Origin of the sequence: Candidatus Cryosericum hinesii, from assembly GCF_003570985.1 — a bacterium.
In the GTDB taxonomy this organism is placed as follows: domain Bacteria; phylum Caldisericota; class Caldisericia; order Cryosericales; family Cryosericaceae; genus Cryosericum; species Cryosericum hinesii.
The window spans coordinates 115,343-171,058 of sequence record NZ_QXIW01000031.1 but is presented as its reverse complement, the minus strand read 5'-3'; the positions used below and the strand labels follow the sequence as shown (position 1 = coordinate 171,058).

Below are 55,716 nucleotides of genomic sequence, written 5' to 3'. Positions count from 1 at the left end.
TCGCTCGGGACCTTCATCCCAACGACTCCTACCAGGGACTTCGAATGAGGATCAACAAGAATATATCCATCCGTACCGCGCACTGTCGCGCTGACCAGGCCTGTTGCAGAATCCCGCCTTGCATCGGTGACCGCCGCCAAACGTGCTCCGGGGGTGACCAGCGCAATCAGGTTGTTCCACGTCTGGCGTAGCGATGACTCTGCCAGATCAGAGCTGGATGTTCCTCTTTGCGTTTCCTGCAGCAGGCGGATGCTGTCGGGTAGTTGTGCAGTAGCATGGATGGCCGTGCGCAGGGGTCCCGTCTGGGTCCACCACAGGACAACCAGCACGATAGCGAGAGCGGGTCCCAACGTCAGGCGCCAATGCCGCATGTGGCGGCGGTGAACCGCCATCCGGTCGGCATATGCAACGAGACGCTGTCGACTAGTCTCAGCCCACAACGGGTCGACCTTCGGCTCCCAGTCCACGTTCTCGAGCAGATGTTCCAGTTCTTCCTGAGTCATTCTCTCTCCTCCTCTTCATGAGGATAACGCAACCCGCCCGGATTTGCTGAAATGCCGGCACGCAACACGCTGAAGGCGTGCTGAAGAGCGTTGCTGACCTGCTTTGCGCTGCAACCAAGCATCGGTGCGATCTCCCGCGGCGTCAATCCCTCACCGTAGCGCAGCATGACACACTGCCGGTCGAAGGGTGCCAGCTGCTCGGCGGCGGCACGCAATTCGCCGGCATGACCCTGAGCCTCCGCGACCATGTCGTCGTAGTCGGGGTCGGCGTCATCATCACCAATGCGGGCGGTCGCGAGATACCTCTCTGCACTGCGGCGATGGCGGAACCATGACATAGCCTCATTGTTGGCGACACGGTAGAGCCACTGCACGAGGGGTGCTCTGCCACGTGCAAGTTTCGGCAGGTTGTCCACCATCTTGACGAACACGGCTTCGGTCAGTTCTTCGGCGAGGTCTCGGTCCAGCACGGTGTGGATAAGACATGCAAAGATGCGGTCGCGATATCGATCGTAGAGCACGGCTACCGCTCCCGTGTCACTCAGTGCCTCCTTCAGGAGATCCTGATCGGACTTGCCCTCCGCCACGCTCACCCCCATCCTCGATGGACAGTATAGCTGGTTTACTGACCACAGTGCACTTGTTCATACCTCATGCGCGCTTAGACTGAGAAGTCAGGAGGCATCACAATGGCGACAGAGATGATCAGACTACATATAGAGGAGACCGGCGAGGACGTCCTGTACCCGCGAGGAGTCCGTCTGGACTCGCTGGCAAAGGACTATGCGGCGTACCACACGTCACGCATCATGGCGGCACGCGTCAACAACGACATCCGCGAGCTGTTCAAGACGCTGAAGCACGACGCCACCGTCTGTTTCATCGACATGAGCGTCGAAGACGGCGCACGCATCTACCAGCGCGGTCTCGTGTTCATCCTGTATGCTGCAGCACGTGATCTCTTTCCCGACCGGAGGCTCCGGGTCCTTCATTCACTGGGGCAGGGCCTGTTCTGTGACTTCCGCGAGATGCGCGTGACCGACGACGAGGTCGTCCAGATCAAGCAGCGCATGCACGAGCTCATCAACCAGGACCTGGAGTACCAGAAGCAGAAGCTGTACAAGTGGGACGCCCTGCCGCTGCTGGAGAATCTGGGCATGCACGACAAGGCCGAGCTGCTGCGCTACCGCAGCAAGTCCACCGTCAACATCTACTACCTGGGCAAACACCCCAACTACTTCTATGGCTTCATGCCGCACAGCACCGGCGATACGCCGCTCTTTGACCTCATCCCCTATCGCACGGGCATGGTGCTCGTCTTCCCCGGCATCACCAGCCCCACAGCCCTGCCGGATTACGTGCCTCAGGCCAAGCTGGCCGACATCTTCGACGAGGCAGAGGAGTGGGGACGCATCATCCGCGTGGAAACGGCCGGAGACCTCAACGATGTCGTGGCCGGCGGCGGCACCCGCGAACTCATCATGGTGAGCGAAATGCTTCACGAGAAGAAGATCGCCCAGCTGGCCGATCGCGTTACGGCCTCAGGTGCTCACCTGGTCCTCATCGCGGGTCCGTCCTCGTCCGGCAAGACGACGTTCAGCAAGCGGCTTGCCCTGCAGCTCAGGGTCAACGGCTTCGACCCTCACGCCATCTCGCTGGACGACTACTTCGTCGACCGGGACAAGACACCTCGGGACGCAGAGGGCCAACCCGACTTCGAGTGTCTGGAGTCGCTCAACACAGCGAGGTTCAACGACGACCTCAACCGCATCCTGGCTGGGGAGACTGTCACACGGCCGAAATACAGCTTCAAGACCGGGACCTCTTCCGAGGCCGGTGACACCATCGTTCCCAACGACCACACCATCTTGGTCGTCGAGGGCATCCACGGCCTGAACCCGAAATTGACCTCCCAGATACCGGACAACGCCAAGTATCGCATCTACGTCTCAGCACTCACGTTCCTCAACCTGGACGCCGACAACCGCATCCCGACGACGGACGTGCGTATCCTGCGGCGCATGGTGCGCGACCACAAGTTCCGCGGGTACTCGGCCCTGCAGACACTGCAGATCTGGCACTCTGTCCGCATGGGTGAGGAACGGCACATCTTCCCTTTTCAGGAAAACGCCGACGCCATGTTCAACTCGTCGCTCGTATACGAGCTGGCCTTCCTCAAGAACTACGCCATGCAGCTGCTGCTGCAGATCGACAACACGGTGCCCGAATACTCCGAGGCACGCCGGCTGATCCGGTTCCTTGACTACTTCCTGCCGGTAATGGACATCGACGTCATCCCCAGCACGTCCATCATTCGCGAGTTCATCGGCAACAGCTACTTCAACTACTAGACGGAGGCACGTATGCACACAGACCGAATCATGCGGCTGGCACTGGAGATGGCTGGACTCACGGAGGTCCCGGAGGACACACAGGTGTACGTGCCCGGTGAGATAACGAAGGCCCTGGTGTGCATCGACGTCGACACCGGCCTGTTGAGCATCGCCCGCGACCTTGGGTACGACGGCGTCATCGTGCACCACCCGCAGGGAGACGAGGCCATGCTGAACCTGCACCTCGTCATGAACCGGCAACTGCAGACCCTCACGAAAGCAGGTGTTCCGGAGGACGAGGCACGTGAGGCCCTGCGGCCCCGGCAGTTCGGTGTCGAGCGAAACAACCACATGCGCAACTGGGACTACATGCCCAGCGTCGCCCGCCTGATGGGGATACCGTTCATGAACGTCCACTATCCCTGTGACCTCATGATGGAACGCATCGTGGACGCCCACGTTCAGCGGCGTCTGGCCGAGACTGGCCCTGCAGCGACCGTACAGGACCTGACTGACATCCTGCTGGAAATCCCTGAGTTCGCGCACGCGAAGACACGTCCCGCGGTCGTTGTCGGGGGCCCTGCTGCACCGGCCGGCAAGGTCGTCACCGCCTTTGCTGGTGGTACCAATGGAGGTTCCGCCGTCGTGGAAGCGTACTGGCGCCATGGCATCGGGACCGTGATGACCCTGCACATGGAGGTCGCCGACATCCTGAAGCTCCGCCAGTCAGAGGTCAAAGGGACGCTCGTTGTCGCCGGTCACATGGCTTGCGATTCCGTGGGACTCAATGCGCTCGTCCGGGTTTTGCGGGCAAACAGGCTCGACCTGACACCAATGGGCGGCATTGTGCCGGGGGCGTAAGGACGACGATGTTGATACCTGCTTCACTTGTTTATTAGAATAGCTACATATACTTTCTTGCTGAGCGCCTGTTGTGGTCCGGCAGGAAAGGCTGAGACATGCTGAATACGTTCATCATAACGCTGCGAGAGGGAGTAGAAATCGCGGTTGTGCTGGCTATCATTCTGGCCTACCTGCGTCAACTGGGCGCCAGCCGGTCTGCGAGCAAGGTATGGCTGGGGACAGCGGCGGCGGCGATTGTCAGCGTTGCGGCAGCCGTTGGTATCTTCGCCGTCCTGCACACAACGAAGGTCGAACGCTTCCAAGCGCCCCTCGAGGGAAGTCTGAAGCTCCTGGCGGTCATCATCCTGACGTGGATGACCCTGTGGATGAAGCGCGAGTCGGCAACGATCGGCTCCAGCCTTCGGCAACGCGTGCTGCACGCCGTCAGCGACGGTTCTGTGTGGACGCTCGCCTCGCTTGCATTCATCTCTGTCGTCCGGGAGGGTATCGAGACAGTCCTCTTTGTCGTCGGCTCCGCGCAGCAGGCCACTCCAGCTGCAACCATTGGCGGTGCCGTGTTCGGCTTCACCGTTGCCGCCATTCTTGGCGAGATCGTTTATAGCGGTAGCAGGCGGCTGGCTCTCAAGCCGTTTTTCACCGTCATGAGCGTCCTCCTCATCGTCATGGCCGCCGGTCTCCTGGTTGGTGGTATTGGCGAGTTCCAGGGCCTTGGGCTTCTGCCGACAGGAATCGCCCCTCTCTGGTCCACGCGGGCCATTGTGAGTGACACAAGTGTCGTCGGTGGACTGCTGGGCTCTGTCTTCGGATACGTCGACAGCCCCAATCTCGTCCAGATCGTCGCGTGGATTGTCTACCTGGCCGGAGCGTTGTGGGCGTACTTTCGCCCAACAACGCCAGCATCGGTCACTGGATAACCGCCCCCTGTTCAGTTGTCTCGATGGGAGGCAGCCACTCCAGCGGATTGGTCGGTTCGCCATCCTGGCGCACCTCAAAGTGAAGGTGGGGACCAGTACTGAAGCCCGTGTTGCCCGTATATCCAAGGAGCTGTCCCTTCTGGACGCGTTCGTAGGGCTGGACCGCAAACTTCCACAGGTGGCCGTAGACGGTGGCAATACCTCCCCCGTGCAGGACGACGACCATGTTGCCATAGGTAGTTTTGCTGCCGATGTACAAGACGATCCCATCAGCGGGTGCAAGGATGGGCGAGCCATAGTGAGCGCGCAGGTCGACGCCCCGGTGGAACTCCTCTTCACCGATGATTGGGTGCATGCGTTCACCATAGGGCGAGGTGATCATCATAGGTCCCGCCAGGGGCCATGCCAGTTCCGCTACGGGTTTGAGCTGGGCAGCGACCGCAGGGTCGCATCCCGCAATGACCGATCGGATGAACTGGTCTTCGCGGTTACTCTGGCGTATCATGGCTTCCTGGTCCCCGGCCTCGACCGCAGCCACATCTGCCGCCTCTTTAGCCTCAGCCGTCTGCAGAATGCGCTCCTGCTGTGCCACCTGGGCATCACGAGCGGCGTCGACCTCCTGCCACAGCAAAAGTTGTCTGGCCTGCCAGACGTCCGCGGACTGCACATAAGCGACTGCATGACGCTGGTCGGCACGGCTACGATTGAATCCAACCAAGACCACGCCTGCCGCTGCAACTGCTATCACCAGCAGGATCCACCCCGCTGCCTTGCGTATGTTCACTCTCGGGACCTCCATGTTCGCGGCACAGACTCATCTGGGCCTAACCTTTTAGTATATGGCGGTCACTGGCTTGAGCAACGGTTACAAGGTTAAGAATGGATTTCCACATACGCGGCAGAGCACCCCTCGTATTGCACTAACATACTCGAGGGAAGCACCCCTCGCCTTGAAGAACACCTCGCATCTGGGACAAAAGGATGCGAGGGACAAAAGGGCTCGGGGGAATGACGGATAGAGGAGAAGCACGCTCCCTTGCGCGGGAATGACAATAGGGTTTACTGCTTTGCCGGAAGGTCCTGCTGTGCCGCCAGCGCGCGGTCGATCTCCTGCAGGATGTGTTTGGCGCTGCGCCAATCCAGCATCACGACGGGCAGGTCCCTCTTGTGCGCCTCGTTGATCACCTTGCCCGAGAAGGAATGGCTGATGTACGACGTCAGGACGACCACGAGGCGGGTAGTGGAAAGGACCGCCGGGTCAAGGTCTTCCTTGCCATTTGTAGCGATACAGACGCTGTTGGGAAGCCATGTCTGCAGGTTTCGGGACAGTGTCTCATGTCCACCGGCGACCAGGACCCGCTCGGTGATGGAGCGCACGGTGTACTGCACTTCGGGCTCAGGCTCGCCACGCGCCGAGAGAATACCTGTGAGTCGTGAGATCTCGGCCTCGCGCGCGCTCAGGCGGTCGCGCGCCCGGTCCAGCTCGCCGCTCAGGCGGTGCGTCTCGCGCAGTTGTACAGCAAGGTCTGCGTGTGCCCTGCACAGCTCTTCACCGTCTGCCGGGGCACCGACCGATGGAGTCGGCCCGTAGGCGGTCGGTGACTGCGTCGCCGGCACCTGCCTCAGGGCGAAGAGTCCGGCGAGCATGCTGACGGTCGTTCCATCGTCGAGTCCAGCATCGGTGCCAGCGAGCAGGAACGCAGCCTGCCAGACGTCGCCCGGTCCTGGAGAAGCTGATTGGTCTACCTGCGCTACCTGCCTGAGAACATCACGGGCAGCGCTCAGACGCGTCGCAAGCTCCCGGTCTCCACTGTCGCCACCGGCGGCTCGCCACCACAGCTGGTCATACCTCAAAGCGGCATCATAGCGGGACCGGCTTGCCGGATCGATCTCCGCGGCTGCCAGGGTCAGGCGATGCAGCGCTTTGACGAGGGAATGGTCCAGAGCCTCACGTAATGGGGTCTCCGCCACTGGAACACCACAGATGCCGGCATACCATGCCAATACCACCAGTTCCGCATCGGGCTCTTGCTGCTGTTCCCTGGGATGCATCACCCTGAACCGCTCCAGGCTGATGCTCTCACCGGCGCTGACCATTTGCCACGCGCGCCGCCAGCCATCCCGCATGATCTCGCCCAGGCAGGCCCGCGCCCGCTGGTCGTGCTGTGCCGCCAGCGATACTCCCACCAGCCTGCACGCGTACGGTGCGTCTTCCATGGGCAGGGTGACCAGCGCCGGGTGGTGCACGAGCATGCTGCCCGCCGTCTGCACGTCCCATGCGGGGTCGGCCAGCCTCAACGCTTCATCAATGTGCCGATGCAGATGGGCATTCGCGGCACAGGCCGCAAGCGCAAAGGGCGCGAGGTTGGGCCGGATGGCAGGGCGTACGGATGGGATGACGGGACCGGGGCGCTGCCCCCCAGCCAGTTGTGCTTTCAGTGCCTGCGCCAGTTGTGCCTTCTCCTTCTCGTCCATCACACCAGCTCCTCTCTCCATATGAGTATATCGGATAAAGGTGTGAAGCGGTACATCACACCGCTCATCGTAATGGCCGGAGATCAACGACCTCCGGCCATCAGATGTCACGTATTGTCTGAAGGTTCTCCGCTATCAGTTGTAGGGGTCCTTCGGTACCGTCTGGAAAGTCTGTGAAGAAGCAGTGTGATCATACGTGTGGGTATAGATCGTGTTTGTGGCAGGATCAAACGACGTCGCAGGCGTGATGTTCGCCAGACGGAACCCGCTTGTCCATACTGTAAAGTCTGCCTTGCCCGTGGCGCCCCAATACAGGTTGGTGAAGTCATCCCACGTGACTGAGTCTCCTTGAGGAGCAAAGGGGTACGGCATGCCAGAGTACTCCTTCAGGTAGACACGGATGGTCGTCGTCTCGCCTGGCATCAGCGGCGGGATGGCGATGTTGCGCACAGGTTCATAGATACAATAACTGACGGGGTAATAGGGGTAGCCTTTCCTCAGGCCGTTGAAGAAGTGGTCCCTGTATGCCAACGCGTCAGCCCATATCTGACCTGTAGGCTTCTCAGCCCAGGTCGACGTGGTGACGGTGATATTGGTGTCCTTCCAGTCCCATCCGGCATCGAAGTTCAGGAAGCCGGCGAGTGATGGCTTGTCCTTGTATGGGTTGGTGATTGCGACATCAATGTAGGCAGGCTGGTAGAGCTTGGCTGGGTCAGCTTTCAGGAAGGGCGAGTTGAGCGGGTTGGGTGTCGCAGAGTTGGCGGCATCAGTCAGGCTTGATGTAATAGTGGTCTTCGCCTGGTCTATCAGCGCATCCGTCACGGCGCTGGCCGGAATGCCTGCCTGAGCCAGGGCCTCATTGGCCAGGTAGTTGAGACTTCCACTCGCCAGCTGGTCGAAATTGGGCAGAGATGGTGGAATGCCAAGCGACGCAAGTCCGTAGTCTGCCAGCATCGTCAGGGCAAACTCCAGGCCCTTGCGCCAGTCGTCAGGAATACCAGGGAAGTTCTTGGCAATGAACGCTATCAGGCCTCCCTTGAGCTTGGCAAAAGCGGTCGATACCCAGTTGGTTATCTTGGCGACAACGTCGATGATTGTCTTGAAGAAACTGACAATGCCATCCCAGAGTTCCGCCCACCAGGACTTATCCCCTGACTTGTCCCAGACCTGGAGATGGGACCCCGGTGTGAGCCATTTCCACAGGATTTCCTTCTCGTAGCGGTCGGGGGTCATGGTTGGGTCGTTCATTGCGTAGTACTGGTATGTGTAGAGGGTCGAGGTGCCGTTCGTGATGTTGAAGTTCAGCTCATTCCACTTGGGATACCGGTACACAGTGTAGTAATGTGCCCAGTTCGGATCCTCCCACTGGACTGGCTCATAGTGGACAACTTTGATGGTGGGCGTGTACGAAGGCTCTGAAACCGTCTTCCACTGGTAGATCTTCACCTGCTGCTGCTTGAAGTAGCTCACCGTCACGGTATCAGAGAAGGCCGCTGATGTCACGCCGGGTGTCACGGAAGTGCTGAGCGCAACCGCTCTCACGTAGTACAGCACCTGATCACCAGGCTTCAGCGTAGCCGCGGCTGGACCGAAGTCATGAAATGGAATGGGAACCGTATTGTGGTAGTCGGCAAGGAGCGTGACAGGAAGTGGACTGTAGGTCTTGGAGTAGACCAGTCCCGACGGCGCGTTCCAGTCCTCCACGTCGCTGAACGGCTTGGCAGAAACCTGGAAGACGACACTGCTCGTGGTCGCACCTGCACCCCTGAACTGGAACCAGTGAGGAGTCGTTTCTTCACAGGAAACCCCGACTTTGGCGACGTGTTCAAGAATGTTGGGAAACTCCGGCTTCGCATCGGGTTCCAGATTGCGGAGAGGCGTCCACAACTGGAAGGAGGGGGAGGCCAGCGGCGAACTTGCGGACGGTGGTACCGACAGGCTGCTGCCATACAGCACTCGTACGCCTTCGCCCGGATCACCGATGCACCGCCCGCTGCCGTCGACAGGGACCGCCCTCACGTAGAGAACTTGTTGGGTCCCAGGTGTCGTCAGCTGCCGGTAGTGGCTTGGGACACCCAACTTCGTAGCAAACGTCGCGAAATCGATGGCAAACTCACCGGCCGTCCCTGCCACCTGGCCTGACGCGACCAGTCCTGTCGGCTTCTGCCAGTCTGTCGGGAATCCTATGAACGGGACATTCGCAACTTGCCAGACCACCTTCGCAGGTGCAGCTCGGGTCAGCGTATAGGCGAAGTACCGCACGCGATTTCCAGCAATGTCGATGAGCGCGGCGTTGTCGGCCTTTGAGTACATGGACGCAGACTTGATCAGAAGCCTGTCAGCCGGTCTGCTCTTGGGTTTCGCTGATCCTGTCGCAGCATACAGCGTCAGGCGCGCATCGTACAAAGGGGCGTTGAGCAAACCGTCCCAGTCCGACGCCAGGTACTTGGCCTTCTCGGTCAACGTGATAATCCTGCCGGTCGGCAAGACCAGGGTTGCCTTCACGTCGGAAGCAGTCCGGAACGCCTCATAGGTCCGCTTGATGAGGACGACGCCTTGCTCACGGGTGGTGTTGCTGAGAGGGTCGATAGTGGTGGCGCTCAGACCTTTCATGATGGCATTCTGATAAGCGAACTCCATCGCCTCCAGCGCCCACGTAGCGACCTTAACCTTGTCGGCAAAGGGGAAATCGGTCTGGCTGACAGCTTTCAAGGGTGGGACCGCTTTGCCCAGTGCACGGTAGATCATCGTGGCAATTTCCTGGCGCGTGATGGAGAGAGAGGGAGAGAATTTCCCTGCACCCGTCCCCTGGACGATGCCCAGGTTATAGGCTTTGACGATCTCGGGGTTCGCCGTGTCGGTGAACGGCGACGTCCCTGCCGACGGCGTCTTGCCCGTCAGTTTCGAATACAGCTTCACGACGATCACACAGAACTCCTCGCGCGTGATCGGTTTGATGAAGTGGTTCATAACAGCTGGATACGTCAGCCCGTACGAGTAGGCGAGCTGCAGCTCAGGTTCTGCCCAGGAGCTCTCAGTCCCATCGAGGACGAGAGGGTTAGCGGCCAGTACTCTGAGGGCCGGGCTCAGTGGTGTAAGCAGGAGCGTCACGACAAGAACGCCTATCACGATCTCGCGGAACCAGGTCCTTGCGACAGCTTCTCCTGCGGTGAAACTACTGGCAAACAAGTTGCATTTCCTCACGATTGAGCCTCCTCTCTCTGCAGTCCGTCACATAACCTTCAACTGAGGTCGAGCAGTATGTGCAACTGGGCACATTCTTGCCCGTTGTGCAAATATTTGCAAGACCCATCGCCGGTTCCTCCGACCACCGTCCCGCATGCTTCGTCCCCGCAGAAAGCACACGCTCGCAGAAACACTGCTACAATGAATATTAGACCCCTCAGTAAGGTGGTCTCGTATGACGACATCGCCGCCTTCTCCGTGCCGGGAAGCGGCCGCGACTGTTGCGCCGAGGATGCCGCACTCTGTTACATGGAGGTTTGGCATGAAAACACCGCTCAAAGGGAAGACTCTCATTCTGACCCAATTCGCCATGCTTCTCGCTATTGAGGCTTTGGTCTGCTTTACACCGCTCGGCTCCCTTCCGGCAGTGGGACCGATCGTCGCTACGCTCGGCATGGTTCCCGTCATCATCACGGCCATCCTTCTCGGCACCGGCGCAGGTGCCTATATGGGGGCATTCGCCGGCTTGTTCAGCTTTTTGGTCTGGACGTTCACCCCGCCGAACCCTCTGGTCGCGTTTGTCTTCACTCCGTTCTACATGCTCGGAGCCACGCATGGAAATGTGTGGAGCCTGGTCATCTGTTTTGTACCGAGGATCCTGGTCGGCGTCGTAGCGGGTGCCTGCTTCAAGCTGTTTACCCGCTTGAACTGGAAAAGCGGCGTCGTCTACGGCCTCAGCGGGGCACTGGGCAGTCTCGTGAACACCCTGGGGGTCCTGGGGGGTATCTACGTCTTCTTCGGGCATAACTACGCAACGGTGCTGGGAAAAGGGTTCGACCTGCTTCTCGGATTGATCGGCCTGACCATATTGACCAGCGGTATCCCCGAAGCGATAATCGGCGGAGTGGCCGCGTACGCCGTCTGTCGACCCATACAGAAGAATATGAAGCACGATATTGGCTAAGCTCACTCGTGGGCGCATATCCACGGGCTCTTCTGCTTGATATCAACGGTTCTACAAGAAGAGCAGATCAGTCTGTCTGATCCGGCTGTGGCACAGACTGTGCCAGCTACTTTACGGTGGTTAGAAGATGTTCGCCTGAAAGAGATCGATAGAAGGAAGGGAGATAGCCCCCGGAGAACCAGGTGTCTTGAGCGTAAAACCCTGTTGCCCCTTCGCGTCGAAGCTCACGATCGAAGTCTTGTCGACGTGCAAACTTCCGAGAACTATTCCGGATGCGTCGACAGCGTAGTACACGGAATTCCAGTACATATCGGGACACTCTACAATCAATGTGTCGCTGTCGCTTGCCAGGTGAGCCATGAGCGGCGCCTCGGCGGCGGTCGGCCCTTCACCGTACAGCTTGGTGAGAAGCGCATTGAGCGTTTCCGGCAACGTTACCGAGGGCGCGGAAGCTGCCGTGTCGATGCAGCCGATTTTCGTGTGACCGTGAGTGAGGTAGAGAAGAGAGCCGACCCTGGCGAAGCTTGGATCCTGACCCGCTATGAGGCTTCCGCCAAATGCGTCCGCATCTCCGCATCGTACCATGGTTCCTGTTCCATTGTTCATGCGGATGAGCCAAAGCGAGACCACTGCAAAAGGCGCTTCTGCCTGGACGAGAACAAATCCGTTGTCTACCCCGCCACTTCCATACAAGACTTCTATCCGCACTTGTCCGGCAGGAGCGGGGACAGTCAGAATCTTGTCCTTGGGAGGATCGGCGATCCCTGGTAGTTGCCAAATGCTCCTTTCAGTGATCTTGATGATCATTCCGTCCAAATTGGTCTTCGGTGTCAAAGGTGTTGTTGGTACCTCAAGTTCGCCTTGCGTAGCAATAAAACTCTCTCCGTAATGCCACCGGACAAGAGGACTTCCCGTAGCAGATGATGCATATTGTATCCCTATGGGAGGCGTGCGAATCATAAGATCGTTGCTTGATGATGTCGCCTTCGTCAGGAGCGGCAGTCTATTCTTATAGCTCCACTGCTGGACGACGAAGATGGGCGTAGCGGGCGAAGCAGGTAGCCAAAACAACTTCGCTTCTCCGTTTGTGTTGTTTACATGCAACACCACCGTTCCGGTGCTCTGCAGGGCGTTCTTGCCAACATTCCATGTGAGCGGAACAGCGTCGTAAGCGGAATCCGTCACGTTGGTCAGCATCATGGCGCTGACCTGTGGTCCCTCCACTTGAACAACTTTCGGTGCACAACCAGTTGCAAGAACGAGTACGAGCAGGATGCTAATGAACGCAGTGACCCTTGAACTGGATCTGAACATCATTGTTCTCATACTATGCGCCTCCAACGCTTCCTTCGCCTGCGACACTGCGTACTCGGCTATCCGGCTCATGCCTTCGGCCCTCCCGTCACATCGTCAATCAACCATGTGCCGTTGACCTTCTTGAGCGTGAGCGTAATGGGCTTTTTCCATGTCGTTCCGCGACCTCTAGCAGTCTGGACGCTTGTCACAAAAATGACATTTGCGCTCACCGAGAACGATGTGTCGTCTACCTTCTGTATGGAATCAATTCGAATCTCATCTGGCCACTCACCGTAGGCGGATCTTCCTGGAATGGTCGACGGATCCCGCACGAATGCTTGATAGAGTCGGTCGGTAATAAGTTCCTTCAGGTTGGCGTCTACCGCCTGTTTTGTCGAGAGATACTGCTCCGAAGTATCTTCAGCGCTCGAAGCTATCTCGCCGGTTATCGGAAGATTCAGCTGCCACTGAAGCGCTGATTTAAGCAGCATGACTTCTCCGTGATCTACAACGCAGTCGCTTCCGTCGGAGGTCGTGGACATCTCGAGGTCTCGCCCGTCCTTTGTGTGGAACACTTTGATTCCATTGACGGTGCGTACCCTGATACCTTCTTTCGCAGCCAGATCTTCCAGATCATGGAGAGGATAAGTCGCTATATTTCTGAGGCGCGCGCCGAATTCGCCGACAACCTGGTAGATCGTGTTGACGTCCGCCTTATCCCGAGAAGACGCTACGAGCGCTCGATACAGAGAGTATCCGCCAACAGAGATGACGAGAAGCAGCACTATGCCTATTACGATAAACCTGACTAGTCCCTTAGTATTCATGCTATGCTCCTCCAACACGTACTCTCGACGAGAGCGATGGACTGGAACCCGGTCATCAGTGCCGTCGGCGCACCGTATCCGTACGGCATCGCAGCGGAGATCATGCCCTCCATTACAAGTGTAACGCGGTGGCGATGTTTTTGCTAACCCGCAGGACAGAAGGCCCAGAATACCAGAACTTCAAAGACTTTATTTCACCTGCGAGAACTTTGGTACATAGATTGGCCCCCAATTTCCCATTCCACCCGCACGCTCACGAAGGGGTATTGTAGTTGAAGTCTTCGAGTGCTTTGCCTGTCTCAGCATCGAGGACAACATTCGCGTCTCCGAACACATACGGATCTCTGGTCGAAGGAATCTGTTTGCCACTGGCATCGATCATACAGGGACCGGAATGGGGCATGTACACGCCGTGAAAGGTCACGATCCAGACGGGGACGTCTTTCATGACCCTGGTTGTTCCAGGCAACGTCAAGGGAGACTTCTCCGGGCTAGCGGGGTAGTCGGAGAGACTCGTGTACATGGCCGTGATATGTTCCGCGTCCCTGGCAATCGTATCGCCGCCCACTTCGCGCTTCGCGATGGCAATGGCCGCGTCTTTGGTAACGCTCGGCACCCCGTCGAGGGGCTTGAGTTCTATACCAAAATCTGAAATCTTCGAACGGAAATACTCCATATCGCTGTCCGAGAAAGAACTCTGAGAGGACCCGTCAGTATGGACAGCAGGTCGTGAGGTGTGAGCAAGAGCAACTGCTACACAACCACTGACTCCAAGCATTACTGCAATTACAACGACAAGTATCCGTCTACGCAAGGAAGGCCTCCCTAGTACCGTGTATCCCATATCTCCCACGTGGTATCGCTGGAGGAGATGTTGTTGGTCGTTGTTGAAACCTCCATCTCGCTCCCTCTCATCTATATAACGGAGATCGTCCGAAATGTCCGAATCACCACGAATGTTCCACCAATACATGCTCCCATTGCGTTGCCCCATGAGGTGACACGTCCACGGCCTCCCAGCATGTCTGCGTGCTAATTGCTTGGCCAAACAGCAGATGTGCCGTCGCCCGGTTCATTGCTGTGTTGCTTTGTGCACTGCCCGTGCATATGCTGGTAGTGGAGGTGGGAGTGGAACCAGATCTGCAGGAGAAAAGCGACCAGCAATTGCTGATACTGGCACGGGAGGACTCGCATGCGTTTGCAGTCCTATACGGCCGTCATCACCATCATATCTACTCCTATGCTCTCAGTATCCTGCACGACAGGGACCTGGCCGAGGAGGTTGCCGAAGAGACGTTTGCACGGCTCACCAGTCGCCTTGGCTGGCTCGCCTCGACACGCCGGCCTCTGTTGCCATGGCTGTACTGTGTGGCACGCAACTGTGCGATGGACGAACTGAGGAGGAGAAGGCGAGAAGGATTGCTTGGCATCACAGACATCGCGTGCAGCAACCCTGACGACGACACGGTGAAGAATATCGAAGCGCACGCCCCCGAAATCCTGAACGCCATCAGTTCGTTGAACCCGTTTGAGTGTGCGTGTGTGATATTGCGCCATGTTCAGCGAATGGCGACGAAGGACGTTGCACGTGAACTGGGATGTCGTCCACGTAAAGTGACAGCAGCACTCAATCATGCATATGGGCTGCTGCGTCGCAAGCTTTCGGACATTTGACCTCATATGCGTTGTATAGGTGAGAGGCAACCTCATGCAAATAGATGACAAAGACATAGAGCAACTGCTGGAGACAACAGACTGGGAGCCGGCCGAGGACCATGCCCGTACCGAGGCGTCGCTCGCACGCCTGATTGCCCGGCTGGACCAGCGGCGGCACAGAATGCACATGGTCGCACGGACATCCTGTGTTTTGGCCATCATTGTGCTCGTCATGGTTACGGGCACGGTCTGGTACCGTTGGACACGACCGATGGTGACGGCAGTCCACGAGACACAGACGATTCCCGCCGGCGTCGTGCGCCTGGTCCCTGTAGAAGCAGACTCTACTCCCGGTGCGTTGCAGCGGGCGCTTGCCTCGTTGACCGGTCGCGATCCACGCGGGCTTCTGACAAGTGTCTGCGAGATTCCTGGGACCAGGCTGTTGCGAGCCGAATTGGCGGGTGGGACCGGTCACCTGCTTCTGCTGCCGGGGCATGGCATCGTCGGCATTGTCGCCTCGTCGTCACAATCGTCATCACTCACCGAAAGCGTTGTTCGTATCGCCCCTCATGATGCACGTACGCTGACAGCGCAGGATCTGGCGACCGGTGAGGAAATTGCCTCACGCGATGTGAGTGTGGCAGCTTTGGGGCGGGTTGTCGAGGCACACCCTATGACTGCAGCAGTCTATCAACATGTAACTCCGTACCCTGGAGGCCAGCAAGGGAAACCAGCACTCCCGTATGACCCCACCACATTGTACCTCAGCAGCGGCTACGTACACCTGCACCGGGTTGTGACCGTTCCCATTGAGACTACGGGTTCACACCCCGCAAGTCTTTCCGCGGTCGTCGACATCGACACACAGCGCGTCATCGCCATTGTGGACACGACCGGCATCTCGGGCGTCATCCTGACCGACGATCCTGGACCTCAGGTGGTGCTCTCAGAGCCATAGGAACGAGACTCCAGCAGGCGAGCCTCACGAGAAATGCAGGACCGCTGGTAATTACCAGCGGTCCTGGGAAATTCCAGAAAAGAAGTGCAGCCAGGAGACTCTAGCTCTTTGGGTACTTTATCGTTACTGTCTTGGTGGCGGCATCCCACAGGACATCGCATCCAAGATTCTCGGCGACAAACCTCAGTGGTATCATGGTCCTCGAATTGATGATCTCGGGAACGACCTTCGCGTCATCCTTGTCGATGGGAATATCCTTGCCATTCACTTTGGCAGTCGAATTTCCTATCCACAATTGCATGGTGGTGCTGCCCAGCGCCAGAGTTACCTTCTTTGCAGTCGCATCCCAGGCAATCGTCCCTCCCAGCGACTCGATAATCGCTCTGATTGGGACAAGGGTTCTGTTGTTCTTGATGATGGGCTTGGTACCTTGCTCGTCGATCGCCTGTTCAGTCCCATTCACTGTCATTTTCGGATTGTTGATCTGAAGTGTGACAATCGTCTGAGAACCACCACAGATCGTAGCGGAAAGGAGTTTCGGAATGGAGTCCTGTGAACTTGCCTTGGCCGCAGCCACAGATACGGTTGACCTCTTGATGCCTGCAGTACTTGCTGTCAGTTTTGCTGTCGCCGCTTGCAGGTCAGCGCTGAAGAGATGATACTTGCTGCTGCCAGAAATACCGCCCGATGAGTCTGTCTTGATGACCAGGAAGTCGTAATTCTCCTTGTCGAACGATGTGAACGATTTCGTGATTCCAACAGCGACAAACCCGGAATCGGCAGTTTGTGTCACCGCATTCGCATGATCCTCGTTGTCTCCTTTGAATGTCTCTGCCCACTGTACGGCTCCACCGGCATTCAGCTTCGCCAGGAACACGTCCTCGTTCTTTGCGTCAAATCCCAATGTCACGCCAGTAACCACGAACCCGCCATCGCGGGCCTTTGTCATGCCATACCACTCTTCATTGTAGCCGGTGCCATAGGTATTCGACCACACAACTCCACCCGAAGAGTTGATCCTCATGGCAAGGCAGTCGTCGTTTCCTGCACCAAGTGAAGAAGTATATCCTGCAACAACGCAGTCAGTACCGCTTGCACTGGCAATCGAGGTAGCCACATCCTCGGCACTTCCGCCAAAAGTCTTTGTCCAGCCCAGGCCGCCACTCGAAGTCAATTTGCAGACAAGAATGTCAACGTCTCCTGCTCCAATCGTGGTTGTTGAGGCAGCAACGACGATTCCCTTGTCGCCTGATTCACACACCGAAACCGCATTATCAGTGTCAACTTCGCTGAGCGCAGTTGCCCACTTGATGCTACCGCTGGCGTCGATTTTCAGGATAAGCCCCTGACCTTGGCCTTCCGAAAAGGAGGTCGTGTTGCCGGCAATGACGAACCCACCGTCGGACGTCTGAATAATCTGGGTGGGCCAATCTTTTCCGTCGCCACCATATGTCTTCTGAATCAGGACGTTTCCTTTTGAATTGAGCTTGATGAAAAGCACATCCTCAGAAGAGGAAGTGGCGGCAATGGCAATCTCTCCTGACTTGGTCTCCACGGCACACGCAGTGTTGTAGCTAACGACATCTGAGAATGTCTTGGTCCATACGACGCTCCCAGCGGCGTTCAGCTTCACGACCAGCAGGCCCTTGCCTTCGCCAAACGACGATGTCACACCAGTGACGAGCATCCCCCCATCTGCCAACTGCACCACAGAACGGGCTTCATCGCCACCAGCTCCACCGTAGATCTTCACCCACGAAGGCGAACCGGCAAGGACGGTGCTCATGTTATGTGAGATGCTGGGCAGGCAGAACACAGACAGCACAACCAGAGCAACTACAACGGACAGAAATTTCCTCATATAACACTCTCCCCTCGTCGACTCCACTGGATCTCCGAAGACATCACAGAGCTGCACGCCTCGTGTCGCTCACTGTCTTGCCATATGTATATCGTGAGAGATACTTATTGCAAGCATGGCTTAACATGCCCGCGCAACCCGCTGGCCATGGGACATTTCACAGTCCTGTTGGACGCTAAGCGCCGCCGTGGTACAATATTTGGCGTAATCAACCTTTGCGGGAGGAACACATGAGTGTACTGGAAGAGATACGGGTCAAGGCGAAGGCTCTGCACCGCACCGTCATTCTGCCCGAGGGCAACGAAGAGCGCACCTTGAAAGCGGCACAGATGCTGGTCAGCGGCGGAATTGCTGACGTCATCCTGGTCGAGGACGAGACATCCATCCGCGCCAACGCGACCCGTCTGGGCGTCGACCTGACCGGCGTACAGATCGTGGATCCAAAGATGTCACCCAAGGCAGCCGAGTTTGCCACCCTGATCTATGAGAAGCGCAAGGCCAAGGGCATGACACCCGAGAAAGCGGCCGAGCTGTCGGTCGACCCCATCTACTTTGCCACTTGCATGCTGGAGATCGGCATGGCCCACGCGCTTGTGACGGGCGCGGTCCACAGCACCGGCGACATGCTGCGGCCTGCCTTGCAGATTCTCGGCACCGCACCTGGCTGCAAGACGGTCAGCTCCATGTTTCTCATGGTGATGCCCGACGGCAAGCTGCTGGGCTTTGGCGACTGCGCCATCATCCCTGACCCTACCGTCGACCAGCTGGCGGACGTCGCTATCGCGACCGCGAAGACGTACAAGACGCTGACGGGCGTTGAGCCCGCTGTCGCGATGCTGTCCTTCAGCACCAAAGGCTCCGCAGAGCACGACATGGTCACGAAGGTCCGCGAGGCAACTGCACTGGCACACCAGAAGGCGCCCGAGCTCCTGCTCGACGGCGAACTGCAGTTCGACGCCGCGTATGTGCCCTCCGTCGGTGAACGCAAGGCTCCGGGCAGCCCGGTCGCAGGCAAGGCAAACGTCTTCATTTTCCCCGAGCTCAACGCCGCCAACATTGGCTACAAGCTGGTCCAGCGGCTGGCGGGCGCTCAGGCTATCGGGCCTATCTCGCAGGGCCTTGCCAAGCCGGCCAACGACCTGTCACGCGGCTGCTCGCCCGAAGACATCCGCGACGTCTGCTGCATCGCGCTGTTGAACGCGTAGTTGTAGGAACTAGCCCACACGACATAGAGATCTGGGGGCAGTCGTGTGCTGCCCCTTTCGTGACTCCGGAGGAATGAATGGAACAGAAGAAGCTCATCGCCTACACAGCCGGTCACGCGTCAGTCAGAAAACAGCTTCTGCTGTTCTGGATCTTCTTCATCATCGGGGCGTTTACCATCGGAGGCGGCTATGCCATGATCCTCATGATGAAGCGCTATCTCGTCGAGCAGTACCACTGGCTCAAGGATGAGGAGTTCTATGACATGCTGGGCATCAGCCAGGTCACGCCCGGCCCGATCGCCATCAACATGGCGACATTTGTCGGCTACACGCAGGGTGGTGTCCTGGGGTCCGTCCTTGCCACACTGGGCGTCAGTATCCCGGCCGTGGCCGTCATCATCATCATCGCCGTCTTCTTCCCCGGCTTCAAGGACAACGTCTGGGTCCAGCGCTTCTTTGCCGGCGTTATCGTGGGTGTCGTGGCTCAGATCGCTACTGTTGTCCTCGACCTGGGCAAACGACAGAAATGGACCATTGTCTCCGCTGTCGTATGCGCGGCATCGCTCGGCATCCTGTTCTTTGTCCACCAGGTCAGCCCCATCTGGCTCATTCTGGTCGGAGGCCTGGTCGGCATCGCCGTCGAGGCGTTCAAACCGCATGGAACAGCACCGGCTGCTGGGAAGAGCGCTTCATGATCAGCTTCCTTGCCTTGTTCGGCGTTTTCTTCAAGATTGGGATGTTCACGTTCGGTGGCGGACAGGCCATGATCCCGCTGCTGCAGAACAACCTGGTCGTCAATCTGGCGTGGATCCCCATGAAGGAGTTTCTGGACTTCGTCGCCATCAGCGAGATCACTCCCGGTCCTGTCGCCATCAACATGGCGACCTTTGTAGGGTACAAGCTGCGCGGTCTCACCGGCGCGCTGGTCACGTCGCTGGGCGTCATCCTGCCCTCGTTCATCATCATCCTCATCATCGCGACCGTCGCACACACGTTCCGCACAAACCGCTGGGTCTCTGCGTTTCTCGACGGCCTGCAACCAGTCGTGTTGGCCCTGCTCACCTATGCGGTCTACTCCATCGCCAGGGGCGGGATCCCCGCGTGGTGGGGATACGTCGCAGCACTCGGCATTCTTTTGCTTATACTGAAGTATGGGAAGAAACTCAACCTGTTCCTCGTGCTGCTTGCAGCCGGTGGACTCGGGCTCCTGATATTCAGGTAAAGGGGGAACTAGATGAAGAAAGCTATCGACAACTATCTCAACGAACATGAGAACGAGATGATGGTGGCGCTGTCCGGCGCCATAGCTATCCCGTCAGTCCAGGACCCAACGACGGCCAGCTCGCATGCACCGTTTGGCAAAGAGGTCGGCCGTGCCCTGGAGTTTGTTCTCAAGACTGCCGAAGGACGACAGTTCACAGCCGAAAACATGGACAACTATGTCGGCCGCGTTCGCTGGGGCGGCGACGGGACACAATATGCCGTCTTGAGCCATGTAGACGTCGTGCCAGAAGGAACGGGCTGGAGTGTTCCCCCGTTTGCCGGCACCGTCAAGGACGGCCGTCTCTATGGCCGCGGCTCCACAGACGACAAAGGACCCGCCATTGCCTCCATCTTTGCGCTGGCTGCCGCCCGTGCGGCGCTGCAAGCGCAGCACATCGAGCCCAAGAACGCGATCATGCTGCTGTTTGGCACCGACGAAGAGACCGGAATGGCCGACTTTGACTACTACTTCAAGAAGTACGGCATCCCCGAGGCCGGATTCAGCCCGGATGGTGAGTTCCCTATCATCAACGGCGAGAAGGGCATCCTCAACCTGCAACTGGTCGGTCACGGCATGCATGGGGGCATCCTGCGTCACGCCGAGGGTGGTACGCGTTCCAACATCGTACCGCAACACGCGGAAGCTGTCCTGGTCACCGATCATGACAAGCTGCAGCGCCTGCAAGGGTTGATCGAACGCCTGCCCAAGGACGAGTTCTCGGTATCGACGACGCTCGCAAACGGCGAGCTGAAGCTCGACGTGGAAGGCGTGCCGGCGCATGCGTCTACTCCCGAGAAGGGTCGCAACGCCATCGGCAAGCTGCTGCAGGTGCTGGACGCTGTGCACTGTCTCGAAGACGACGAGTCCCTGCAGTTCCTTGCACGCGAGATCGGTATCGAGTGGACTGGACATCGCGTGGGTGTCGACTTTGCGGATGAGGTCTCGGGTGTCCTCACGCTCAACCTGGGCACCCTGCAGATTGACCATGACAACAGCACCGCGGTCATCAACATCCGGTATCCTATCACGGTCACAAGCAAACAGGTCACCGACCAGTTCGTCGAGAAGTTGCTGGGGACCAAAGTCGAGTTCACGGTTATGCATGACAGCCCGCCACACTACGTCGACCCCGCCACGCCACTGATCCAGACACTCCAGAAGGCGTACACAGAGTATACGGGCGCAGAAGCAAAGTGCTTTTCCATCGGTGGTGGCACATACGCGCGGCTCATTCCTGGCGCAGTGGCCTTTGGGCCATTGTTCCCCGGTCAGCCGATGACTGAGCATGCTCCGGATGAGTATATTGATGTCGACTCCCTGCTCAAGGCGACGCGCATTTACGCGTACGCCATGGCAGAACTTCTCAAGGGATAAGGTGGGCATCGAGCGCGAAGTCAAGTATCAGGTCCTGGACCAGGCGCTGTTTCGCCGCCTGAACGCCATGGACCACATTGGAAACTTCGCGCTCGAGCATGCCGGGACCGTCGACATCCTGACTATCTACCTCGACACTCCCGAACTGGCCCTGTTCTACGGCCACCACGCCCTGCGCCTGCGTATCATGCAGGGCAGGGTTTTTCTCTCTCTCAAGGGTCCGTCCGCCTCGCCGGACGGACTGGTGCAGGAGCGTCCCGAGGACGAGGTCGACGCCCCGGGGTTTTCGGAGAAATCGCTGCCAAGCGTAGAGGATATCCTGCGCCTGATGCCGTCGTCAGCGGGGCTGCTGAAGGGCCTGATTCTGTCTGCTTCCCTGCGATCGATGGACAAGCGCTCCCTCCACTACGTTCTCCATGAGAGCGAGCGCGCCTACGAGATCGCGTGTGACACAGTCGTCTTCAGCTCCCCTCGCAAACCCGGTCACAGGGCAGACGCAACCGAATTGGAGATCGAACAGAAAGCCGGTTCGGTCGAGGGTCTTCAGGACCTGATGCGCGCGTTCGAGACGTTCTTCGCCGTCGTCCCCCGTCGCGCTTCATCCAAGTACCAGGACGGGCTCAAGGCACTCGAACTCATCTGACGGACATCCTGTCATCAATTGTGAATCCCATTGTACCTGGTACAATGGGATTCACAATTGATCAGCGAAGGACGCGAACGAGCATCTGACGCAGGTCGTCGAGGTCAAGGGGCAGTCCCAGGACACCGTCAACGGATAATGCTTTGTCGGCAGGGCAACCGACGCCGTGTTGGCAAATGATTATGACTGGCAGGCCCAGACGTCTGCGGCCTTCCACCGCCGCATCCAGGTCGGAGCTGTCGCCGATGACGGCCAGTAGTACACGCGGAGCGAAGTGCGCCACGTCCTGTTCGGCGTCCTCCCACGTCAACGCCGCCTGCGCTGTACACCCTGTCGCGCCGAGCAGCATGACCAGCGGCGACGGCTTGCCGACGACCAGCACGTGCGTTCCTTTAAGGTCCATCCCCTGGGCCGGCGTCGTGGCGCCAGAACCGGACGAAGCTTGTTGCGCTACCTCTCTTGCCACCGTCAGGACGATGCTGATGATTCCCGGGACGGACGTGACGTCAAACGACGCTCCACTCCTGGTTGCCACCGCCTGCGCCGCCGACGCCAGCAGTTCTGCCTCCGTACTATCCTCACTACTGATCTCCTGGGTAACGCCATGGAGCTCCAGTCGAACCTCTGCACATTCGCTCGTCGGATCACCGACAATGGTCAACTGGGCGCCCGTGACCGGCCTGAGCCGAAGGACACCAGATTTGATGAGCAGGATCAGTGCGTTCTGCAGGTCGTTGTCGGTCATGCGCACGGGGACGGCATGTCCAGACAGATCCTTGGTAACTGTGACTCCCTTCAGGTACAGCGTCCCTGCCAGGTCGAGCGCATCTGAGGCCGCCTTGACCGCGTCGCATGTCGCCCCGCCTTTGGCGCTGTCGCGCGCGAAGTTCAGCAGCTTGCGCGCCAGAGCCGAAGCCCGCGTGGCGGATTCCTCGATAGCAGCCATCGACACCGCGACGGGACTATCTTCAGGTGCATCCATCTTGGCCAGCGCCGCATTGCCGAGCACCCCCTGCATCATGTTGTTGAAGTCGTGGGTTACCTGCACGGACAGCTCCGCCACGCTGCGATAACGCGCCAGCGACAGCAGGCTTCCCTGCGCTTCATCGACCCTTGCTCTCAGGATGACCACACTCATGACGGCTGCCACGCAGTGCAGGCAAACCGCAGATGGCTTGCCGACGCCCGTACTGTCGCGTGCAAACTCGGCGACCACCAGTCCAATGGTTTGCCCCCGGTCGCGGAGCGCTGCCACGCCGACCGCCGAAACATCGCCCTCATCCGCCATCGCCCAGCGCACCACGCCATCCGTCAGTACGGCGGCCAGCATCGAGGCCGCTACCACCGAAACTCTGATGCGCGCGAGCGTGTCACCGGGATTATGTCCTGTCGCAACAAGGTCCAGCTGGTCCTCGCCCTCCACCCTGCGGTAGACGGAGAGGAGCACCTTGCCGGTCACGTCACCGAGAGCCGCCTGGGCCTCCAGCACGGCCTGCTCAGTCGAAACTGTATCCACCACGCGCACCATGCTCCGAAGGCACGAACACGGGCAGCTCCCAGGAACACCAGAAGCATCCGGCTCCTGCCGTGCCTGATCAGCCGGCAGCTCCACCATCGTTTTCCAGTTCCATTCCTTCATCTTGCCCCCCTCTCGACTGTACTCTTATGCCCCGGTGTAGATGCAATGTACATATGGACTTGCCGCAGCACGTGCCAGCGCAGCATAGGAGAGCCGGAACTCCAGAACATCGCCGGTGGCGACGCTGCTCTCCCCATCTGTGATGTCGACAATCAGGTGATCACTGGACCCTCCCAGTACCACTGCACCGTCCATGACCGGCGTCAGTCCATCGATATCAGTGTCCATCTTGCCCAGGGCGACCACCGCCCGACGTCGCAGCCCCTTCGAGCTGACGCGCAACCGTGGGCCGGGACCTGCGATATCCGACCGGACCAGTCCCTCTGGCTCCGCCTGCTTATCCTGCAACTCGATGATTTCCGCCCGCAAAATGGCAGTGTCCTGACGGAGCCATGGGATAAACCTGCCGTCAGCCGTACTCGTCCCCAGCACCAGAGCCTCGCCAATGCGGACCTGGGTGATGCCGGCGGGCATGGCACCGTGCTCGACGAGCGCCAGCGTCAGCGTGCCTCCGGTCGAGACAGTCTCGCACGCCAGTCCCAGCTGGTCACGCAGCGTCTGAGCGGAGCGCACCAGCAGTTGATGATTGCGCGGCGTCGCCTGGACACGGGCGAAGCACCCCAGGTTGGTAGCAACGCCGGCCACATGAAGGCCCGACAGCATCATCGCATACCGGGCAAAAGCAACCAGCTGGTCGGGGGACATCCCCTCGCGCCGGTCGCCGACGTCAATCATGGGAACAACGTTGATGGTGCGGTGAGCAGCCCGAGCGGCGTCCGAAAGGCTCACCAGGATATGTCGCTCGCTGACGAGAATGCAGTCACAGGCTTCGACTGCGGCTTCCACCTGGCCAATCATCGGGGACCGGATCAGCATGCACCGCGATGCATCAGGGTTGTCTGCCTTGAGCCGTACAAGGTTCTCCACACGTGAATCTGCCACGTGTACCAGTCCGCCTCGGGCGCAAGCGCGTACTACCTCGGGAGCCGAGCGCAAACTCTTGAGCACCGGGACAACCTCGATACCGGCAGCGTCGCAGTGTTCTTTCAGCCTCCTCGCATTATCTGCAAGAGCGTCCAGTGAAATTACCAGCTCTGGTAATGTTCTCATAGAATCCCCTTTCTTCACTCACCGCCGGTCGGAGCAATACTCTCCCCGGCACCACGATCTGTGCTGGTCTGAGGTGGCTGTGTCAATCGACCCTCCCGAGTCAGCTTCTCGACAACCGCGTTCTGGCTTCGGCGATACTCTCGGGCCACATACGGTGACAGCATAGAGTGCAACAATGCTGTGTATTTCATCCTGAAATGCACGACGTCGCCTTCGCAGAAGTCATAGTCGGCTTCTGTCACATCCAGAACCATATGGTCACTGGAGCTGCCGGCTATCGTAACACCGCTATCCATAGGTATCAGAGCGTCAGGGTCTGTGTCGGTGTATCCCAGCGCCACGACGGCACGCCTGCGGACACCGCGGTCCACGAGATGGGGTCGCCGGCCCTCCGCGTCCAGGCCCACCGCCCCATCGGGCACACTCGGCTTCTCCCGCACCTCGATGACCTCCGCCTCCAGTGTGAACGCGTCCTGACGCAGCCAGGGAATCACACGCGAGTCGGTGGTGCTGACACCCAGCAGCAACGCTTCGCCGGCCCGCAGCTCCGTTACCGTCGGTGACAACAGACCATGCTCTATCAGGTCGAGAGCTACCGTTCCGCCGGTCGATACAATTTTCAGGGGCAGCCCCGTCTCGCGACGGACACGCGCAGCTGAAGCACCGAACAGCTCCTGGTTCTCGGCGGTGGGCAAAAGTCCGCTGATGCATCCCACATTCGCCGCCAGACCTACGGCCTCGACACCCGCGATCCTCGATGTGGCAAGGACGAAGGAGGTCAGTTCCGACATCGGAACGCCGTCGCGACGGTCTCCCATTTCGACCACCACCAGGACATCACAGGTCGTTCCCTTAGCCAGAGCAGCTTCACCCAGCGCCTCCATGGCACTCAGCTCCGACATGAACGCACGATCGGTGATATGGGGAACCAGATGGATCTGTGAGCGCGGAGGTTGCCTGAGGAGTGTCAATTCCAGAACGCCGAACTCCTCCTGTCGCAGACTGAGAAAGTCATGGACACGTGAGTCGCCGATGCTGTGAAGGCCGCCGCGCATGAACGCCTGAACGATCTCCGCGTCGGACGTCACACCTTTGGTGACAGCCACGACACCTAGTCCATGCTCCTGACAGAGTGAGTGGACCTTGGTGGCATTGTCGGTCAGACAATCGAGGTCAACAACGACGCGCGGAAAACTACTCACTGCATGCACACTCCTGTCGGCAGCGCCTGATTAGGCTGGCAGCACTGCAACGTATTTAGTGTAGCTCTCCCCTCAGCTATGAAAAGACCAGACCACCGACCCAAACCCTGCCGCCGGCTTGCCCATGGTCGCACCACCTGAAACGAGATGGACGCCGGTCGGAGCCGGCGTCCATCGATGTTGGACTGAAATTGCAAAACGTCACACAGTCGCGCGCTGAACCTCGGTGACCATCGTGGTCTCGGGCCGTTCCGCGTCGATGCGTTCGACGGCAGCCTGGATGATGCGGCCGATAAGGTCCTCATAGGGTAGTCCCATCAGTTCGGCCATAACGGGGATATCGCTCTTGCCCTTGGTCAGACCGGCCAGCGGATTGATCTCCATGAACGATGGCTCGCCATTTGCGTCGAATCGCATGTCGATACGGGCGCAGTCACGACAATGCAGTGCCTTGAAGACACCTATGGCCAAGTTGCGCACCTTCTGGTATTCATCGACAGTGAGATCGGCGGGGCACTCGGGAACGAGGTACTTCTCCCAGTGGTGCTTGATCTCCGGCGTGTAGAAGAAATCCTTCTCGGTCCTGCTCAGCAGCTTGAACGACATCACACCCAGAACCTCAGGCTCCCGGTTGCCGATGACGCCCACGGTAACTTCGCGACCAGGAAGAAACTCCTCGATGAGAATGCTCGAGCCGGGATATGCTGCCAGCAGTTCACCCACCTGGTTGCGGAGCTCGTCATCGCAGGTGACCCGGGAGTTGTCGTTGATGCCCATGCTGGAACCCTCGCAGGACGGCTTGACAAACAGCGGATACTTGAGAGTACCGGACTGAATGATGGTCTCAATCTGAACAGGATTGTCCACGGACCAGAAGGCCGGCGTGTTGATGCCGTCCTGCATCAGGAGCTGTTTGGTTATCGTCTTGTCGAGCGCCAGGGATAGGGCGAGCGTGTCGGAGAAGGTGTACGGAATCCCCATCATGTCGAGGATAGCCGGCATCTGTGACTCACGGGCGCGGCCATACAGTCCCTCGGCAATGTTGAAGACCAGGTCGACCGGCTGCCGTTTCAGGCGCGCGATAGCGTCCAGACCAAATCCGAGCCGCACAGGTTCGTGCCCGGCTGCGATAATGCCTTTCTCGATATTCCGAACCGTCTCCAGGGAGTCAAACTCGTCCGCCCTGTCGGATGGGATTCCTTCCGCGGTTGCGACTTCAGTAGACAGATTGTAGGTAATGCCTATGCGCATGATACGTTCTCCTGGTTGTTGGATGGGTGGTGATGAGTAAGGTTTTGCTCATGACTATCCAGACCGACCATCGCCGAGGAGCGTAGAGAACGGCTGAAACCGCCGCTCATCAGCGGGGAGAATCAATACTGAAAGGCTGTTACCAGTAGAAAGGGAACGTGCGTACAGCCCCCGTCTATGCCGCTTGCGGCCTGGGGGTGGTTCGTCGACAGACTCGTGGTCGTCGTACGAAAGAACCATTCTTGTCTCTGTGTTCACGCAGTTATCTCCCATGAAGCAAATTGACTTCGCACAAACTATAGTGGGGTCGATTTTCTTGTCAATAGCATCGACCCCACTTATCACCCGCATTATGTGAGCATCTGAAAGAGGCTCTGTGTCAACGTTTGAGCTTCTTCCTGACCCCCGTGGCGCTCGCAGCCTTCGCTTCAGAACCAGACCCGGTGTAGTGCGAAGCAACCCTGGTAGGAGCGGAAGGAGCTTTTAAAGCACTATTCGGGCTGGTGGCCACTACAGGAGCCTTCACACTTCGCCTGGCGCCGACAGCCGGGGTCGCCGACCTGCCAAAGGTCCCACGCGCACCGGTGACCACGGCCAGCCGCTTTTCCACCAGACCCTTGCGGGCCTCAAGCGGCTTCAGCAGCTCGTCACACGTCAGGTCAAGGTTGATCGGCGTTACAGAAACGTAGTCGCTGATCAGTGCATAGCCATCGCTGCCAGGCTTGGCATCGTGGGGACCCGAGTTGCCGGCAATCCAGTAGTACGCCCGACCGCGCGGGCTGAACTGCTTCTCCACGAAGTTCTCGTAAGCCCTGAACCCCTGTTTGGTGATCATGACCCCCTTGACGTCACTCAAGGGGACGTTGGGAACATTGACGTTGAGGATGGCGGGTGCCTTGACCAGATCGGCATAGAACGCTGGTTCGGCCAGGATCTCCATGAGTACCGCCGCCGCCGTCTCAAAATGGTGGGGCTCCACGCCGTGCACCATGTCCAGGCTGACCGCGATGGACGGATGCCCCTGGCGGAGTCCTTCGAGGGCGGCACTGACGGTCCCACTGTAGAGAACGTCCACCCCGACGTTCGGTCCATGATTGCACCCGCTGATCACGATATCCGGCGGATTGTCCTTCATCACGTCGAGCAGAGCTACCAGGACACAGTCGGTAGGAGTCCCGCGAAGAGCAAAACCCTTCAGACCGCACGGCATCGTCACCTCGCGGATCGGCAGGATGTCACCCAGCGTAAGAGAATGGCTGGAGCCACTCTGGTTGCCCTCCGGGGCAACAACCGTCACGTCGTACGTTGCTGCCAGTGCCGCTCCAACGGCGTTGATACCGTTGGCAAAGATGCCATCGTCGTTGGTGAGCAGGATCCGTATGCGTCGAACCTTCCTGGTTGCGCTCATGTCAGCTCCTTAGAACTCGTACGTCACGCCTTTCTTCAATGCGATAGTGTCCTTGATGTACCCGTTTAGTGCCTCGGGCGCCTTGGAATGCATAGGCACCAGAACGCTGGGGTCTGCCCGCATGACCAGATCCCTGATATCGAGTTCACTCGCATGCCCGGGGGTAGCGATGCGGTAGAAGTCCATCCTGAAGTCCTTGACCCACTTCATGAGAACAGTATAGTTCGGATCGTATTGCCCGAGTGGTTCACCGCCGGACTGGATGAAAACAGTATGCGGGACGGGGTTGATCTCTACCAGCTCGCCAAGGTCGGAAAAATCAAGCTGCAGCATGTACTTGCCGGGTTCAGCGGCGATGTCAGTCGCGCGCAGCGCGGTTACCAGATACTCCTGCTCGAACAGCCGATAGTCAGGCGCCAGGTACTTGCCCGAACCACGCCTGACAAGGTATACTTCGGCGTTCCTGATGAGTCGCTCGAGCTCGCTGTCGAAACGGGCGAACTTTCGGGCCATCAGCATGTGCTGTGGCTGCAGGACCATTGTCCGTCCCGTCTTCTCCGCGACGCGCAGGAACACCTTGAGACGATCCGTGTCGAGGATGTAATAGTTGGTCAGCACGAGGCCGGGAGCCGTACCGACCACCCTCGTGGCAAGCTCCTGGATCTCACCCTCCGTCAGCTGGTCGATACTGCCGAACCCCAGTCTGGTCCCCTCGGTGAGAAGAACCGTCCTGGCATGCTGCTTCTCCTGACGCATCAGCTCGAAGAAGGTGCGCACCCGCTCCGGATGCTTGCCGTGCAGGCGATAGTCGCCTGTATAGATGATCGACGTGACCCCACACCGCACGATGAATCCGAGGATGCCCAAGATGTCGTGGTCGCTGCGGACCGGCAGGACTTCGCAGTTCCCAATGTGTATGACCTTGTCGTGCTCGAACACGGTCACAGGACGCTGATCCATGCGGAGATCGAACTCACCCGTTTCGTCGAAGAACCGCAGAACCTCAAGCGTTTCGGCGCTCATGTATAGCGGGACATTGACGTCCACCAGCGGCAGGAACCCGAAATGGTCGATGTGCCCGTGACTCAGCAGGATGCCGTCCACCTTGCCAGTGTCGAGGGTGGCACCGAATTCCTGCTGAAGAAACTGAGCTTGGGCCGGAGGATACAGGCCGGCCATCGGCGGCAGATTGCCAAACCGGAGATAGTCGCGGATCTGCAAATATGCCGCTGGTCTCAGGCGGTCGCTGAAGTGGTCCGTACCGCCAAAAAAGTCCTTGCCGAAGTCGAGAAACAGGTTTGTGCTGTTGTACTGCAGGAGAGTCTTGCTCCCGCCTATCTCGTTTACCGCGCCGTAGAAGGTCAATTTGACTGACATACTTCCTCCATGCAATCCAGGTACGAGCACAACCATCGTGCCCTGTGCAAAGCTAAATATTATACCTACACGTCCGCGCCCGACAAGTCGCCATGTTGCACTTGAACGTTCTCGTGCGCTTCCACCTTTGCTGAAACGACCGGGGGAGCCATCTCCGTTGCAAACAGGGAGCCGCTGACTAAACTGACTGAGATACCAGGGTCTGCTGAGCCAAAGGGTGTACCGTTCCCGAGACTGGTGGAAGTTCTTGCAGGAATGCGGCTCCCTGGCACCCGTGCAAATCCGCAAGCGGAGGAAGACATGGCGAAAGTCGTTCTGGAAAATGTGACGAAGCGCTTCGGCAAGGTCATCGCTGTCAACAATGTATCCCTGCAAGCGGAAGACAAGGAGTTTCTCGTCCTGCTGGGCCCGTCCGGCTGTGGCAAGACGACGACGCTGCGCATGATCGCCGGCCTGGAGCTGGTCGATGGGGGAAAGGTCATTATCGGCGATGACGTCGTCAATGATGTTCCACCTGCCGCCCGCGACATCGCCATGGTATTTCAGAACTATGCCCTGTATCCGCATATGACCGTACGCGACAACATCTCGTTTGGTCTCAAGCTGCACAACATCCCGGGAAAGGAAATCAACGACCGTGTTGCCGAAGCAGCACAGATGCTGGGCCTGCAGGACTACCTCAAGCGCGTCCCCAAGGAGTTGTCCGGCGGACAGCGCCAGCGTGTCGCTCTCGCCCGTGCCATCGTGCGCAAGCCCAAGGTCTTCCTGATGGACGAGCCCCTGTCCAATCTGGACGCCAAGTTGCGCGTGCAGACCCGCGAAGAACTGATCAAGCTGCACCAGACGCTGGGCGTCACAACGATCTACGTGACCCATGACCAAGTCGAAGCCATGACCCTTGGTTCACGCGTCGCCGTTATGGAAAACGGATTCCTGCGCCAGATCGGCAAGCCGCGCCAGGTGTACGACAATCCAACCAACAAGTTCGTCGCCGGATTCGTCGGCACTCCTCCCTCCAACTTCATCCCCGTGAACCTGGTCCTGTCCCCGACGCCCGCTCTGGACATCGAGGGGCAGCACATACATTTGTCCGCCGGCCAGCAGCAGGCCGCCAAGTCCGTGCCTGCCGGCAGCTACACGTGGGGCGTCCGGCCCGAGGACCTGCTGATCGACGGCCAATCGAACGTGCCCGAAGTTGCGGCTACGTTCAATGCGAAGATCTCGTTTGTCGAAATGATGGGCAGCGAGACCTTCATCCATACGAACCTTGGTGGCGCCCCTGTCGTCGTACGGGCCAGCAGTGCATTTGAATATATGCAGGGCGACATGGTCAAGCTCGTCGTGAATGTTGCGAGGACGCACCTCTTCCATACAGACTCTGGAGTAGCAGTCTTCTAGCTGTAACACTCTCACAAGAATGGAACCGTCCCGAGAGTGTTACACTCCCAGTCCCGCCACAAAACAGGAGATGAAGCGATGAGCGAACAGAACGAGTTCAGCGGGGACAGCAGGTACGACTGCATTGTCGTTGGAGCGGGTCATGCCGGGTGTGAAGCAGCTCTGGTCGCCGCGCGTGCTGGACTCCAGGTACTTGTCCTCACTGGTTCGATGGACGCCATCGCGTGGATGCCATGCAACCCGGCCATCGGCGGCCCTGGCAAAGCACAGATCGTTCGCGAGGTCGATGCCCTGGGTGGCGAGATGGGGCTCAACGCAGAACGGGCACTGACCCAGATCAAGCTGCTCAACACCTCGAAGGGGCGCGCGGTGCAGAGTGTGCGCACCCAGTGCGACAAATGGGAGTACAGCGCCAGCATGAAGCAAGTGCTGGAGAACCAGTCAAACCTGACGCTCAAGCAGGAGCGCGTGGAGCACCTGCTGACACAGTCTGGACATATCGTCGGCGTGGTCACCAATTATCACGTCCGCTATGAGGCGGACACCGTCATCCTGACGACGGGCACATACCTGGGTGGCGTCATCCACATCAGCGACATCGCCATCCCCGCCGGGCGCGCCTGGGACTTCGCCAGCAGTGGCATCAGCGACTCACTCCGCGAGCTCGGCTTCGACGTCCAGCGCTTCAATACCGGCACGACGCCGCGCATCGACAAGCGGAGCGTGGACTTGAGCAAGTTCGTGCTGGAGGAGGGTGACAGCACCCCCCTGCACTGGTCCTTCCGCAGCAAACCTCGCGTCTGGGAGCACCAGTTGCCCAGCTACCTCAACTGGACCAACGCACAGACTATCGATGTCACTCGCAAGTACATGCACCTGTCACCATCCGTCATGGGACTCATGGTCCACGTCGGCCCGCGCACCTGTCCCAGCATCGAGGAAAAGGTCCGCTGGTACCCCGACAAGACGCGGCACCAGCTGTTCCTTGAACAGGAAGGCCGAAACACGAACGAGATGTACGTGCAGGGCATGTATATGAGCGTTCCCCTGCCGATGCAGGAGGAGATCCTGCGCACCATCCCAGGCATGGAACACGTGGAGATCATGCGACCCGCCTACGCCATCGCCTACGACTACGTCAACCCGCAGGAGCTGAAGCTGACATTGGAGACGAAGCGCGTGGAGGGTCTGTTCCTGGCCGGCCAGATCAACGGCACGACAGGGTACGACGAGGCGGCGGGCCAAGGTATTATCGCGGGCATCAATGCTGCTCAGAGGGTCAGGGGGCGTGACCCCTTCGTCCTGCGGCGCTCGGACGGCTACCTGGGCGTGCTCGTCGATGACCTCACGACCAAGGAGCTCGTCGAACCGTACCGCATCACACCCAGTCACTGTGAATACCGTCTCATCCTGCGGGAAGACAACGCCGACCTGCGTCTCACGCCTCTTGCCCATGAGCTGGGCATCATCGACGATGCCGCCTATCAGCGTGTCGTGTACAAGCAGCAGGAGTTGGACCGCCTCAAGGAGGTCCTGCGAGCCCGCATGCTGAACCCGGATGGCCCGACGCTCGGAAGGCTTGCTGCTCTTGACGTTGGTCCCATCCAGACGCCGACGTCCCTTGCCACACTGCTGAAGCGCCAGGACTTCTGGAGAAAGGACCTGGTCGCCCTGGTCCCCGACCTCGCAGACATTGACGACGAGCTGCTGGAGGAACTGGAGACCGAGGTGAAGTACGAGGGCTACATCGTCCGCCAGCAGGCCAAGGTGCGCGACTTGTCGCAGCTCGAGAGCTACGCCATCCCGGAGGACGTGGACCTTGCGCTGGTACCGTCCCTGTCAAAGGAAGGACGCGAACGCATAGTGGCAGCGAAGCCACAGACGCTGGGCCAGGCGTCCCGTCTCAGCGGTGTCCGCCCTGCCGACGTCGCGGTACTGTTACATTATCTCCAGAACCGAAGGCACACTGCAAAGGAATCACCAACCACTGATAATGGGAGCTAACTGATCAACGATTTCGGATAAGCGGCCGCCCCAGCACAACAGATGATCAGGATCTACCGTCTCGCATAGAGTCCGGCAAGCTTGGGCATCTCAGCAAACAACGCGTTCGCTGCCGTATTGTCACCGTCGGCATTGGTGAAGACGATCACGCCGATGTCCCGCGAGGGCTGCAGCAGCACGAATGTGTCGAAGGTGTCACACGTCCCGCGGTGCCAGCTCGTCGGAACGCCGTCGATCAACTCCTCATGCCATCCACAACTGTACGCCAGGACCGGTTGGTGGAGACGCTGGATGCCCGCCGCCGACAGCACACTTCCATCGATGTTCTCTAGTCCTGCGAGATGCAGCCGGGCGAAGACGCTGTAATCCAGGATGGACATGCTGACATCGCCTGCCGGGGCGAGGACAGTGGGCACCCTGTAATTGTCCGACGGGTTGTGCGGCGTGACCACGCCGTTCTTGATGCGGTGGCCCCAAGGTTCGTCGTCACCAGACAGAAGTGGCCAGCCATACGCGGCTCGTATCTTCAGCGGACCAAACACACGCTGCTGCATCAGTTGCTCCCATGTCTTGCCCGTCACCCGTTCGGCGATCGCTGCGGCCACGGCGTATCCAGCATTGGAATACCGATACACACCTGCCCGACCGGCAGGCGGGCTCGTCAGAAGCATGCGTGCAAATGCCTGCCGCTGCTGCGCCGGCGTCCCGGTAAACGGGGGAATGCTCGCCCATTCGGGATCCGTCGTGTAGCCTGCCAGCCCCGACGTATGGGTCACCAACTGCTCCAGCGTCACATTCTTGTATCGTGGATCCATGGTGGATGCAATGGCAGGGAACGCCTGTGTCATGGTCATGCTCCAGCTGAGTTTCCCCTCCTGGACCAGCGTCGACAGCATTGTCGCTGTCATGGCCTTGGTCATGGAGCCTAGATGAAACAGGTCCTGCGATGTGACCGCGGCTGTACCACCAGCCTTGCGCACGCCACCCACGGCAACATCCACGACGCTGTCCGCGCGGATTACACAAATCTCCAGCGAGGGCAACCTGTACGTCTCGCGGAGGGTGAGAACGTCCAACTGCAGCAAGGTGGGCCGCCGGGGAATGACAATACCCGCCAAGGGTGGGGTAGGAGTCTCCAACTGCAGCGAGGTGGGCCGCGCGGGAATGACAATATCTGCCCGGAGTCGGGTGGGAGCGTCCGTACGCAGAACCGGTCCAGTGAAGGCCCCCGCTGCTGCGACCAGCACCACAACCGCCATGCTTATCCATCCGCGCCTCGTACGTCTGCTCATTTGTTTATTGTACCACTGGATCAACTGGAACTTCTCCAGAAGAACCTCTCGCGCGTCTCGAATCCTTCCTGGGAGATCCGGCCGTTGCAGGAGAAGCCGAATCATAGTAGGATTGATTTGGAAACGCCTGCGTGTCGGGAGGTCGTTCGTGAACATCGAGCTGGAGTTCGAGAGGGTAGACGAGGTTCTCGGGGTCGCACGCTCGCGTGGCGTGGAGCTGATCTTTGATACGGGCAATGGCATCGACAAACAGGGCCTGTGGCCGATGGAGGTCCTCGTAGCATCCCTGGGTGGATGCCTGAACTTGGACCTGGGAGCAGCAATGGAGCTGTCCGGATATCCCGTAGAGAAGCTGACCATGACATTACAAGGTCACCGGGATGACGACATTCCCTGCATCGACGCTGCATCGTGTCACATCGACGTGTGGTCGGCATCTCTGTCCCAACAGGCTGCCGAGGAATTGCTATCGTATGCCCTGGGGCGCAGCACGGTCTACAATACACTGGCCAAAGCCGTCAAGCTGGATGTCACCATCACCGCTCACTCGTCGTGAACATAGCTGGAACCTTCACAGTCCAATAGGTGTAATTGGAAATAATTCTGCAATTTTGGAGGTACACATGACAAGAAGAACTATTGGACTCATAAGTATTATCTTGGCAGTTGTCATCGGTATGGGCGCGTTGATGACTGTTCCTGCAGTATATGCAGAGACAAAGACAGTTGCCCCAGGGCAATCAGTCACTGCAAAACGGCCGGTCATAGCAAAACGGACTCTTACACCTGCTGATAAAGCAAACCTTCTGACGCTGAAAGCGTTGTACAAGCAGATCGGAGACACTGCCAAGCTGATCCGCGACAAAGTCAAAGCCGACAAGGCAGCTGGCAAGGATCTGACCACGTTTACCACTGATCTGAAGACCGCCCTGAAGGACGCAACACATAGAGCAGTCTCTCGCGGAATCATGTTGACCGAAGCGGAACGTACTGCGCTGGCTGCAATGCAAACGTCCATTCGTACATTTGAGCAGCAGCTGAAGACACAGCGAAAGGCCAAGGCGCCCCAGGCAACACTTGATGCAATCAAAGTGCAGATCAAGGCTGCCGTCACTGCACGTACTGCTTATCTCAAGAGTATTCGTACCGCTGCGCTGACAGACTACTCCAGCCGTCTCGTCACGCTGATTGCGAACGCCAACGTGAAGCTCACTCTCCTGCAAGGTCTCCTCGCCAGGCTTCCGTAACAGCTAGATAGTTCTGCATGACCGGCGGGCAGGTGCCATAGCACCTGCCCGCTTTCCCGTTTCCAGGGAGCTCTCGCGATCAGCAAAATGCATCTGGCAACGAAGATGCCCAGGTGCTATACTGCCATCAAGGTGGTGATGCCCATGAGAAGAAGCACTGTTCTCCCGTTGTTGGTCCTGCTCCTGTCCATCGCTGGCTGCAGATCCGGACCCATGGAGTCGCATGAGGGTAACGTCAAGGTCACACTCCCGGCTCGTCAGCAAGCGGTCACGTTCGTCAAGCAGACCGACGGCTCGTGGAAAGGTAGTATCCAGACGACCGGCAGCGCCCGTGCGTTTGAGGCTACAGTCAGCTGGGAAGCGACGCAACAGCTGTCATCTAACGTCCTGACCTCTCTGGGTCAGGGAAGCTTCATGACGTCGGCGGGGGCCCCTGAATTCGGGACGTTCGACCAGATGCTGATGCTTGTTGGGGCAGCCTCGGAGCCGGCCCCGGACGGCAAGGGATCCCTGCGCATCTTTATTACCAGCATGAAGGATGGCAGTCAGCAGGATATCGTCGACATCCCCCTCGTCCTGACGTTGGCGCCTTAGGAAGGGAACAAACGAGGTCTACTCATAGTCTAAGAACTGCAGGGAAATGTCCCGAAGAAGCGAGGTAGCTGCAGCTGCCGCGTCCGATGAGGGACCTGATCCTGCAAGTGGTGACGGGAGGGCCGTGCGTAGGCTCTCCCGTCACTGCGTTCAGTAGCCGGCGTCCCTTGTCACGCCGGCTATCGTCAGAGTCTCGCTTGCGGCAGTTCGAGGTGACAGCAGTCCGTCAGCACAGCAGTGAGGTCGTCCTCTGACCCATCCGGGTACGACACGTCAGGGATCAGCTGCCACGATTCGACGTGCTCCATGGCCTCGCCGGGTTGCAGCGTCCGCAGGGGAGACAGCGTCTCCATCTCCAGCATGAAGTCGGTCGTATAGCTCTCGCAGTTCACGCCGAAGTCTGGATATGTCTCTCCCGGGACAAAAGGGAAACGCTTCACGAACACTGAATGCTTGTTGAAGTAGGCAGCCCACCCGGCCTCATTCGTGAGGCCCAGCTTGAACGGCGGTTTGGCTGTCGGGTCCTGATGCAGCACGACAAACCGGTCTCCCCAGCGAACGCGCGCGTCGTCCATACGCGCATAGGGCCACAGGGAAACGCAACGGTTGGGCAACAATCCAGTATCGACTCGTGTCTGCGGGATGACTTCGACGCCCCCGGGTGCCATTACGGTGATGGCCCATGCAGCCAAGCGAACCGGCCACAGTCCCTGGTTGATCAAGCGGTGTGTCAGCGTCACGCCTGTTCCGGTCGGGTCCAGCGACACGTCCAGTTCCTTCTGGATCCCTGTCGCCGTCTCGAGAGCGGGCTTCAGACGTATGAGACCTTCCACTTCCTCGAACGGCACCGGTGCATTGTCGGCCTGGTATGTTCGTGGGCTTGCCTCGGGGCTATGCCACAGGCGATGCCCGCCGAACGTATGCCACGTGTCGCCGCCGGTGATCCCGTCCTCGTCGCGGACCTCACATAGAACATTGTCCTTGCCCTCGAACCCATACCGTACCACGCGCGGTCCGACGTCCGTCGTCAGCACCAGGTCCACGGTACCATTGTTGAGTCGCAGGCAATGGGGCCAACCCCGGAATGCAACTTGTTCAGTCATCATTTCCTCCTGCAAAGTTAGAGAGGCCGCAGCATGTCCGGCAACGGCCCATTGGTCATCCATGCCCGCACCACCTGAGCATACAGGCTGGGATCCTGCACCGGCCAGTTGTGACCGTGTCCCGCAACGATAAACGCGCGTGCCGATGGTGCCGCGGCCACCAGGTCGTGAGCTGACTCCTTCATGACCTTCATCTCACGTTCTCCCACGGTGATCAGTACCGGACATGTGACAGAACCTAGTCCAGGTGGAACACGGAACGCTGCATTCTCGACCGTCATGCGCCGGTATGATGCGGTGGTCAGCGCCGCCGTCTCGCGCGCAAAGTCGCTCTCAAACTTGTCGGGAACCTCCAGGGTCTTCATGTTGGCCCGCACCAGCCACCGCACGTTCCGCATCGGCATATACAGTGGCAGCATCGCGTTCACGAGCCCGACGCCGGCAATGGGTCGTACCAGCGTTCCCGACGCAAACGCACCGAGAACGACGTCCGGGCGAGAACCCAGCAATGACACGGTCACCTGAGCCCCCAGCGAAAGACCTGCGACAAAAGCCTTGCCCCCGTGTGCGCGCTCCGTGATGAGGTCCGCGACCAGGCGCGCCGTTCCGGAAATCGAGAAGAGACCCGCATCCTGACTCTGCCCCTGTTCCGGCATGTCGGGTACCAGCAGATGAACCTCAGACAACGCAGCCATCGTGTCGCGCCACATCCAGCCGCCGACGCCTGCTCCGTGCAGCAGAACAATGGTCGGTGCCCCTGCCGGTCCCACTTCCTGAACATACATCCCCATATCCTGCCTCCGCGCCAAGGCCCAGTCTGAAACATGCTCGGCACACGCTCAGTGTATGCCTGCCGGGTAAACGCGCAAGAACGGCGAGCTCCCATAGTGCCCCGGAATGGCAGAGGGAGAAGACAGAAGCCCTCTTCCTCGATTCATGTAGTGTTGCGACGTATCCTAGCCGATGACGGCCTTCTCGACAAGGAGCTCGCCACGGGCGAAGCGGCGGAAGTTGTAGTGTTCGATGTCGATGCTGGGCTTGCCGTCGGCGACGTACTCGGCCAACAGTCTGCCGACGATCGGACCCATCATGAAGCCATGTCCTGAGTAGCCGTTGGCCTGGAAGAAGCCCGGGACCTCGTCGATAGGGCCAAGCACGGGATGGGCGTCGGGTGAGACGACGTAGTAGCCTGCCCACTGACGCATCAGCTTGACGCCGGCAAGGCGCGGCACGATCTCGCACGCTTCACTGGCGAACTTGGTGAGGAACTCGAACGTGGAGTCGATGTCCGTGGCGTTTTTGTCGTCATTGTCGGTACCACCAACGACGTTGCCCCGGTGTGTCTGCAAGTAATAGAGTGAGTTCTTGACCAGCATGGGGCCCAGGAACTGCTCGAGAGGCTCCGTCGCCATGATCTGGTGCTTGTCGAGGCGGTAGGGGAGGTCAACGCCGAGCATGGCCGCGATGCCCTTCGAACCGGGTCCGGCAGCATTGACGACGTTCTTTGTCTCGATGTTGCCCTGGGTCGTATGTACGGTGAACGTGTGAGCGGGGGTCGTCTCCAGCTGAAATACATGCGTCGTGGTCAGAATGTCCACCCCCAGGCGCCGCGCAGCCTGTGCGTAACCGGTGACAGTGTCAAAGGGGAAGGCCATGCCATCCTTGTCATACCACTGGCCGGCAAGGAAGGAATCGGTGTTGAGCGACGGACAGATCTCCTTGGCCTCCTGGCGGTCGATGATGCGGCTCATGACGCCGTGCTTGTTCTGGAATGCGACGTTCTGCTTCGCCTTCTCCACCAGTTCGGGCGTGTCCCACAGGAAGAGATAGCCGCACGCCTTGAAGTGGATGTCGTACCCCAGCTCGTCGGACATATGCGTCCACATCTCCTCGGCTTCCCGAAGCAGGACAATTTGATCAGGTCCGGTGAACTGGGCGCGAATACCCGAACCGCAGCGGCCGGTAGAACCACTGCCCAAATAGCACTCCTCCAGGACCGCGACATCCTTGTAACCCCTCTTGGCAAGTTCGTAGGCGATGGCGAGCCCTGAGATGCCCCCGCCGATAATGACGCAATCGTACCTACTTTTCATCGTCCGCCTCCCTGCCCTTCACGAAGAAACCGATGGGTACAGGATCGACCGGCGGACGCGTCGTGGGGGTCATGATCTGGTCGAGCGTCCGGCCCGTTTCGCGCGCGAGAATCTGTGCCGCAAGCAAGATACAGGTCTTGCCCTGACATGGTCCGAGGCCGAACTTGGCGTAACGCTTGAGCGACTGCAGGTCGGCATAGCCTTCGTGAATGGCGTCTTTGATCTCCTGCACGGAGATGTCCTCACACCGGCAGGCAATCGTCTTCTCGTCTTCTCTGGTCATGTCGTTACCCCACTTTGATGTTGCGCACCTGTTCACAGAGAGCAGGATTGTCGAACTCGACAGAAATGAGCGATGACCTGCTGACAGTGTCGGCAGGCAGCACAAACTTGACGATCGCGCTTCCCAGCGAAGCTCCGTCGCGACCAAGCAGTGTAACCGTGCTGCCCTTGACGGGCAGGGGCAGGTACTCGTACGGGACCGTGACCGACGGCTTCGCCTTTGACTTGTCCTGGATGAAGATGGCAAGACCGGGGCAAACCTTGAGGCAGCTCATGCATCCCGTGCACTTGGCAAAGTCGACGTGCGGGATGCCGTTGATGCCGTCCATGATGATGGCGTCGAACTTGCAGGCGCTGACACACGGGTTGCAAGGGATCTCCTGGATGCACTCGATGACAGCGACTGGTCCCTTCTTCTCGCGCTCTTCGGGAGGGAGAAAATCGTTCTCGCGCAGATACGTAATATCGATGATTCCGGTTTCAAAGTGGTTCATTCAAGCACCTCGACGCATTTGAGTCCGATACAGATCTTGACGCCGAACGGTCCGGCCCGGAGGTCATCCAGATTGTGCCTGGTCTCCTTCTGTTCTTCGACCGGCACATCCATATGTCCAAGGTCGTACGCGGCCTGGAGTCCTGCAATCTTGCCTTCCATCATGGCGGTGGAGGCCTCTTCGATGCCGGAGGCGTCACCTGCGGCAAAGATGTCGGGATTGCTGGTACGCATCGCCCAGTTGCGCTTGGCGACCCAGCCGCCCAGCTCACCCGTATAGGCGAGATCCAGCTTTGCCTGCTCGAGAAGCTCGGTGGAAGGCTTGAGCCCCGCAGACAGACAGATCGTGTCGCACTCGACACGCTGCTCGGTGCCGGGAATCGGTTGCCACTTCTCGTCAACTTCGGCAATGATCGCCGCTTCGACGTGGTCGGTGCCGACCGCTTCCAGCACGGTATGACGCGTCATGATGCGGACGCCGTTCCGGGCAATCTTGCTCGCGTGGACGAGATACCCGCCCACCCGTGGCGCGCCCTCGATGACCCCAACAACCTCAATGCCTGCCTGCATCAGCTGGTAGCTGACGATGAGGCCGACATTGCCCGCACCGACCATCAGGACCTTGTTGCCAGGCTTGATGCCATAGACGTTCATCAGCGTCTGCGCGGCTCCCGCCCCGAAGACGCCTGGCATGTCGTTGTTCTTGAACATCAGCATCTTCTCGGCTGCGCCCGTGGCGACGATGACCTTGCGAGGGTGGAAGAGAACCGCATGGTCCTGGTCAGCGGCACAGACAGAACCCTGGAACCACCCAAACGCGGTGAAGCCGCTGTAGACAGTGATGTTGGACGTCGCTACGACCTCCTCGATCAGCTTCTTCGCGATGGTGACGCCGCGCGTCCCGGCGTTCTCTTTCGCCGAGCCGAAGAACTTGTGCGTCTGCTTGACCAGCTGGCCACCCAACTTGGGGTTCTGATCCAGCAGGATGACGTCCGCACCGGCCTTTGCCGCCCAGAGAGACGCTTCCAGACCCGCCGGCCCGCCGCCGATGACCAGGATCTCTGCGTTCTTCTCCTTGACACCCTTCATGGCAGCCTGCACGTCAGGGAACTTGCCATCACCGTGCTGCGTCTCGACCTCCATCCCATCCCGCACCTGCAGGACGCAGGTACGCGTATTGGGGATCCCGTCAACGCGCATCATGCAGGATGAGCACTTGCCGATAGCGCAGAACATGCCCCTGGGGCGATAGAACCGGGAGGAGGTGCTGTACTGCTTCACGCCAGATGCATACAGAGCCATCGCTACTGTTTCCTGGGGGTAGGCGGTAATCTGTCTGCCGTCGTACGTGACGTGTACCGGGTTTCCCCGGTTCCACGCAAGGATCGGATGCGTGGCAATGCGATTGTCTTCCACCTTTTTCACCTCTCCGATGCGAATTGGTTTCCTACACTTGCAGTATAGAACCACCCATGCCTTTTTTCTACAAGACAGTGAAAAAACGACAACTCTCAGACGCAGGACGACGTCTCCGAGCGTACAAAACGAAGGGTCAACAAGATATTGACCCCGTCCGGGTTCTGGGTTGATCGGTGGGGTTGATATTGTATTTTTTTCTGCATCTATCAACATGGAGCAGAACCTCAACCCCAGGAGGTACAACAGAAAAAACGGACTCCGACAAAATGGTACGGCACGACAAGCTCTACCGAAAAAGCTCGTGCACGACGATATCGATCTCACCACATTCGCGCGAGAAACAGGAGGTAGGAGAATGAGAAAGACCGTATCAGTCGTACTGGTTTGTATGCTTGCCGCAGTACTCTTCCTTTCCGGCTGTGCCAAGAAGACTGGTGACACCGGAACGATCCAGATAGCGCTGCAAGCCCCCATCACTGGTGATTATGCTTATGAAGGTCAAATGGCAAAACAGTCGGTCGAAGTTGCCACTGAACTTATCAACAAAGCCGGCGGCGTCCTGGGACGTCAGATCGCCGTCACGGTCGTGGATGACGGTTCCAACCCCAAGGACAGCGCAATCGCAGCCCAGAAGGCCGTCTCAATGAAGGTTGTCGCCGTTATCGGCAGCTACGGGTCTTCCGTCACCCAGCCGGCCGCAGACATTTATGAGAAGAACAAGATGGTCTCGGTAGGCTATGGCTGCACCGCGGTCGGTCTGACCATGGACAAGCAGCGCACGTACTTCTTCAGGACCTGCGGCCGCGACGATGCCCAGGGTTTGTTCTTCGCCAAGTACGCCGTCGAAACGATGGGTGCCAAGAGCATCGCCATCATGCACGACAACAGCACGTTCGCCAAGGGTGTCGCCGAGGAAGCCAAGAAGGCACTCCAGCCGTACCTTGACGCGAAGAAGACCGAAATCGTCTACTATGACGCCATCACCCCTGGCGAGAAGGACTTCTCGGCTGCCGTCACCAAGCTGCGCGATACCAAGCCTGATGTATGGTACTTCACTGGCTACTACCCCGAAGCCGGCCTGCTGATCCGCCAGGCACACGATGCCGGTCTGACCTGCCCGTTTATTGGTGGAAACGCCGCCATCAATGACGACTTCGTCAAGATCGCCGGTCTTGATGTTGCCAAAGGCGCTCTCATGACACAGGAGCCTCTCGTCACCGATGTCACGACCACCATTGCTGGGCAGTTCCGCGACCTGTATCAGCAGAAGTTCAACGCACTCCCGTCCAGCCCGTGGCCAGTCTACGCTGCTGACGCCTTGTACGCCATTGTGGGCGCCATCGGCAAGGCCAATTCCACGGATGCAGATGCCATCGCCACGGCCATGCACACCAACATGACCGGGGTGGAAGGCGTCACCGGCCCCACATTGTTCACAGCGCAGGGCGACCGCAAGGACGTTCCCTACAAGATGTATGAGGTCGCTGCCGACGGAAAGCTTGTCATCCATAAGCCATAGTCTCGAATCCTGATTGAAGCGAGGTCACCATGGCCACGTTCTTTGAACAGTTGATAAATGGCCTGACCATCGGTTCGTTCTATGCACTGGTGGCATTGGGCTATTCGATGGTGTACGGTGTCATGAAATTGATCAATTTTGCCCATGGTGACCTCTTCGCCCTGGGTTCGTATCTGGGCTACACCCTGCTCATCGCGAGTTCGTCCTGGGTGACGGTCCACTTCGGACTCTGGGGAGGAATGGCCATAGCGATGCTGTTTGCCTTCGTGGGCATCGGCCTCGCAGGCGTCCTGATGGAACGCATCGCGTATCGCCCCGTCTATCCAGCAGGTCGACTTTCGCTGGTCGTCTCTGCGCTCGGTATGTCCATCTTCCTGCAGAACGGCATCATGGCCATCTGGGGTTCCCGTCCCCAGGCTTATCCCGCAGCCGTCGTCCCCTCAACACGATTCTCCCTCCTGGGACTGCCGGTGACCAGTCTGCAGGTCGTCATCCTGCTGCTCTCGTTTACGCTCATGCTGGTCATCTGGTTCATCGTCGAGAAGACGACATTTGGCGCAGCCATACGCGCCACTGCTCTCGACCGCAGCACTGCGACGCTGATGGGCATCGATGTCCGCGTCGTCATCTTCTTCATCTTCGCCCTGGGCCCTGCCCTCGGCGGTATTGCCGGCGTCATGAATGGCTTGTACTACCGTGCCATCAGTTTCAACATGGGCTGGACCTACGGCCTCAAAGCGTTCACTGCCACCATCCTGGGCGGCATCGGCAACATCCCGGGCGCCATGATCGGCGGGTTGCTGCTGGGACTTATGGAATCACTCTTTGCCGGTTACATCAGTGGAGCGTGGAAGGATGTTTTTGTCTTCGTCATCCTGATCGCTGTTCTCCTCTGGCGACCGACCGGGTTGCTGGGCGAGAAAACAGCGGAAAAGGTCTGAGACCGCTGCCATGGGAATCACAGAGAATATCCTCAAGCGTGTCGGCCTGGGGGTGAACAAGCCCTCTGGTGACCAGCCCTCCACATTCTGGTCCAGGAACCGTGGGTGGCTCCTGCTTACCATCACCGGGGCGCTGTTCGCCGCATATCCATTCCTGCCGTTCATCTCCGACTACTGGATTGACGTCGCCTTCTTCGTAGGCATCTATGCACTGCTGGGCCTCAGTCTCAACATCGTGCTGGGCGAGGTCGGCCTGTTCGATCTGGGGCACACCGCGTTCTATGCCGTCGGCGCCTACGTCACGGCCATCCTGAACACGACCCTGCACGTGCCCATCATCGTGCTGTTGCCACTGAGCGCCCTGATCGCTGCCGGGTTTGCGTTCCTGGTGACATCGCCTGTCATCCACCTGAAAGGCGATTACCTGTGCATCGTGACCATCGGCATTGGCGAGATCGTGCGTCTGACCATGATCAACAACCCCTTCAACCTGACAGGCGGGCCCAACGGCATCAACGGCATCGGTGGACCAAACCTCTTCGGGCTTGCCATCAATTCATCGACGCAATTCTATTTCTACACCTGGATCATCATAGGGATCGTCGTCTTCGGCCTGGTGCGCCTGCAGCATTCCCGCATCGGCAGAGCCTGGAACTACATCCGCGAGGACGAGACCGCAGCTGAAGCAAGTGGTGTGGACGTGCGTTCCTACAAGCTGCTGGCGTTCGTGCTGGGTGCCGCGCTTGCGGGTATTGCAGGCAACATCTACGCGTCCAAGCAAATGTCTGTCTCACCACAGAGCTTTACCTTCATCGAGTCCTCGCTGCTCTTCTGCATCGTCCTGCTGGGCGGTCTTGGCTCTATCCCCGGCAGTATCCTGGGGGCAGCCGTGGTCGTCGTGTTCCCCGAGGTCTTCCGTCAGTTCGCCACCTACCGTCTGCTGTTCTTTGGACTCGCGCTCATGCTGATGATGATCTTCCGCCCCGGGGGCATGTGGCCGCGCAAGCGAGAGGGCACCGGACTGGATGGTCTCGGCATCCGGGGTCTCCCCAAGAAGGATGAAGACCTCATCCCACTGGGAAAGCCAGACCCTGCCATGCTCAAGCCGTCCACCACAGCCGTCGTCAGAGGAGTGAAACTCCCACCCGTGACCGTGGTCATGGACGAGGGGATGTTGCTGCAGACGCACGGCGCTACCCTGAAGTTCGGTGGGCTGACCGCAGTAAACAACTTCGACCTGAACGTGCGTACCGGAAAGATCACGTCCCTCATCGGGCCCAACGGCGCCGGCAAGACGACGCTGTTCAACATGATCACGGGCATCTACAAACCTACGTCGGGGCAGATCGACTTCCTGGGACGCGACATCACGGGCCTCAAGCCCCATACCATTATCAGCTACGGCATCGCCCGCACCTTTCAGAACATTCGGCTGTTCCCGTCGCTGACCTGTATCGAGAACATCATGTCCGGCCCTCATTGCCATGCGCGGTCCGGGACATGGGCCGCCATTATGCATACGATCGGCGAAGTCCGTGAGGAACGCGACATCGTCGCGACGGCTGCTTACCGCCTCGACCAGGTAGGCCTGTGGAAATACCGCAACGAACTGGCCAAAAACCTGCCGTACGGCAAGCAGCGTTACCTGGAGATCGCCCGCGCACTCGCGACCGCTCCCCACCTTCTGATTCTGGACGAGCCCTCCTCTGGACTCAACGACAGGGAAAGCGAGGATTTGATGGTCCTGTTGCAGGCCCTTGTCAAGGAGGGATTCACGCTGCTGCTCATCGAGCATGACATGCAGGTCGTCATGGGCATCTCGGACTGGGTTGCCGTCATGGATATGGGGCAAAAGATCGCCGAAGGTCTGCCCAAGGACATTTACAACAACCAGCGCGTCATCGAAGCCTATCTGGGTAAGGAGGATGACTGACATGGCGACAGTACTGGCCATAAAGAACCTTGTCGTCAACTATGGAACCGTGCAGGCCCTCAAGGGAGTCGACGTCGAGCTGGGCGAGCACGACATCGTCGCCGTGCTCGGCGCAAACGGGGCAGGCAAAACGACTCTGCTCAAGTCCATCTCACGCATCCAGCCCATCAAGGGGGGTTCCATCTCGCTCAAGGGGCGGGATCTTGCCACAGTACAGGCTTTCCGCCTCGCGGGACTGGGCATCGCGCATGTGCCCGAGGGCCGGCATGTCTTTTCGACCCTCACGACGGAGGAAAACCTGAACCTGGGTGCCTACGGCGTCCGCAGTCTGCCGGCCGGCAAGGAACTGGAGAAAACAAAGGAATGGATCTTCACCCTCTTCCCCATCCTCAAGGAACGGCGCAAGCAGCTGGCGGGGACGCTCTCGGGTGGTGAACAGCAGATGCTGGCCATCGGACGTGGACTCATCTCTAAACCCCGCGTCCTGTTGCTCGACGAACCATCTTTAGGACTTGCCCCCATCATCGTCCAGGAGATCTTCCGGGTCATCCGGCAGATCCACGAGGAAGAGGGCGTCTCCATCCTCCTGGTGGAACAGAACGCCCGCAAGGCACTGGGTGTCGCACGTTACGGCTACATCCTGGAACTCGGCAAGGTCGCCATCGAGGGCAATGCCTGCGACCTCAAGAACGACGAGCGCGTCCGCGCCGCCTACCTTGGGGGCTCCAAAGTCAATTGCTGACCTGAACCAGCGTTCCTCCTCTCCGGGGTCCGGTGTGTGCCGGGCCCCATTGCCTGTACAACAGACTCGAGGATACACCGCAGACGCAGACAGCCGGTACCGATGCACCACCTTGAACAACGTGTTGATTGGCATACCATGTGAATGGATTCACAGCCAACCGGGAGGTAGAAGGTGAAGACCATCGAGGAAATGCGACAGGCACACAAGGTCCTGGCGACGTATTCATTTACGCCGGGAGGTGTGCACGCCGGCTACACCGATCGGCGACTGTACGTCGACTTGACCACAAACACCATCGAGGAACGCGCCATCGAGCCCATGGTACGAGAGAAGTTCACGGGCGGGCGTGGTTATGGCATGTACTATCTGTGGCAGGCCGTCAAACCTGCGACGCACTGGAATGATCCTGAGAACGAACTCATCTTCACGGCCGGACCACTGACCGGCCTGACGCAGTATCCTGGCTCCGGCAAGACGCACTCCGTTACCATCTCTCCTGAGACCGGTGTTCCTGTCGACAATAATGGTGGCGGCTTCTTCGCCCCTTTCATGAAGTTCTCCGGCTTTGACTGCATCGAGATCCAGGGCAAGGCTGCTCAAGACGTCATGCTTGTCATCGACGGAAACAAGGGCTTCGTTACGATCGAAACAGCTCCAGATGAACCGACCAACAGCTACGACCTGCCAGAGGTCCTGCACGCCATGTACGCCGATGGTGATGACGACCGCAAGAATGTCAGCGTGGCCACCTCTGGCGAGGGTGCCGACCACTCGCTGCTGGGTCTCATCAATCTCAGCTACTGGGACGCCAAGCGGAAACATACCCGTATCAAGCAGCTCGCTCGCGGCGGACCCGGCACCGTCTTCAGAGACAAGGGGCTCAGGGCTGTCGTCATCCATTTCAGCGGGACGACGCCAACGCTCAACTGCCCAGTCGACATGGAGCCTATCAAGCTCGCCGGCGGGCGCATGAACAAGGAGATTCTCACCCTTGACCATACCCACAGCCGCATGCGCGAGATCGGCACCGGCAACACCGTCGAGATCCTGGACAAGTGCGACGTGCTGCCCGTCATGAACTACAAGTTCGGGTCGGACCCGCGGACAGAGAAGATCAAGAGCGATGTCTGGCTTGGGCTGATTTCCCAGGGCATGCCGGACGGCTGCTGGCTTGGCTGCTCCATGTCGTGTGCCCACGGCGTGGACAACTTCGAACTGCTCACCGGCCCCCTCAAAGGACAGAAGGTCCTGGTCGACGGCCCGGAATATGAGACGATCGGCGGCCTGGGAACAAATACCGGCAGCTTCGACCCTCACTTTGTCCTGGAGGCCAATTTCTACTGCGACTACTACGGCCTCGACCTGGTGGCGGTCTCCACATTACTGGCCTTCTTGATGGAATGTTACGAGAACGGCATCCTTACGAAGGAGATCACCGGCGGTCTCGACCTCCACTTTGGCAGTGACATGGACGCGCTGGAACTCATCCACCAGATCGGCGAAGGTCGCGGCTTCGGCAAGGTCGCCGGGCTTGGTATCCACCGTCTGAAGAAACTGTTCATCGAAGAGTACCATGCTGACGCTCAGTTCGTGAATGACATCGGTATGGAAGTCAAAGGTATGGAAGTCTCCGAGTACAACTGCAAGGACTCGCTGGCCCAGCAGGGCGGGTACGCCATGGCGTCCAAGGGACCACAGCACGACGAGGCGTGGCTCATCTTCATGGACCAGGTCAAGGGCCAGCTGCCCACGTTTGCCGACAAGGCTGAGGCCCTGTCCTTCTTCCCGCTCTTCCGTACCTGGTTCTCGCTCATGGGACTGTGCAAGCTGCCGTGGAACGACTCGGAGCCCAGGGACAACCACGACCGCTACACTGGTATCGAGGCCGCCAGGATCCCCGAACACGTTGAGAACTACCTTCTGCTGTACACGGGCATGACCGGTCATGCACTCGACCTCGATGGGCTCCTCGCCCAGAGCAAGCGTGTGTACGATTTCCAGCGCCTGTTCAACCTGCGCATGGGACAGGGGACGCGCAAAGACGACTGGATGCCGTACCGTGGCATGGGACCTGTCACCGAGGAGGAATACCTTTCCCGGCAGGAACGCTATGACAAGCAATTGGTTGAAGCCGCAAAGGTGGACATCGCGGGTATGAGCCTGCAGCAGAAGATGGCAGCCCTGCGCCAATACCGCGAGTCGCAATACCGCCAGCTTCAGGACGCGGTGTATGCACGGCGCGGCTGGGATGCCGACGGAGTCCCCACGCTGGAGACAGTGAAAGCGGACGGTATCGACTTCCCCGAACTTGTGGACCTCATCGAGAAGCACACACACAAAGCATAGTCTTCAGCCAGATCTGCCACATCAGAAAGCCCGGCCTCGACGAGGCCGGGCTTCTTTGCTGTTCAGGAGAGGCGCATCGTCTACAGTTACAGGACCCAGTTGAAGAAATACCCCACGATGAGAATACCGACGCCCACGACACCGATGAATGTTGCAAGCAGCCTTGGCTTGAGAACGCGGCGCAGGATAATCATCTCCGGCATCGAGAGTCCAGTGACAGCTACGCGACCATTTCTGATGAGTTCACGACCTGATGGTTCACGTACATTCTTACGTGAGTTGACATGAAGGTTGTGTGGTGATCCTGATGGCGACATCCCAGTTGAACATTGTGAATAAATGGACAGTTGCTTCTGGTTGAAGTTGGCAAGTTGCGCAACTATGCTTCTATCGAGACATAAAACGCTCGTTGTCTCAAATAGAAATGGAGGCGTCAACATGGCAATGACAACATTCAAGGCTATTTCGCGTAAGCTCCCAGGGGGTCTTGCAGTCGAGAGCGAGTCCCGCGGCTTCAAGGTGATCATCGATGAACCGCCGTCGCTGGGTGGCACCGATACTGGCATGAACCCGGTTGAGGGTCTACTGGTATCTCTGGGTTCCTGCCAGTGTATCGTCGCCGCTGCGTTTGCTAAATCTCAGGGCATCGATCTCAAGGAATTCTGGGTCGAGCTCGAGGGAGATCTGGACACTGACGGGTTTCTCAAGGGAGATCCGAACGTGCGTCCCGGCTACCAGGAAATCCGGTTCACCATGCACATCAAGACGGATGCGCCCCAGGATAAGGTCGAAGCATTCCAGAAATTCATCCAGAGCCGCTGCCCGGCCGGCGATTCACTTGGAAATGGCGTCAGTTTGAAACCAGCGACCATCGTTATCGACAAGTAGTCGCCTGTCCTGTCAGATAGCAAGTTTACAGAAGCTCCGCCATAAGGCGAGGCTTCACTTAGAGAAAATGGTGGATATTTTCGAGTAGATTCGTTTTATATTTCATGGACATTCTAGATGAGTCGATGCGCTTAGTGTAATATCTGTGAGGGAAGTGACACAATGATTATTGCTTTCGCATCAAAAAACCACCTTGGATTAAACAGTGATCTGGGCAGTAACATTTCTCAATCGGAATATATCACTGTTGTGGAGATCGAAGGCGGTAAGCTCAAGAAAGTGACAAACGTGGAAAATGTCTTTTTCAAGCAAGAAGTAGATGCAGTAGCGTTTGCTGAGTTCATTAAAGAGACGAAGGCAGAGAAATTGGTTGTATCGTCTGTTGAGAATGCAGACATAGCGAACGAGCTTCTTAAGGGCAATGTATTGGTGCAGGAGGGAAGTGCGGGCAGAATTGCAGATATGTTGAAGACTTTCCAAAACATTGAAGCGAGGTGAGTGGAATGGCGAAAAATTGGTATCCTATAGTAGATAAGGATAAATGCATTCAGTGTCACGAATGTGTAAACTTCTGTTCCCATGGCGTTTATGCAATTGATAAAGACGGATATCCGGAAGTAGTAAATCCAGACAACTGTGTTGAATTCTGCCGAGGATGTTCGAAGATTTGTGATAACAAGGCTATTAGCTATTTTGGAGAGGGGAGGAAATAGGTATGAGTAAAAAAGGATTACTGTTGTGCGTGTGCCAGGGGACATGTCCATCATTTCAAGCGATGGACACGTTTGAAGTCTTGAACACCTTGAGGAGAGAGAATATATTCGAATGGGTAGGAGTCCACCCACAGCTCTGTGCAGAAGATGGAGACCGATATCTCAGGGAATTGCTCAAAGGGGCTGAGATCGATGAACTCTATGTTGCTGCCTGCGATCCTGCGATGCAGAAGAAGATGTACAGAGATGCATTTGATAGTGCGGGATTTGCAAGAGACAAGCACATCGGCATCGAAATACGAAATATGAATACGGAACAGGTGGTGAACAAGATACGAGAGGCGGTCTCGGAAAGAGAGCAGTCAGAGAGCAAACCGGCGTAGGGCGAACTTCCGACGATTGCCGACAAGGCTGAAGCTCTCTCCCTATTCCGAACCTGTTTCTCACTCATGGGATCGTGCAAGCTGCTGTGGAACGGCTCAGAGCCCGGCCTCGACGAGGCCGGGCTTCTTGCTGATCCAAATTGGGTGTCCTGCGGACGGTTACAGGACCCAGTTGAAGAAATACCCCACGATGAGAATACCGACGCCCACGACACCGATGAATGTTGCAAGCAGCCTTGGCTTGAGAACGCGGCGCAGGATAATCATCTCCGGCATCGAGAGTCCGGTGACAGCCATCATGAAAGCCAGCGTTGTCCCTAGAGGCAGACCCTTGGCCCACAACGCCTGAACGACAGGAATGACGCCCTCGGCATTCGAATAGAGAGGAATACCGATCGCAACGGCGATGAGAACCGCAAAGGGATTGTCACGACCTGCGTATCTGGCCAGGAAATTCTCGGGAGCGTACCCATGGATGAATGCACCGATGGCAACGCCGACCGCCACCCATGGAGCCACTTTGCGGAAGATCTCGCCCACGTATCTCCAGCTGGCAACGACGCGATCCTTGAAGGTCATGGGAGCATCCCCTGCAGCAGCGCCGACCTTGATCATGTAGACATAATCCTCAACGTACTTCTCCATGTGAAGCCGAGTGATGATGACACCCGACACAATCGCGATAAGGAGCCCCACACCCACATAGAGCAAGGCGACCCTGGCTCCAAACAGTCCCCATAGCAGCACCATCGCGACCTCGTTGATCATAGGGCTTGCCACCAGAAACGAGAATGTCACCCCAAGCGGTACGCCGGACTCCACGAATCCAATGAACATCGGAATGGCAGAGCACGTGCAGAAGGGGGTGAAAATGCCCAGAGAAGCAGCAAGGACATTGCCGACGAACTGGTGCCGGTGAACGAGTAGACGTTTGATCTTTTCGGCGGGAATCCAGGTTCTGAGCATAGCAACCACAAACACGATAACGACGAGGAGCAGGTAGATTTTAGGGATGTCGTACACGAAGAAGTGAATGGCTTCCGTTATCAGGCGCCCCTTTGGCAGGCGCAAAAGCGTGTAGGTGAACCAGTCAGCAAACAGTGTCAGCATAGCAACCTCCGTTGATATATCGGTGTTTAAAAAAAGGCGGTCGCCCGCCCTCCGGCTACCCCGTCAGGCGCCAGCGCCGACGATAGTCCCTGTTGCTTCCTTTCGTCCTATGTTGACAGCAATCCTGTCAAGGCTTGTGTCAACTGAAGAATGCGGTCCTCGACGCGCGAGTAGTACACGAACTGCCCCTCCTTGCGAGCAGAGACAAGCCCAGCCTCGCGCAGGACCCTCAAGTGATGCGAAACCAGGTTCTGTGGGATACCGAGCGCGTGCTCGATGTCGCAGACACACAGTTCTCCGCCACGCAGCAACCTCAAAATCTTGATGCGCTGCAGGCCCACCAGAACTGACACAAACTTCGCCTGCTCCTCGCATACGGAGTTCCAGTCCGTACCTATGTCCTGTACTCCACTAACCGGCACACGCTGGATCATGTCACAACTCCCATTGATTCAATGTACATTGATATATTATGTGGAGGTGTTGCGTTGTCAAGACCCAGACACTGGATGATGCGAACCTCCTGGAACGCATATACCGAACGACACTAGATTGGTCGATGTGGGTCATCAGTCACCTTTGGTTAGTTACCGTAGCAGTTGGGTTCAGATTGGCAGACCAAAAACGTACTTGAGACAGTAGTAGATGCCGACCGGCACGAAGATGGCCCCGGTGGCCCTGCGGACACCCTCAGCTCGAGACTGGTCATCTTCTCGAAGAAGCCTCGCTCAGGGAGCTGCTGACCCGAGGCGCTCTTCACGGAACGAAATAGGCTTCAAAGAAGACCACCACGACAATCAGCAGTTTTCGATTTGGACTCAGCTCTCTACTTGACACGTTTCAATTCATCACAGATGAGTGTCCGGACTTTCTCGGTGACATTGTCGATGACGTCGGCCGTAATGGCTGTCTTGCCCTTTTCGATACCAAGATCCGTCGTAGCAACGTGCAGCTGACGGATGCCGAGTTTATCCATGATCTGTTTGCCACACGACACTGGGCAACCATCGATCACGACCACCAAGTCGGCAGTACGTGCAGTCTCTACATATCCGGAGTTGCCTGCTCCCACCGCTGCCAAACACGTCATCTTTCCTACTCCGTCAGCAAAGAGCTTTCGTGCGATTTGATCGGCAAGATAGCCCGTATTCGCAGCGCCAGAACAGGAGTAAAGAAGAACCTTTGAACCAGATGTGCAAGAGCTTTCCATAGTAGTAGCCTCCTTGGTCAGCAATTCAGTGATCTGTGCGCTCGACAACACCTTCCCTGCACTCTACCCGACGCGGTCCACGACCGGAGTTGCAGAGAATCACTTGGCATCGTGCGACGCAGAGTAGATCTTCTCAACGTCCTCCGCGGTCAGCAACTTGTTCAAAATGAATGCAATGAGGAAGATGCCGGGGACATCGACAAGGAACCGCGCGACCGCAAAACGCGCCCCAAGCGACTGCATCTCGAACAGAAACATCGGTATCTTCAGGGTGGACCACGCTCCGATGAATACGAGCACGTTCATGAAGCTGGCTCCCTTGTCCATGAGGACGGCCGCCACCGGAAATGCCGCATACAGAGGCCCTGCAGCAACAGCACCCAGGACAATACCCAGCGAAGTCCCTTTTAGCCCAGACCCTTTGCCCATGTACCTGATGAGTGTCTCTCGTGGAACCCAGACATCCAGCAGTCCCAACAGGACGAAAATCGGAGGCATCACGAGGAACATGGTCCTCAACTGATCAAAGAGGGACTTCTCTGCCCAAGCAGCTTTGGAGGGAAACAGGAACAAGAACGCCACGAAGATGACGACCATCATGAGAGTGGCACGATATTTCTTCAGGAAGCTGTTGAGCGTCATCTTGCTACCATCCATCCGACAAACAGCGCAGCTACAATGGAAAACGCGAAGGCAAGGGTGTTGCGACCAATGGCCGCTTTCTTGCCAAAGTACCTGATTTCCAGAGGCAGGGTCACGATGCCAACCATCATGAGCGAGGACACGAACGCCGCTATCTGTGTTACCCCTGCACCATTCCGGAGCAGCTCTGCCGCTGCGGGGAACGCCACAAATCCAGGAATGAGTGTGATAGCCCCGACAAGTGAGGCAATCATGATTCCCATGAAACCCGAGCCGGCACCGAGCAGCCGCGAGATTGTGGCAGGATCGAACACAGCCAGAACGATCGCGACAAGCATCAAAACAATCAGGAACTGCGACAGGATGCCCTCAAACGCCTTGAGTCCCTTCATCAGGGCTTTCTTTGTTTTGGCCCTGTCTCTGATCATTGAGAACACTAACAGGACAGCGACGACACCATACAGAATCAAGTTCTCCACATGTACCTCTCCATATTGTATTTGCTATGTTTCCATTGTCGGCAACTTAGCAACCTTGTCAAGAGTGAATTTGACAAAGTTTCCGAACCTTGCAACAATATCATTATGACTGAACAAGAGAGAATACACTGCGAACTGACAGCACATATGTTCAAGGCCATGGCTCACCCGTTGCGCGTGTTCTTGCTCACTCGGCTTGCCACCAGACCTTGGTGCGTCTGTGAACTGGCTGCCGAGGCAGAGGTCGAGAAGTCCGTAGCGTCCAAGCACCTCTCCCTCCTCAAGGAAGCAGGCCTCGTAGACGCCATGAGGATCGGCACGCAAATCCGCTACTCGCTTACGGTCCCATGCATTCTCGACTTGGCTTCGTGTGCAGAGCGGTGTGTCCTGACAAACAGGAAGAAGTCCCTGGGCATCGACCCCGGCCGGGACGAACCGCACGACGCCGATGACGGAAGTGGAGTGCCTGTCACCGGAAGACCGCTATGATACGCAGTTGTGAAATGAGGTCGGCTATAACCCCTCCGGCAGATCGACCAAGGAGAAGTTGGCGGACCTCCGCCTGTACCACG

At 58.2% G+C, this 55,716-nt stretch carries 53 protein-coding genes (1 of these 53 running past the window's edge); 26 read left to right on the top strand and 27 right to left on the bottom strand.

All coding sequences use genetic code 11. The features are described from left to right. Window positions 1–499: 499 nt before the first annotated feature. Window positions 500–1,090 (bottom strand): RNA polymerase sigma factor, encoded by a 591-nt coding sequence (locus tag SMC3_RS07375; RefSeq protein ID WP_207799715.1) that lies wholly within the window; start codon window positions 1,088–1,090, stop codon window positions 500–502. 102 nt (window positions 1,091–1,192) lie between these two features. On the opposite strand from SMC3_RS07375, the gene SMC3_RS07370 reads away from it, so the two are divergent. The 3 genes from SMC3_RS07370 (at window position 1,193) to SMC3_RS07360 (ending at window position 4,614) form a co-directional block, all read left to right on the top strand. After that, on the top strand, window positions 1,193–2,854 hold the full coding sequence (locus tag SMC3_RS07370; RefSeq protein ID WP_119089972.1) for a nucleoside kinase: 1,662 nt from the start codon (window positions 1,193–1,195) through the stop codon (window positions 2,852–2,854). A 12-nt stretch (window positions 2,855–2,866) separates the two neighbouring features. Beyond that, window positions 2,867–3,697, top strand: coding sequence for a hypothetical protein (locus SMC3_RS07365; protein WP_119087182.1), 831 nt, complete (start codon window positions 2,867–2,869; stop codon window positions 3,695–3,697). A gap of 98 nt (window positions 3,698–3,795) precedes the next feature. Further along, entirely contained in the window at window positions 3,796–4,614 is an 819-nt protein-coding gene (locus tag SMC3_RS07360) for an FTR1 family iron permease (protein WP_119087181.1), read from the top strand. Here the strand turns inward: SMC3_RS07360 and SMC3_RS07355 are convergent. The 3 genes from SMC3_RS07355 to SMC3_RS07345 form a co-directional block, all read right to left on the bottom strand. After that, entirely contained in the window at window positions 4,604–5,398 is a 795-nt protein-coding gene (locus SMC3_RS07355; RefSeq protein ID WP_165846666.1) for a M23 family metallopeptidase, read from the bottom strand. The two genes, SMC3_RS07360 and SMC3_RS07355, sit on opposite strands and share 11 nt — an antisense overlap. Before the next feature lie 275 nt (window positions 5,399–5,673). Further along, window positions 5,674–7,089: a DUF2325 domain-containing protein gene (locus tag SMC3_RS07350; RefSeq protein WP_165846665.1), complete on the bottom strand. Its 1,416-nt coding sequence runs from the start codon at window positions 7,087–7,089 to the stop codon at window positions 5,674–5,676. A gap of 135 nt (window positions 7,090–7,224) precedes the next feature. Beyond that, the gene (locus SMC3_RS07345) at window positions 7,225–10,293 is read right to left on the bottom strand and encodes an S-layer homology domain-containing protein (RefSeq protein WP_119087178.1); all 3,069 of its coding nucleotides are present in this window, start codon (window positions 10,291–10,293) and stop codon (window positions 7,225–7,227) included. Between the two features lie 304 nt (window positions 10,294–10,597). Between SMC3_RS07345 and SMC3_RS07340 the strand changes: the two genes are divergently transcribed. Further along, window positions 10,598–11,239 carry an ECF transporter S component gene (locus tag SMC3_RS07340; RefSeq protein WP_119087177.1) on the top strand — a complete coding sequence of 214 codons (642 nt, stop codon included), beginning with the start codon at window positions 10,598–10,600 and terminating at the stop codon, window positions 11,237–11,239. 120 nt (window positions 11,240–11,359) lie between these two features. Here the strand turns inward: SMC3_RS07340 and SMC3_RS07335 are convergent, their stop codons facing one another. From SMC3_RS07335 to SMC3_RS07325, 3 genes are all read right to left on the bottom strand, one after another. Next, window positions 11,360–12,565, bottom strand: a complete 1,206-nt coding sequence (locus SMC3_RS07335) for a hypothetical protein (RefSeq protein ID WP_126850809.1) — start codon at window positions 12,563–12,565, stop codon at window positions 11,360–11,362. A 56-nt stretch (window positions 12,566–12,621) separates the two neighbouring features. Next, complete coding sequence (locus tag SMC3_RS07330) at window positions 12,622–13,362, bottom strand: hypothetical protein (RefSeq protein WP_119087175.1); 741 nt, start codon at window positions 13,360–13,362, stop codon at window positions 12,622–12,624. A 253-nt stretch (window positions 13,363–13,615) separates the two neighbouring features. Further along, a complete protein-coding gene (locus SMC3_RS07325) occupies window positions 13,616–14,038 on the bottom strand; it encodes a hypothetical protein (protein ID WP_119087174.1) in 423 nt (140 codons plus the stop codon). Window positions 14,039–14,490: 452 nt separating this feature from the next. Here SMC3_RS07325 and SMC3_RS07320 point away from each other — a divergent pair, with 452 nt between their 5' ends. Both SMC3_RS07320 and SMC3_RS07315 read left to right on the top strand, forming a co-directional pair. After that, window positions 14,491–15,036: an RNA polymerase sigma factor gene (locus tag SMC3_RS07320; RefSeq protein WP_165846664.1), complete on the top strand. Its 546-nt coding sequence runs from the start codon at window positions 14,491–14,493 to the stop codon at window positions 15,034–15,036. 34 nt (window positions 15,037–15,070) lie between these two features. Next, window positions 15,071–15,976 (top strand): hypothetical protein, encoded by a 906-nt coding sequence (locus SMC3_RS07315; RefSeq protein WP_119087172.1) that lies wholly within the window; start codon window positions 15,071–15,073, stop codon window positions 15,974–15,976. A 100-nt stretch (window positions 15,977–16,076) separates the two neighbouring features. Here SMC3_RS07315 and SMC3_RS07310 read toward each other — a convergent pair whose 3' ends face one another. Then, complete coding sequence (locus SMC3_RS07310; RefSeq protein WP_119087171.1) at window positions 16,077–17,837, bottom strand: copper amine oxidase N-terminal domain-containing protein; 1,761 nt, start codon at window positions 17,835–17,837, stop codon at window positions 16,077–16,079. A gap of 230 nt (window positions 17,838–18,067) precedes the next feature. On the opposite strand from SMC3_RS07310, the gene pta reads away from it, so the two are divergent. From pta to SMC3_RS07285, 5 genes are all read left to right on the top strand, one after another. Then, window positions 18,068–19,042: a phosphate acetyltransferase gene (pta, locus tag SMC3_RS07305; protein WP_119087170.1), complete on the top strand. Its 975-nt coding sequence runs from the start codon at window positions 18,068–18,070 to the stop codon at window positions 19,040–19,042. 77 nt (window positions 19,043–19,119) lie between these two features. Further along, the gene (locus SMC3_RS07300) at window positions 19,120–19,737 is read left to right on the top strand and encodes a chromate transporter (RefSeq protein ID WP_119087169.1); all 618 of its coding nucleotides are present in this window, start codon (window positions 19,120–19,122) and stop codon (window positions 19,735–19,737) included. Further along, window positions 19,734–20,264, top strand: a complete 531-nt coding sequence (locus SMC3_RS07295) for a chromate transporter (RefSeq protein ID WP_165846663.1) — start codon at window positions 19,734–19,736, stop codon at window positions 20,262–20,264. The genes SMC3_RS07300 and SMC3_RS07295 overlap by 4 nt, the downstream gene beginning before the upstream one ends. A 12-nt stretch (window positions 20,265–20,276) precedes the next feature. Further along, window positions 20,277–21,680, top strand: coding sequence for a dipeptidase PepV (gene pepV / locus SMC3_RS07290; protein WP_119087167.1), 1,404 nt, complete (start codon window positions 20,277–20,279; stop codon window positions 21,678–21,680). A 1-nt stretch (window position 21,681) separates the two neighbouring features. Then, a complete protein-coding gene (locus tag SMC3_RS07285; protein ID WP_165846662.1) occupies window positions 21,682–22,323 on the top strand; it encodes a CYTH domain-containing protein in 642 nt (213 codons plus the stop codon). Between the two features lie 61 nt (window positions 22,324–22,384). Here the strand turns inward: SMC3_RS07285 and SMC3_RS07280 are convergent, their stop codons facing one another. The 6 genes from SMC3_RS07280 to SMC3_RS07255 form a co-directional block, all read right to left on the bottom strand. Beyond that, window positions 22,385–23,962, bottom strand: a complete 1,578-nt coding sequence (locus SMC3_RS07280; protein ID WP_119089970.1) for a hypothetical protein — start codon at window positions 23,960–23,962, stop codon at window positions 22,385–22,387. A 24-nt stretch (window positions 23,963–23,986) separates the two neighbouring features. Then, entirely contained in the window at window positions 23,987–25,072 is a 1,086-nt protein-coding gene (locus tag SMC3_RS07275; protein ID WP_119087164.1) for an alanine racemase, read from the bottom strand. A 14-nt stretch (window positions 25,073–25,086) separates the two neighbouring features. Continuing rightward, window positions 25,087–26,274, bottom strand: a complete 1,188-nt coding sequence (locus tag SMC3_RS07270; protein WP_165846661.1) for an alanine racemase — start codon at window positions 26,272–26,274, stop codon at window positions 25,087–25,089. A gap of 201 nt (window positions 26,275–26,475) precedes the next feature. Then, the gene (locus SMC3_RS07265) at window positions 26,476–27,525 is read right to left on the bottom strand and encodes an ATP-grasp domain-containing protein (protein ID WP_119087162.1); all 1,050 of its coding nucleotides are present in this window, start codon (window positions 27,523–27,525) and stop codon (window positions 26,476–26,478) included. 379 nt (window positions 27,526–27,904) lie between these two features. Continuing rightward, window positions 27,905–28,933, bottom strand: coding sequence for a 5'/3'-nucleotidase SurE (gene surE, locus SMC3_RS07260; RefSeq protein WP_119089968.1), 1,029 nt, complete (start codon window positions 28,931–28,933; stop codon window positions 27,905–27,907). 9 nt (window positions 28,934–28,942) lie between these two features. Beyond that, window positions 28,943–30,310 carry an MBL fold metallo-hydrolase gene (locus SMC3_RS07255; RefSeq protein WP_165846660.1) on the bottom strand — a complete coding sequence of 456 codons (1,368 nt, stop codon included), beginning with the start codon at window positions 30,308–30,310 and terminating at the stop codon, window positions 28,943–28,945. A gap of 300 nt (window positions 30,311–30,610) precedes the next feature. Between SMC3_RS07255 and SMC3_RS07250 the strand changes: the two genes are divergently transcribed. Further along, window positions 30,611–31,708 (top strand): ABC transporter ATP-binding protein, encoded by a 1,098-nt coding sequence (locus tag SMC3_RS07250; RefSeq protein ID WP_119087159.1) that lies wholly within the window; start codon window positions 30,611–30,613, stop codon window positions 31,706–31,708. A gap of 78 nt (window positions 31,709–31,786) precedes the next feature. Continuing rightward, the gene (gene mnmG / locus SMC3_RS07245; protein WP_119087158.1) at window positions 31,787–33,712 is read left to right on the top strand and encodes a tRNA uridine-5-carboxymethylaminomethyl(34) synthesis enzyme MnmG; all 1,926 of its coding nucleotides are present in this window, start codon (window positions 31,787–31,789) and stop codon (window positions 33,710–33,712) included. 53 nt (window positions 33,713–33,765) lie between these two features. Here the strand turns inward: mnmG and SMC3_RS07240 are convergent, their stop codons facing one another. Further along, window positions 33,766–34,971, bottom strand: coding sequence for a serine hydrolase domain-containing protein (locus SMC3_RS07240; protein ID WP_207799714.1), 1,206 nt, complete (start codon window positions 34,969–34,971; stop codon window positions 33,766–33,768). A gap of 181 nt (window positions 34,972–35,152) precedes the next feature. Here SMC3_RS07240 and SMC3_RS09400 point away from each other — a divergent pair, with 181 nt between their 5' ends. The 3 genes from SMC3_RS09400 to SMC3_RS07225 all read left to right on the top strand — a co-directional run bounded on the left by SMC3_RS09400 (window position 35,153) and on the right by SMC3_RS07225 (window position 36,845). Next, the gene (locus SMC3_RS09400; protein ID WP_165846658.1) at window positions 35,153–35,560 is read left to right on the top strand and encodes an OsmC family protein; all 408 of its coding nucleotides are present in this window, start codon (window positions 35,153–35,155) and stop codon (window positions 35,558–35,560) included. Between the two features lie 67 nt (window positions 35,561–35,627). Further along, window positions 35,628–36,251, top strand: coding sequence for a hypothetical protein (locus SMC3_RS07230; protein ID WP_119087156.1), 624 nt, complete (start codon window positions 35,628–35,630; stop codon window positions 36,249–36,251). A gap of 144 nt (window positions 36,252–36,395) precedes the next feature. After that, the gene (locus SMC3_RS07225) at window positions 36,396–36,845 is read left to right on the top strand and encodes a Gmad2 immunoglobulin-like domain-containing protein (RefSeq protein WP_165846657.1); all 450 of its coding nucleotides are present in this window, start codon (window positions 36,396–36,398) and stop codon (window positions 36,843–36,845) included. Between the two features lie 185 nt (window positions 36,846–37,030). Here the strand turns inward: SMC3_RS07225 and SMC3_RS07220 are convergent, their stop codons facing one another. From SMC3_RS07220 to SMC3_RS07195, 6 genes are all read right to left on the bottom strand, one after another. After that, window positions 37,031–37,948 (bottom strand): DUF4380 domain-containing protein, encoded by a 918-nt coding sequence (locus SMC3_RS07220; RefSeq protein ID WP_207799713.1) that lies wholly within the window; start codon window positions 37,946–37,948, stop codon window positions 37,031–37,033. Between the two features lie 17 nt (window positions 37,949–37,965). After that, complete coding sequence (locus SMC3_RS07215) at window positions 37,966–38,739, bottom strand: alpha/beta fold hydrolase (protein ID WP_119087153.1); 774 nt, start codon at window positions 38,737–38,739, stop codon at window positions 37,966–37,968. 165 nt (window positions 38,740–38,904) lie between these two features. Next, window positions 38,905–40,041, bottom strand: coding sequence for an NAD(P)/FAD-dependent oxidoreductase (locus tag SMC3_RS07210; protein ID WP_119087152.1), 1,137 nt, complete (start codon window positions 40,039–40,041; stop codon window positions 38,905–38,907). After that, entirely contained in the window at window positions 40,031–40,324 is a 294-nt protein-coding gene (locus SMC3_RS07205; protein ID WP_119087151.1) for a (2Fe-2S)-binding protein, read from the bottom strand. The genes SMC3_RS07210 and SMC3_RS07205 overlap by 11 nt, the downstream gene beginning before the upstream one ends. Before the next feature lie 4 nt (window positions 40,325–40,328). Beyond that, on the bottom strand, window positions 40,329–40,817 hold the full coding sequence (locus SMC3_RS07200) for a 4Fe-4S binding protein (RefSeq protein ID WP_119087150.1): 489 nt from the start codon (window positions 40,815–40,817) through the stop codon (window positions 40,329–40,331). Further along, window positions 40,814–42,232 (bottom strand): FAD-dependent oxidoreductase, encoded by a 1,419-nt coding sequence (locus tag SMC3_RS07195; protein WP_207799712.1) that lies wholly within the window; start codon window positions 42,230–42,232, stop codon window positions 40,814–40,816. The genes SMC3_RS07200 and SMC3_RS07195 overlap by 4 nt, the downstream gene beginning before the upstream one ends. A gap of 358 nt (window positions 42,233–42,590) precedes the next feature. On the opposite strand from SMC3_RS07195, the gene SMC3_RS07190 reads away from it, so the two are divergent. From SMC3_RS07190 to SMC3_RS07145, 9 genes are all read left to right on the top strand, one after another. Further along, complete coding sequence (locus SMC3_RS07190) at window positions 42,591–43,754, top strand: branched-chain amino acid ABC transporter substrate-binding protein (protein WP_119087148.1); 1,164 nt, start codon at window positions 42,591–42,593, stop codon at window positions 43,752–43,754. A gap of 29 nt (window positions 43,755–43,783) precedes the next feature. After that, complete coding sequence (locus SMC3_RS07185; protein ID WP_119087147.1) at window positions 43,784–44,695, top strand: branched-chain amino acid ABC transporter permease; 912 nt, start codon at window positions 43,784–43,786, stop codon at window positions 44,693–44,695. A gap of 10 nt (window positions 44,696–44,705) precedes the next feature. Beyond that, on the top strand, window positions 44,706–46,628 hold the full coding sequence (locus SMC3_RS07180; protein WP_119087146.1) for an ABC transporter permease subunit: 1,923 nt from the start codon (window positions 44,706–44,708) through the stop codon (window positions 46,626–46,628). A gap of 1 nt (window position 46,629) precedes the next feature. Beyond that, complete coding sequence (locus SMC3_RS07175; protein ID WP_119089966.1) at window positions 46,630–47,370, top strand: ABC transporter ATP-binding protein; 741 nt, start codon at window positions 46,630–46,632, stop codon at window positions 47,368–47,370. Between the two features lie 174 nt (window positions 47,371–47,544). After that, window positions 47,545–49,719: an aldehyde ferredoxin oxidoreductase family protein gene (locus tag SMC3_RS07170; RefSeq protein ID WP_207799711.1), complete on the top strand. Its 2,175-nt coding sequence runs from the start codon at window positions 47,545–47,547 to the stop codon at window positions 49,717–49,719. A gap of 438 nt (window positions 49,720–50,157) precedes the next feature. After that, complete coding sequence (locus SMC3_RS07160; protein WP_119089965.1) at window positions 50,158–50,607, top strand: OsmC family protein; 450 nt, start codon at window positions 50,158–50,160, stop codon at window positions 50,605–50,607. 162 nt (window positions 50,608–50,769) lie between these two features. Further along, window positions 50,770–51,105, top strand: a complete 336-nt coding sequence (locus tag SMC3_RS07155; RefSeq protein ID WP_119086904.1) for a NifB/NifX family molybdenum-iron cluster-binding protein — start codon at window positions 50,770–50,772, stop codon at window positions 51,103–51,105. A 5-nt stretch (window positions 51,106–51,110) separates the two neighbouring features. Continuing rightward, window positions 51,111–51,320, top strand: coding sequence for a ferredoxin family protein (locus SMC3_RS09950; protein ID WP_119086905.1), 210 nt, complete (start codon window positions 51,111–51,113; stop codon window positions 51,318–51,320). Window positions 51,321–51,322: 2 nt separating this feature from the next. After that, window positions 51,323–51,703, top strand: coding sequence for a heterodisulfide reductase subunit A-like protein (locus SMC3_RS07145; protein ID WP_119086906.1), 381 nt, complete (start codon window positions 51,323–51,325; stop codon window positions 51,701–51,703). Between the two features lie 159 nt (window positions 51,704–51,862). Here SMC3_RS07145 and SMC3_RS07140 read toward each other — a convergent pair whose 3' ends face one another. The 5 genes from SMC3_RS07140 to SMC3_RS07120 form a co-directional block, all read right to left on the bottom strand. Then, entirely contained in the window at window positions 51,863–52,813 is a 951-nt protein-coding gene (locus tag SMC3_RS07140; protein WP_119086907.1) for a permease, read from the bottom strand. Between the two features lie 107 nt (window positions 52,814–52,920). Beyond that, window positions 52,921–53,247, bottom strand: coding sequence for an ArsR/SmtB family transcription factor (locus SMC3_RS07135; protein ID WP_119086908.1), 327 nt, complete (start codon window positions 53,245–53,247; stop codon window positions 52,921–52,923). Between the two features lie 392 nt (window positions 53,248–53,639). Then, window positions 53,640–54,023 (bottom strand): putative zinc-binding protein, encoded by a 384-nt coding sequence (locus tag SMC3_RS07130; RefSeq protein WP_119086909.1) that lies wholly within the window; start codon window positions 54,021–54,023, stop codon window positions 53,640–53,642. A 99-nt stretch (window positions 54,024–54,122) separates the two neighbouring features. Then, the gene (locus SMC3_RS07125) at window positions 54,123–54,665 is read right to left on the bottom strand and encodes a permease (RefSeq protein ID WP_119086910.1); all 543 of its coding nucleotides are present in this window, start codon (window positions 54,663–54,665) and stop codon (window positions 54,123–54,125) included. After that, on the bottom strand, window positions 54,662–55,144 hold the full coding sequence (locus tag SMC3_RS07120) for a permease (RefSeq protein ID WP_119086911.1): 483 nt from the start codon (window positions 55,142–55,144) through the stop codon (window positions 54,662–54,664). The genes SMC3_RS07125 and SMC3_RS07120 overlap by 4 nt, the downstream gene beginning before the upstream one ends. 105 nt (window positions 55,145–55,249) lie before the next feature. Here SMC3_RS07120 and SMC3_RS07115 point away from each other — a divergent pair, with 105 nt between their 5' ends. Further along, a complete protein-coding gene (locus SMC3_RS07115) occupies window positions 55,250–55,633 on the top strand; it encodes an ArsR/SmtB family transcription factor (RefSeq protein ID WP_119086955.1) in 384 nt (127 codons plus the stop codon). Here SMC3_RS07115 and SMC3_RS07110 read toward each other — a convergent pair. Beyond that, window positions 55,614–55,716, bottom strand: the 3' end of a protein-coding gene (locus SMC3_RS07110) for a hypothetical protein (RefSeq protein ID WP_126850808.1). It continues 134 nt past the right edge of the window; the window shows 103 of its 237 coding nt (coding positions 135–237); its start codon lies beyond the right edge, outside the window — the gene reads right to left on this strand; its stop codon occupies window positions 55,614–55,616. The two genes, SMC3_RS07115 and SMC3_RS07110, sit on opposite strands and share 20 nt — an antisense overlap.

What these genes read in the sequence shown, in the direction of transcription:
- SMC3_RS07370 (WP_119089972.1), top strand. Translation starts at nt 1,193, where the DNA reads ATGGCGACAGAGATGATCAGACTACATATAGAGGAGACCGGCGAGGAC.
- SMC3_RS07365 (WP_119087182.1), top strand. Translation starts at nt 2,867, where the DNA reads ATGCACACAGACCGAATCATGCGGCTGGCACTGGAGATGGCTGGACTC.
- SMC3_RS07360 (WP_119087181.1), top strand. Translation starts at nt 3,796, where the DNA reads ATGCTGAATACGTTCATCATAACGCTGCGAGAGGGAGTAGAAATCGCG.
- SMC3_RS07350 (WP_165846665.1), bottom strand. Translation starts at nt 7,089, where the DNA reads ATGGACGAGAAGGAGAAGGCACAACTGGCGCAGGCACTGAAAGCACAA.
- SMC3_RS07340 (WP_119087177.1), top strand. Translation starts at nt 10,598, where the DNA reads ATGAAAACACCGCTCAAAGGGAAGACTCTCATTCTGACCCAATTCGCC.
- SMC3_RS07335 (WP_126850809.1), bottom strand. Translation starts at nt 12,565, where the DNA reads ATGAGAACAATGATGTTCAGATCCAGTTCAAGGGTCACTGCGTTCATT.
- SMC3_RS07330 (WP_119087175.1), bottom strand. Translation starts at nt 13,362, where the DNA reads ATGAATACTAAGGGACTAGTCAGGTTTATCGTAATAGGCATAGTGCTG.
- SMC3_RS07325 (WP_119087174.1), bottom strand. Translation starts at nt 14,038, where the DNA reads ATGGAGTATTTCCGTTCGAAGATTTCAGATTTTGGTATAGAACTCAAG.
- SMC3_RS07315 (WP_119087172.1), top strand. Translation starts at nt 15,071, where the DNA reads ATGCAAATAGATGACAAAGACATAGAGCAACTGCTGGAGACAACAGAC.
- SMC3_RS07310 (WP_119087171.1), bottom strand. Translation starts at nt 17,837, where the DNA reads ATGAGGAAATTTCTGTCCGTTGTAGTTGCTCTGGTTGTGCTGTCTGTG.
- pta (WP_119087170.1), top strand. Translation starts at nt 18,068, where the DNA reads ATGAGTGTACTGGAAGAGATACGGGTCAAGGCGAAGGCTCTGCACCGC.
- SMC3_RS07300 (WP_119087169.1), top strand. Translation starts at nt 19,120, where the DNA reads ATGGAACAGAAGAAGCTCATCGCCTACACAGCCGGTCACGCGTCAGTC.
- SMC3_RS07295 (WP_165846663.1), top strand. Translation starts at nt 19,734, where the DNA reads ATGATCAGCTTCCTTGCCTTGTTCGGCGTTTTCTTCAAGATTGGGATG.
- pepV (WP_119087167.1), top strand. Translation starts at nt 20,277, where the DNA reads ATGAAGAAAGCTATCGACAACTATCTCAACGAACATGAGAACGAGATG.
- SMC3_RS07280 (WP_119089970.1), bottom strand. Translation starts at nt 23,962, where the DNA reads ATGAAGGAATGGAACTGGAAAACGATGGTGGAGCTGCCGGCTGATCAG.
- SMC3_RS07275 (WP_119087164.1), bottom strand. Translation starts at nt 25,072, where the DNA reads ATGAGAACATTACCAGAGCTGGTAATTTCACTGGACGCTCTTGCAGAT.
- SMC3_RS07265 (WP_119087162.1), bottom strand. Translation starts at nt 27,525, where the DNA reads ATGCGCATAGGCATTACCTACAATCTGTCTACTGAAGTCGCAACCGCG.
- surE (WP_119089968.1), bottom strand. Translation starts at nt 28,933, where the DNA reads ATGAGCGCAACCAGGAAGGTTCGACGCATACGGATCCTGCTCACCAAC.
- SMC3_RS07255 (WP_165846660.1), bottom strand. Translation starts at nt 30,310, where the DNA reads ATGTCAGTCAAATTGACCTTCTACGGCGCGGTAAACGAGATAGGCGGG.
- SMC3_RS07250 (WP_119087159.1), top strand. Translation starts at nt 30,611, where the DNA reads ATGGCGAAAGTCGTTCTGGAAAATGTGACGAAGCGCTTCGGCAAGGTC.
- mnmG (WP_119087158.1), top strand. Translation starts at nt 31,787, where the DNA reads ATGAGCGAACAGAACGAGTTCAGCGGGGACAGCAGGTACGACTGCATT.
- SMC3_RS07240 (WP_207799714.1), bottom strand. Translation starts at nt 34,971, where the DNA reads ATGGCGGTTGTGGTGCTGGTCGCAGCAGCGGGGGCCTTCACTGGACCG.
- SMC3_RS07230 (WP_119087156.1), top strand. Translation starts at nt 35,628, where the DNA reads ATGACAAGAAGAACTATTGGACTCATAAGTATTATCTTGGCAGTTGTC.
- SMC3_RS07225 (WP_165846657.1), top strand. Translation starts at nt 36,396, where the DNA reads ATGAGAAGAAGCACTGTTCTCCCGTTGTTGGTCCTGCTCCTGTCCATC.
- SMC3_RS07220 (WP_207799713.1), bottom strand. Translation starts at nt 37,948, where the DNA reads ATGACTGAACAAGTTGCATTCCGGGGTTGGCCCCATTGCCTGCGACTC.
- SMC3_RS07215 (WP_119087153.1), bottom strand. Translation starts at nt 38,739, where the DNA reads ATGGGGATGTATGTTCAGGAAGTGGGACCGGCAGGGGCACCGACCATT.
- SMC3_RS07210 (WP_119087152.1), bottom strand. Translation starts at nt 40,041, where the DNA reads ATGAAAAGTAGGTACGATTGCGTCATTATCGGCGGGGGCATCTCAGGG.
- SMC3_RS07205 (WP_119087151.1), bottom strand. Translation starts at nt 40,324, where the DNA reads ATGACCAGAGAAGACGAGAAGACGATTGCCTGCCGGTGTGAGGACATC.
- SMC3_RS07200 (WP_119087150.1), bottom strand. Translation starts at nt 40,817, where the DNA reads ATGAACCACTTTGAAACCGGAATCATCGATATTACGTATCTGCGCGAG.
- SMC3_RS07190 (WP_119087148.1), top strand. Translation starts at nt 42,591, where the DNA reads ATGAGAAAGACCGTATCAGTCGTACTGGTTTGTATGCTTGCCGCAGTA.
- SMC3_RS07185 (WP_119087147.1), top strand. Translation starts at nt 43,784, where the DNA reads ATGGCCACGTTCTTTGAACAGTTGATAAATGGCCTGACCATCGGTTCG.
- SMC3_RS07180 (WP_119087146.1), top strand. Translation starts at nt 44,706, where the DNA reads ATGGGAATCACAGAGAATATCCTCAAGCGTGTCGGCCTGGGGGTGAAC.
- SMC3_RS07175 (WP_119089966.1), top strand. Translation starts at nt 46,630, where the DNA reads ATGGCGACAGTACTGGCCATAAAGAACCTTGTCGTCAACTATGGAACC.
- SMC3_RS07160 (WP_119089965.1), top strand. Translation starts at nt 50,158, where the DNA reads ATGGCAATGACAACATTCAAGGCTATTTCGCGTAAGCTCCCAGGGGGT.
- SMC3_RS07155 (WP_119086904.1), top strand. Translation starts at nt 50,770, where the DNA reads ATGATTATTGCTTTCGCATCAAAAAACCACCTTGGATTAAACAGTGAT.
- SMC3_RS09950 (WP_119086905.1), top strand. Translation starts at nt 51,111, where the DNA reads ATGGCGAAAAATTGGTATCCTATAGTAGATAAGGATAAATGCATTCAG.
- SMC3_RS07145 (WP_119086906.1), top strand. Translation starts at nt 51,323, where the DNA reads ATGAGTAAAAAAGGATTACTGTTGTGCGTGTGCCAGGGGACATGTCCA.
- SMC3_RS07140 (WP_119086907.1), bottom strand. Translation starts at nt 52,813, where the DNA reads ATGCTGACACTGTTTGCTGACTGGTTCACCTACACGCTTTTGCGCCTG.
- SMC3_RS07135 (WP_119086908.1), bottom strand. Translation starts at nt 53,247, where the DNA reads ATGATCCAGCGTGTGCCGGTTAGTGGAGTACAGGACATAGGTACGGAC.
- SMC3_RS07130 (WP_119086909.1), bottom strand. Translation starts at nt 54,023, where the DNA reads ATGGAAAGCTCTTGCACATCTGGTTCAAAGGTTCTTCTTTACTCCTGT.
- SMC3_RS07125 (WP_119086910.1), bottom strand. Translation starts at nt 54,665, where the DNA reads ATGACGCTCAACAGCTTCCTGAAGAAATATCGTGCCACTCTCATGATG.
- SMC3_RS07115 (WP_119086955.1), top strand. Translation starts at nt 55,250, where the DNA reads ATGACTGAACAAGAGAGAATACACTGCGAACTGACAGCACATATGTTC.